The organism is Croceitalea dokdonensis DOKDO 023, assembly GCF_001306415.1.
In the GTDB taxonomy this organism is placed as follows: Bacteria; Bacteroidota; Bacteroidia; order Flavobacteriales; family Flavobacteriaceae; genus Croceitalea; species Croceitalea dokdonensis.
This window is the reverse complement of sequence record NZ_LDJX01000008.1, coordinates 115,344-161,743: the sequence shown is the minus strand read 5'-3', so window position 1 is coordinate 161,743 and position 46,400 is coordinate 115,344. Positions and strand designations below refer to the sequence as shown.

27 protein-coding genes and 2 tRNA genes (1 of these 29 only partly in view) are annotated in these 46,400 nt (G+C 42.8%); 16 read left to right on the top strand and 13 right to left on the bottom strand.

Translation table 11 applies throughout. The annotated features are described in order from the left end of the window. From I595_RS17250 to I595_RS15575, 6 genes are all read right to left on the bottom strand, one after another. Positions 1 to 5,332 (bottom strand): DUF11 domain-containing protein (locus I595_RS17250; RefSeq protein ID WP_083467641.1); only part of this gene is annotated, 5,332 nt, incomplete at its 3' end. A gap of 568 nt (positions 5,333 to 5,900) precedes the next feature. Beyond that, positions 5,901 to 7,259, bottom strand: a complete 1,359-nt coding sequence (locus tag I595_RS15595; RefSeq protein ID WP_054560373.1) for an ATP-binding protein — start codon at positions 7,257 to 7,259, stop codon at positions 5,901 to 5,903. A 731-nt stretch (positions 7,260 to 7,990) separates the two neighbouring features. After that, a tRNA-Pro gene (locus I595_RS15590) sits at positions 7,991 to 8,065 on the bottom strand. Positions 8,066 to 8,092: 27 nt separating this feature from the next. Beyond that, positions 8,093 to 8,176 (bottom strand) — tRNA-Ser (locus I595_RS15585). 161 nt (positions 8,177 to 8,337) lie between these two features. Further along, positions 8,338 to 10,713 carry a TonB-dependent receptor gene (locus I595_RS15580; protein ID WP_172675963.1) on the bottom strand — a complete coding sequence of 792 codons (2,376 nt, stop codon included), beginning with the start codon at positions 10,711 to 10,713 and terminating at the stop codon, positions 8,338 to 8,340. 130 nt (positions 10,714 to 10,843) lie between these two features. After that, positions 10,844 to 12,883 (bottom strand): HD family phosphohydrolase, encoded by a 2,040-nt coding sequence (locus I595_RS15575; protein WP_054560371.1) that lies wholly within the window; start codon positions 12,881 to 12,883, stop codon positions 10,844 to 10,846. A 114-nt stretch (positions 12,884 to 12,997) separates the two neighbouring features. Between I595_RS15575 and I595_RS15570 the strand changes: the two genes are divergently transcribed. Further along, the gene (locus I595_RS15570) at positions 12,998 to 14,173 is read left to right on the top strand and encodes an acetyl-CoA C-acyltransferase (protein WP_054560388.1); all 1,176 of its coding nucleotides are present in this window, start codon (positions 12,998 to 13,000) and stop codon (positions 14,171 to 14,173) included. A gap of 15 nt (positions 14,174 to 14,188) precedes the next feature. Beyond that, positions 14,189 to 14,938: a C40 family peptidase gene (locus tag I595_RS15565; protein WP_054560370.1), complete on the top strand. Its 750-nt coding sequence runs from the start codon at positions 14,189 to 14,191 to the stop codon at positions 14,936 to 14,938. A 49-nt stretch (positions 14,939 to 14,987) separates the two neighbouring features. Here I595_RS15565 and I595_RS15560 read toward each other — a convergent pair whose 3' ends face one another. Together I595_RS15560 and gyrA are read right to left on the bottom strand one after the other, a co-directional pair. Further along, positions 14,988 to 16,238, bottom strand: a complete 1,251-nt coding sequence (locus I595_RS15560; protein WP_054560369.1) for a tetratricopeptide repeat protein — start codon at positions 16,236 to 16,238, stop codon at positions 14,988 to 14,990. A 31-nt stretch (positions 16,239 to 16,269) separates the two neighbouring features. After that, complete coding sequence (gene gyrA / locus I595_RS15555; protein ID WP_054560368.1) at positions 16,270 to 18,804, bottom strand: DNA gyrase subunit A; 2,535 nt, start codon at positions 18,802 to 18,804, stop codon at positions 16,270 to 16,272. A gap of 257 nt (positions 18,805 to 19,061) precedes the next feature. Here gyrA and I595_RS15550 point away from each other — a divergent pair, with 257 nt between their 5' ends. After that, positions 19,062 to 21,611, top strand: coding sequence for an ATP-dependent Clp protease ATP-binding subunit (locus I595_RS15550; RefSeq protein WP_054560367.1), 2,550 nt, complete (start codon positions 19,062 to 19,064; stop codon positions 21,609 to 21,611). 182 nt (positions 21,612 to 21,793) lie between these two features. Beyond that, complete coding sequence (locus I595_RS15545; protein WP_054560366.1) at positions 21,794 to 22,204, top strand: hypothetical protein; 411 nt, start codon at positions 21,794 to 21,796, stop codon at positions 22,202 to 22,204. Between the two features lie 7 nt (positions 22,205 to 22,211). On the opposite strand, the gene I595_RS15540 is transcribed toward I595_RS15545, so the two are convergent. Then, positions 22,212 to 23,756 (bottom strand): bifunctional ADP-dependent NAD(P)H-hydrate dehydratase/NAD(P)H-hydrate epimerase, encoded by a 1,545-nt coding sequence (locus I595_RS15540; RefSeq protein ID WP_054560365.1) that lies wholly within the window; start codon positions 23,754 to 23,756, stop codon positions 22,212 to 22,214. 251 nt (positions 23,757 to 24,007) lie between these two features. Here I595_RS15540 and thrA point away from each other — a divergent pair, with 251 nt between their 5' ends. From thrA to I595_RS15500, 8 genes are all read left to right on the top strand, one after another. Next, positions 24,008 to 26,452 carry a bifunctional aspartate kinase/homoserine dehydrogenase I gene (gene thrA, locus I595_RS15535; RefSeq protein WP_054560364.1) on the top strand — a complete coding sequence of 815 codons (2,445 nt, stop codon included), beginning with the start codon at positions 24,008 to 24,010 and terminating at the stop codon, positions 26,450 to 26,452. Positions 26,453 to 26,455: 3 nt separating this feature from the next. Continuing rightward, on the top strand, positions 26,456 to 27,382 hold the full coding sequence (locus I595_RS15530) for a homoserine kinase (protein WP_054560363.1): 927 nt from the start codon (positions 26,456 to 26,458) through the stop codon (positions 27,380 to 27,382). A 5-nt stretch (positions 27,383 to 27,387) separates the two neighbouring features. Continuing rightward, on the top strand, positions 27,388 to 28,677 hold the full coding sequence (gene thrC, locus I595_RS15525) for a threonine synthase (protein WP_054560387.1): 1,290 nt from the start codon (positions 27,388 to 27,390) through the stop codon (positions 28,675 to 28,677). A 330-nt stretch (positions 28,678 to 29,007) separates the two neighbouring features. Further along, positions 29,008 to 30,093 (top strand): glycine cleavage system aminomethyltransferase GcvT, encoded by a 1,086-nt coding sequence (gcvT, locus tag I595_RS15520; protein ID WP_054560362.1) that lies wholly within the window; start codon positions 29,008 to 29,010, stop codon positions 30,091 to 30,093. Next, a complete protein-coding gene (locus I595_RS15515; protein ID WP_054560361.1) occupies positions 30,094 to 31,008 on the top strand; it encodes a glutaminase in 915 nt (304 codons plus the stop codon). Then, a complete protein-coding gene (locus tag I595_RS15510; RefSeq protein ID WP_054560360.1) occupies positions 31,008 to 31,832 on the top strand; it encodes a sugar nucleotide-binding protein in 825 nt (274 codons plus the stop codon). Before I595_RS15515 ends, I595_RS15510 begins: the two co-directional genes overlap by 1 nt. A gap of 10 nt (positions 31,833 to 31,842) precedes the next feature. Continuing rightward, on the top strand, positions 31,843 to 32,133 hold the full coding sequence (locus tag I595_RS15505; RefSeq protein WP_054560359.1) for a 4a-hydroxytetrahydrobiopterin dehydratase: 291 nt from the start codon (positions 31,843 to 31,845) through the stop codon (positions 32,131 to 32,133). 63 nt (positions 32,134 to 32,196) lie between these two features. Beyond that, positions 32,197 to 32,907, top strand: a complete 711-nt coding sequence (locus tag I595_RS15500) for a YebC/PmpR family DNA-binding transcriptional regulator (protein ID WP_054560358.1) — start codon at positions 32,197 to 32,199, stop codon at positions 32,905 to 32,907. Positions 32,908 to 33,532: 625 nt separating this feature from the next. Here I595_RS15500 and I595_RS15495 read toward each other — a convergent pair. The 4 genes from I595_RS15495 to I595_RS15480 form a co-directional block, all read right to left on the bottom strand. Beyond that, positions 33,533 to 34,246 (bottom strand): fasciclin domain-containing protein, encoded by a 714-nt coding sequence (locus I595_RS15495; RefSeq protein ID WP_054560357.1) that lies wholly within the window; start codon positions 34,244 to 34,246, stop codon positions 33,533 to 33,535. A 29-nt stretch (positions 34,247 to 34,275) separates the two neighbouring features. After that, the gene (locus tag I595_RS15490; protein ID WP_054560356.1) at positions 34,276 to 35,874 is read right to left on the bottom strand and encodes a RagB/SusD family nutrient uptake outer membrane protein; all 1,599 of its coding nucleotides are present in this window, start codon (positions 35,872 to 35,874) and stop codon (positions 34,276 to 34,278) included. A gap of 10 nt (positions 35,875 to 35,884) precedes the next feature. Next, positions 35,885 to 38,989: a SusC/RagA family TonB-linked outer membrane protein gene (locus I595_RS15485; protein WP_054560355.1), complete on the bottom strand. Its 3,105-nt coding sequence runs from the start codon at positions 38,987 to 38,989 to the stop codon at positions 35,885 to 35,887. 429 nt (positions 38,990 to 39,418) lie between these two features. After that, positions 39,419 to 40,465: a GntR family transcriptional regulator gene (locus I595_RS15480; RefSeq protein WP_262485541.1), complete on the bottom strand. Its 1,047-nt coding sequence runs from the start codon at positions 40,463 to 40,465 to the stop codon at positions 39,419 to 39,421. Between the two features lie 173 nt (positions 40,466 to 40,638). Here I595_RS15480 and I595_RS15475 point away from each other — a divergent pair, with 173 nt between their 5' ends. The 4 genes from I595_RS15475 to I595_RS15460 all read left to right on the top strand — a co-directional run. Then, positions 40,639 to 42,738, top strand: coding sequence for a bifunctional rhamnulose-1-phosphate aldolase/short-chain dehydrogenase (locus tag I595_RS15475; protein ID WP_054560353.1), 2,100 nt, complete (start codon positions 40,639 to 40,641; stop codon positions 42,736 to 42,738). A 217-nt stretch (positions 42,739 to 42,955) separates the two neighbouring features. Beyond that, a complete protein-coding gene (locus tag I595_RS15470) occupies positions 42,956 to 44,236 on the top strand; it encodes a sugar isomerase (RefSeq protein WP_054560352.1) in 1,281 nt (426 codons plus the stop codon). A gap of 9 nt (positions 44,237 to 44,245) precedes the next feature. Further along, positions 44,246 to 45,619 (top strand): FGGY-family carbohydrate kinase, encoded by a 1,374-nt coding sequence (locus tag I595_RS15465; protein WP_054560351.1) that lies wholly within the window; start codon positions 44,246 to 44,248, stop codon positions 45,617 to 45,619. A 6-nt stretch (positions 45,620 to 45,625) separates the two neighbouring features. After that, on the top strand, positions 45,626 to 46,400 hold the 5' portion of the coding sequence (locus tag I595_RS15460; protein WP_054560350.1) for an alpha-hydroxy acid oxidase. Its footprint extends 377 nt past the window's final position; 775 of the gene's 1,152 nt are visible here — the first part of the coding sequence; the start codon lies at positions 45,626 to 45,628; its stop codon lies beyond the right edge, outside the window.

The window sequence follows — 46,400 nt, the reverse complement described above, 5'->3', positions numbered from 1 at the left end:
CGTCCACGCCAGTGGCCTCCTCATCGTTGGTCAGGCCGTCGTTATCACAGTCGGCCGTTCCCAGCGGTGTTCCGCCCACCGAATCACAGGAATCGTTCGGGTCCGTACCGTCCAAAGCCTCTTGGCCATCAGAAATACCATCTCCGTCCGTATCCGCATTGTTGGGGTCCGTTGTCTCCCCATTGGGGTCTGCCGGGGTGCTTGGGTCGTCAACACCCGTTGTCTCCTCATCTGTCGTAAGCCCATCGTTATCGCAATCAGAATTGCCCAGTGGCGTGCCCCCTATTGAGCTACAATCATCATTGGGGTCCGTGCCGTCCAAGGCCTCTTGGCCGTCAGAAATACCATCTCCGTCCGTATCCGCATTGTTGGGGTCGGTCGTCTCCCCATTGGGGTCTGCCGGGGTGCTTGGGTCGTCCACCCCCGTCGATTCTTCATTATAGGTCAGGCCATCACCATCACAATCACTGGTGCCAACGGGAATCCAATTGGGGTCCGTCATGGGTTCGCATGGGTCATTGGGTGCGGAATCGTCCACGTCACAGACATTGTCACCGTCCGTGTCCGTGCATGCCGGTATGGTAATGAAAACCGTGGCCGTATCACATACCGTTCCGTTACAGACCTCATAGGTTACCGTGACCGTTGAGTTGTCCTCCGCCGCTATGGCAGTGTAGGTAAGCTCTCCCGTTACCGCATCAAAGCTTACCGTCCCGGCAGCGGTGCCACCGGTGATGGTCACTGGGCTTCCCACAAGGAAATCGTCGTTAAAGAGAATGTTCAGTGTCTTGGGCACACCTACGTCCGCCGTGGTGTTGTCATCTACCGCGGTGGCTACCGTTGGATTGGGGTCATCCGCATTAGGATTCCCATCGCCATCACAGTCGTCTGTTCCCAGCGGTGTTCCGCCAACCGAATCACAGGAATCGTTGGGGTCGGTTCCGTCCAAAGCTTCTTGTCCATCCGATATACCATCTCCGTCAGTATCCGCTACGTTGGGGTCCGTTGTCTCCCCATTGGGGTCTGCCGGGGTGCTTGGGTCGTCCACGCCGGTGGTCTCCTCATCGTTGGTCAGCCCGTCGTTATCACAGTCGGCCGTTCCCAGCGGTGTTCCGCCAACCGAACTACAGGAATCGTTGGGGTCCGTACCGTCCAAGGCCTCTTGGCCATCAGAAATACCGTCCCCGTCCGTATCCGCATTGTTGGGGTCCGTTGTCTCCCCATTGGGGTCTGCCGGGGTGCTTGGGTCGTCCACGCCAGTGGACTCCTCATCGTTGGTCAGGCCATCGTTATCATCGTCACAAGAGCCACCCGTAACGGCTCCATCTGCTGCACTAGTATTACTCTGGCCGTTCCCAGCACTATTTGGAATACCAGTTGCCGCGTCTACCGCTCCGGAAAGTTGACCGTTTGGTTCTATGCTAGCTAAATTGAATGGCCCATTGCCTTCAAGGGCATCTGGACAACCGTCATTATCAGCATCATTATCAAATTGATTTGGTATACTGTCGCCATCCGTGTCACATAGGGTCACAAAGCTTACATTTCCCGTTATGGAAGTAGGTCCAAAGACCAACTGGTCCAGTACCAATTCATTGGGTGCTGTTGCATTCCAGACAACATTCTCCAACGGAAAGGTGGTTTCCAAAGGTTCTAAAGGACCACCAGAAGATCTTGCCCCAAATAACCTTACAACCCCGCTTGCATCTATGGTCAATCTAACAATTGGAGCAAGGCTATTCCCTGTTAATTGCCAAATTTCTGGCACTCCATTTTGTCCGTATTCAAATCCATCAAGAAAACGTATCACATTGTTGGTGTTTTCCTGAAATTCCAACTCCCCACCAATATTTACTCCATTAATGGTAAGACTAAAAGAATTATCCAAGGTAAAGGCATCCAAAACTAGCGTACCTGAGCCGGTAATAAATGAGTTGGAAAAGGCGTCTCCATTGGCTATGCTATAATTGAAGATGTCAGAAGCTTCAACCGGACATTCATCAACATCTAAAATACCATCATTATCATCGTCTTGATCACATCCATCTGGAACACCATCTGAGTCGTTATCGGAACTATCATCAAAACCTTGACAACGATCAGAGGCATTTGGGACGCCGTCTCCATCGCAATCCCCTGCAGGCAGTGGCGTGCCCCCTATTGAGCTACAATCATCATTGGGGTCCGTACCATCCAAGGCCTCTTGTCCGTCAGAAATACCGTCCCCGTCCGTATCCGCATTGTTGGGGTCCGTTGTCTCCCCATTGGGGTCTGCCGGGGTGCTTGGGTCGTCCACCCCCGTGGATTCCTCATTATAGGTAAGGCCATCACCATCACAATCACTTGTGCCAACGGGAATCCAATTGGGGTCCGTCATGGGTTCGCATGGGTCATTTGGTGCGGAATCGTCCACGTCACAGACATTGTCACCGTCCGTGTCCGTACATGCCGGTATGGTAATGAAAACCGTGGCCGTATCACATACCGTTCCGTTACAGACCTCATAGGTTACCGTGACCGTTGAGTTGTCCTCCGCCGCTATGGCAGTGTAGGTAAGCTCTCCCGTGACCGCATCAAAGCTTACCGTCCCGGCAGCGGTGCCACCGGTGATGGTCACTGTGCTTCCCACAAGGAAATCGTCGTTAAAGAGAATGTTCAGTGTCTTGGGCACACCTACGTCCGCCGTGGTGTTGTCATCTACCGCGGTGGCTACCGTTGGATTGGGATCATCCGCATTAGGATTCCCATCGCCATCACAGTCGTCCGTGCCAAGCGGCGTGCCGCCAACCGAATCACAGGAATCATTGGGGTCGGTTCCGTCCAAAGCTTCTTGTCCATCCGATATACCATCTCCGTCAGTATCCGCTACGTTGGGGTCCGTTGTCTCCCCATTGGGGTCTGCCGGGGTACTTGGGTCGTCCACGCCAGTGGTCTCCTCATCATTGGTCAGGCCATCATTATCACAGTCGGCCGTTCCCAGCGGGGTTCCACCAACCGAATTACAGGAATCGTTGGGGTCGGTGCCATCCAAAGCCTCTTGGCCATCAGAAATACCGTCTCCGTCCGTATCCGCATTGTTGGGGTCCGTTGTCTCCCCATTGGGGTCTGCCGGCGTGCTTGGGTCGTCCACGCCAGTGGTCTCCTCATCTGTCGTAAGCCCATCGTTGTCGCAATCAGAATTACCCAGTGGCGTGCCCCCTACCGAGCTACAATCATCATTGGGGTCCGTACCGTCCGTTACCTCTTGGGCATCACTAATGCCATCATTATCATCATCGGGGTCGGAATTATCGGGGATACCGTCACCGTCATTGTCATTTAAAATGGTTGTTTCCTCCAACAAATCATCAGGGATATCGTTGGTTTGGGTACCCTCTTCGGTAAAGCTTGCACTTATGGAATTGGTCACCGTCACATCGGCACCAACGTCATTGGCGGTTGCCTCAATCTCCAAAGTAAATACCTCTCCTGGAAACATATCACCAATAGTCCAATTTGGTGAAGACCATGTACCTGCACTCGTAACGGTGTTGGAAATGGTAAATTCTGGGGGCAGAATATCTTGAACCACAAGATTGGATATAGGATTAAAACCTAAGTATTCTGCGCTTATAGTAAAGGTAACGGTGTTACCCTCGGTAACCGGGTCTACATCGTCCACCTTGGTCAACACTAATTCCGGACTACAGTTATAGGCCGATAAAATAGCGGAATCATACGTACATGTTCCTTTGGTTACCCTTACGAAAAAGTCACCAGGGGCGGTGGGGGTGTATGAACTGTTGGTCTCACCAACCAACTCTTGGCCATTAAAAAACCATTGGTAGGCATCAAAACCTCCCGTAGACTCAAAAACATCCGCCGGTAGGCAACCACCACCAGTTACATCCAGCTCTACCACAGGAACCGTATCAAAACCTGAAAAATAGCCTCCCAATCCCGCGTTTCCACTAGCTCCCAAAAAACCTACGGCAATTGGACCAGTGGAATTCACGGATACCTCTCCGGTTAGGCCGGCAATGAAAAATGTTTTCCAATCCGAGGTTCCGGCAACTGGAATTGAAGCCGGTAAGGCAACGTTTCCGGTACCATCCGTTAGGGTAATGTTGGCGTCAGGTGTAGTTGTTGAGGCCACAATGGTCACCCCTCCGTTAAAATTCAGTCCATCAACATCTTGGATGTTGGGAATATTACTTAGAGCGCTCGGTAGCAAACAATTTACCGGAGCTATAAAATTGAGTCCCAAGGTCTGTATTCCAGAGGCCCCGGTGAGACATTGATACGCATAGGCCTCTTTTGATGTTCTTACGAACATATTAGCCCCAGCGGTATTGGAAGAATAATTGCTTCCGGGAACCTCAAAATAGTCCCCATTGTTTAAAGTGGCAATAGGAGTGGAAGCCCCATTGACAAAAATTTCCGTATTATTTTGGGTCGCGATAATGATGGGGAACTCAGTCTCATTGTTTGTTTGGCCGTTTCCCCTGATGAACACGTACTCCCTGCCTAAAACATTTTCTGGGACGGGTTGATCAATAGCCGCATCCCTGGCAGCTGAGGTTGTACGTACCCCAACATTTAACCCCCCATTGCTAATAACGATTTTTTTGTCCGATTGGATAGAAGCACCCAACCATCCATCTATGTTGGCAGGTGTTTCATTTTTGGCCGCTTCCAAGACATAGGTCTGTCCGGCATTAAGGGTAATTTGAATATTATCTGCCGTAATACCTCCCCTGTTGCCTTGGAGACGAAATTCACAATCCGGGTCATAACCAAAAATATTGATCACTGTATTGTCCTCAGTGGCCATAATGCCCAGTGTGCTGGTAACACTAGAAGTATTTGCCCTATTGGGTATTCCTCCCCATTTAAAGGAAGTGCCTGCCGCAGCGATTCCTTTTGATGTTAGCGAGGTTGCTTGCGACCCTGAACGGCCACGATAGTTGACGTAGAATTTTTGTCCGCCGGGCGCAACAAAACGAAGTCCACTGGCACTTAAGACAATTCCAGTATTGTTATTGTCTACCAAGGAAATATTGTTATCCCCATCCGGCACATCATATTTTCCAGGACTTGTGTTTGAAATAGATAAGGTAGCCACGGGAGAGGCGCCCGTTCCTTGGAACACATTAACGTTGAAAGCAGTGGTCTCAGGGGTGGAAAGGTAAAACGCTTGCTGGCGTATGGCCTGGGTATTACCGCCCTGTTTTAGCGGTGGTAAATAATGAACGTCACTTAATTGGGCAAAGAGTTGGCTATGAAGCAGAAAACTTACCGCAATTAATAGAATACTACATAGTCTTGGGTAATGGCGTTGGGGGTTTTTCATGGTGGTAAAATGAGATTATTCCTATAACTATATGAATGGTTTTGTTCACAAGGTACCATAATGGCAACTTTTGAACATTGAATTGTTGTGAAAACGTGATAAGTTGTGGTATTGTTAAAAAAAAATTAAAATTTACTGTAGGACACGATAAAAATGATAAGGTCACATTTTTTTTAAAAAAAATGTAAAAAATCATGGAAACCGTTTCCATATTGATAATAGCGTTTAACTAAAACCTTTGCTTGGTGTTATCAAATTACCAGTTTCAATCAAAAGCTGTAAAGGATTTACGATTACGAAAAATTGATGTTAAATCCTCGAACAATGGACTATAGGGTTTTTTTGGTGGTGGCAGCATGCTACATATCATTATAAATAATTGATTTTCGGTATTTTGATTGTACTTCTCTAAATCACATCCCTTTATGGACACTTGATGAATATAGCAGGTTAAGAACGTAGTTATTTTGTTTTACTTACAAGATAAGTTTAGGTAATTATTTCCAAATGAAATCAAATACCACCTTATGAATTCAAATGAAATAATTTTGACCGGGAAGTATTATTGTTAAAGATTATAATTGCTCACAAAATACTCTATATATTTAGGAAGTTGCGTTCCCAAATAATAGGGTAAATTCATTAATAAAAAAGGTGTTCCTTCAATTGTAATTAAATTCTCGATTTTAAATTCCCCTGCATAAATTCTGATGGCATACGGATGGTCCGTTCTATTCATAAACTGATGCAAAGATTTTAAAGTTCCCGTGGCACCGGACTTAATTTCGATCGGAATGATTTTATCCCTAAAGGGATACACCAAATCTACCTCTGATGAAGACTGCTTCTTTTCGCGAATCCAAAAATTAGGCTTGGTATTGGTTATTGTATTTAACGATATGACCTCTTGGGTTATCAAGTGTGGTATTATTGCTCCTTTAAAAGCATTGCTCAAATCTTCCATTCCTAACATCCGTGCTTGTATTTCCAAAGTATAGTTTACCAAACCCGTATCTAAAAATTGTAACCTTGGTGATTTTTTAATATCCGGTTTGATAGGGGGTTCTATATCCGTAGTGGGATAAATAAGTTGTATTATTTTGGCTGCATCGAGATTGCGCATGGCCTCGCCTACTTCTCTTGATTTATAATTGGAAGTTCCAAAATTTTGGAATTTGATTCGCTGATCTATATAGAGATGAGCAGTATCCATAATATGCTTAATTACCCTTCTTTCACTTGTCCCTGAAGCGTACTTTTCTACATCGTTTTTATAAGTGCCCCAAATACTTTCGTATACCTTAGGCAGCTCTGCCAAATTGCTATATTCAATATCCGTTTTTACGATTTCCGGCATACCTCCTATAATGGCATATCTGTGAAACAAGTCCAACAAGGTTTTATGTGCAACTGGTTTTATGGGAATACTATTCAATTGTTCTATAGCGGCGGTATGTTGAATGGCTTCCAAATACTCTTGGAAATTCAAAGGATAGAGATATAAATATTCGATACGACCTACAGGAAAACTTTCCACATCTTTCATAGAAAATTCCAACAATGAACCTGCGGCTATGACATTTAAATCGGAAACTTCTTCAAAAAAGTACCGTAGCGATTGGATAGCTTTGGGATATTCTTGTATTTCGTCAATAAAGAGTAAGGTACTCCCCTGCTCTTTTGGGCTAATATTGTTGGATAGAAATAAAGCTTCTACCAGTGTTTCGACATTATCGTAGGTTTCAAAAACCGCCACATCCGCAGATTTTTCCAAATTCAGGAAAATATGATTCTTGTAGCTTTTGGAAAATTCCTTTACCAAAGTCGTTTTTCCGACCTGTCTTGCACCTCTTAAAATGAGTGGCTTCCTATTCCTACTGGCCTTCCAACGCTCAAGATTCTTAAGTACTTGCCTTTTGAAATTCATATTTCCAACCTATTTGTAACAAAGTAAGGGTAAATATTTTATTTTTTGGTAACAAAGTCAGGGTAATTTTTTAAAAATATTGTAACAAAGTAAGGGTAGATACTTTACCAAAATTATGATAGTGTGCCGTACCTAAATTATGTCTGCGTGTTAAATAGTATAAACTATACCTAAATATGATGTTCCTAGAACAAAAGAATAGTGTAATACTGTCCCAAATTCCGGCAGAAGTATTAACGACTTCCTCTTGTAAAAGTTGGCGATGTACCTCGAATAATCCTATAAAAACTTAATCTAAATACTTGTTTAAGGAGATGACATACTTGGAAAATCCCTTGCCGCTTTTGCTCCTATTGTCGCACAAGGAGGCTTACAATTCCCGATTCAAACAAAATTCCGCACTTTTACCGTCTACGGTGATACGAGCATAGATCATTAATTTTTCGGTTTCCCTTTCGAGTTTTCTTGTAATGAAGACGACTGATAATCTGCTATTTCCTAACATGTTACATAGCTTTAAATTAGTAAATGAATAGTAAAAAATACGAGGTCAAATACCTTCAAAAGCTACTTCAATGTACAAGAAATATTGTGGTGTCCAATTCCCGAATCCCACACCAGTGAGGTGTTTTCAGGTGATAATATGTGGTTTCATTTGATACCCCTAAAAACATAAAACGTTGCAAATCAGGTGATTTGCAACGTCATGCAACTATATGAAAATAGTTAAGTCGGGGTGGCAGGATTCGAACCTGCGACCTCCGCGTCCCAAACGCGGCGCGATAACCGGGCTACGCTACACCCCGATGGTTATCTTGGATTAAAAGAAATTGCGGAGAGAATGGGACTCGAACCCATGCGACACTTACGCGTCGACAGATTAGCAATCTGCTCCGTTACCACTCCGGCACCTCTCCTTTAATTCATTTTATTCTATGAACATTCGCAAAACGCGGATGCAAAAATACCGTTTCAAAACTTAGATAACAACTATTTTTTTAGGTTTTTTGTAAAAACTTTGTGTTGGTTGATCACCTGTTTTTTAGCCATGGGCATCTGCAAAAACAATAAAAGGTATTTACAGGCTAATTCGTGCACTTCCTACGGCTCCCTTCTCCGTTATTGCAGTGGTCTTAATCTCTAACTGCTTCACACTTAGAGGCGTGGTAAAACGAATCATGGCCTCGCCGTTTTCATCTGTTTGAATGTTGGGGTTCCAATACAGGGTAGTCCTCTTATCTTGAAATTTCTTGGGCTTTTTGGCAAGTTGCTGGGCAAAACTTTTAAAGTCTGAGACCTCTTCATATCCTTGAAACTTCAACTGCCCATCCTTTCTCTTGATATTATCCAGTGATGAAGCATTTCTGGTATACAATAAAACAACACCACCGGCTGCTCTTGACCCGTACATTGATGCTTCCGAGTCTTGTAAAATTTCTATCCGATCTACATCATTTGCAGGAATCAAATCCATAATATCCACCAAAGTCGCAGGCTGGCTCAGCGGCGTTCCGTTTACCACCCAAAGTATTGGGCCTGAACCTGTTTCTCTGGTTAACCGGATTGACGGTCGCAAACCTCCAAGGCCAATAACTTGAACTCCGGCAATTCCAAGAAATAATTCTGGAATTGTTTTTGGCCGTTCAAAATCTTGGAGAACACTTTTTGTAGGCTCAATACCATAAAGTGAAGGTGTCCTATCTTGTCTCTTAAGTTTATTTTGTTTTATTTCTACTTCTGACAAGGTTATCACATCTGTATTGTCTATTGGTAACCAAGACGGAGACTGAACCTTTTTGTCTGCTTTATTTTTTTTAGTAGCATCAAACACCGTTTTTGTGCTGCCCATGCCATTCACGGAATTTTCAAATGGTACTATTTTGACCAGTCTAGCTGCTGCGTCGCCACCATAGGTTCTAAATACAATGTCATTCTCGCCAGTTACATCTAGATTCTCTATACGTATCCTGCCCTCCTTATCGGTTGTTAATTCTCGGGCGAGAATAGTGGATTCTGAGGTATTCACCATTTGAATTTTGCTGTTCTTCAACAACTTGTTGTTTAAATCATACGCATAACCATAAAGGTTAAGTCCCTTTTGAAACGGGTAATCTATTCGCGATAACTCCGGGTTCATCAGTCCTTCCGTACTGTTGGTCATGGTCATTGCCTGCAAGTCTCTTAAAAATCGATCTTGCCTTTGGATATCGCCCCAAACCATATTGTCGTTCATTAAAGGTTCAAAGGAGTTGGATTCTTTATCGGAAAAATCAGTTGGTAAGTTTACGGCACTTAGGCTTACGTTTGTCCTTACCGGGTTTCCATTATCGTCGGTCACTCTTAATTTTAGCACAAGTTCGCTATTGGACAGGTCTTCATCTAAAGCATCCACGCTGATATTTAATTGGTTTGCGGCAGTAATTTCAATCGGCCTAAAAGCCAGTACCTGCTCTTTTTCATCAAGTAACAAAAAAGTCATCGCACCCAAAGGCAGCCCCACTTTTGAAATATCCAACATACCCGATGCTTGTTTAATCGGCATAGGTTTATCAAAATATACGATACCACCCTTAATTCCCCTAATCAGGACCTTTTTGGCCTTGGTGTCATCAGTCATGCTAACCCTAACCTTTATTTTATTTTCATCGAGATTGTTGATGTTTAGTACCGCGCCTTCCTTAGCGATTTCGGGCAATAGGTATTTTTTCCCGCTCTTTGTTATTAAGTAATAGGGCTCATTATTAACAGGTGATAAGAACGTTGAGGCCAGTCCTTTGCCGTGGACCGTCAATACCGCCACCTCATCACCGGACCCATCAACGATAACACCTTCAATTTCCACTGGTCTATTTGCGGAGCTTGTTGCTTTGACTACCAACCGATTCTTGAGGCCATGGACCAAGGTCCCACCTTCAGGATAAAATGAAATCAAGATATCTTCAGTTTGCCTGTCTTCTTCGGGTTTTATGTTTTGCGAGCTTACCAAAAAACGTTGTTGAAAAAAGGCATCTTCACCATAGTTCTGCATCCATCGGGTATATGCCCTTAAGGTATACTGTCCGTCTTTTAACTTCTTAGGCATGATGATACTCCCCTCTGCCATACCTGATACAATTTTATGGTACTGCGTTTTGATGATGGCGTTTTCTTCATCGAGCAATTCAACCTTCAATACCTTGCTCAACGTAGCACGGATCTTGTTAGGGCCTGTCAAGGTATACGCTTTAAAAAACAAGGGGGTACCTTCCTCCAGGACGGGATTGTCAAAATGGAACATCAGCTGCTCTCGCCAAGTTATCAAAGAATCCATCACATTTTCTTGATAAATAGCATGGCTATCATTTCTAACCTGGTCGATTATATCGTTGGCATTAGGTCCGTTAACTTGACCGTAGGAGGATAAAGAAAGGAAGTACAAGAGGATAAGGGCGGTGGGAAGACGGAACTTATTCATAGTGTTTTGTTTTATTTCGATAGTTTTACCTGCAATCGTAGAAAAGATACCCATAACTATTTGGTTAGGCATCTGTCCTAACAAAATATTAACGCCTGTATTGTCAGCAATTTTTTAGCCCTCCAGCCAACTATTCAGGATACTCAACCCTCAAATGATAAATATTGGTAAGCTTTTGTTTTAGCACCTTTTTAACAGCCTCTATTTCCTTAAAGGTGATGTTGGCGTTCAAAAACTGTCCACCCTGCATTTGCCCTTTGACAATTTTTTCAACAAATTCATCTATGATGGCATAGGTAGGTGATTTAAGACTTTTAGAAGCGGCCTCCACCGCATCCGACATCATTAAAATAGCAGTTTCCTTGGAAAAGGGAATGGGTCCGGGATATGAAAAATCCTCTTCATCTACCTCTGGTTCCAACTCTTGCTGTTTTCGGTAAAAATAAAAGACCTTACTTGTGCCATGGTGCGTTCTTAAAAAATCAATAACCCTGTCCGGTATATTATTTTTTTGTGCCAGCTCAATCCCTTCAATCACATGATCGATAATAATTTTGGCACTTTCCCTTGGGGGAATATCATCATGCGGATTTACATTGGTGGTTTGGTTTTCGGTGAAATAGGCAGGGTTGGCCATTTTACCAATATCATGGTATAGGGCACCCACCCGCACCAACATGGAGTTGGCGCCAATTTCATTGGCAGCTGCCTCCGCCAGATTTGCAACTTGTAAGGAGTGGTGAAACGTCCCCGGCGCCTTATTGGACAATTCCTTAAGTAATTTGGAATTAGTATCAGAGAGTTCCAAGAGGGAAACATCGGATACCAGACCAAAAATACGCTCGTACATATAAATTAAAGGCTGGGCGAAAAGGGTGATCATTCCATTTAGTAAAAAAATGCCCAAATTTGTGGGTTCAACACCTTCCAAGCTTCCTTCATGAATTACATGGAACGCAAAGTATCCTACAATATAGATAACGGTAATCTGTCCTACCGAAATAAAAAGGTTGGCGCGCTTATATAATTCCGAAACCGTTAGGATGGTCACAATACCGGCAATGGTCTGTAAAAAAATGTATTCAAAACTGTTGGGCACCACAAAACCCAAGATTAAAATGGTAAGCACGTGTACAAATAGCCCTAGCCTTGCATCAAAAAAGTTTTTGAGAATTAGCGGAAGTATACACAAAGGCACCACATAAAGGTAATCTTCGTAGTTTTTGACCACTAGGGTGGTAATAAAGACCATCAGCAAGATGTTGGCAAAAATAAAGGTGACCTTAGTGTTGTGCTCATAAATTTCTGTTCTGTATTTCCTTAAAAAAAGAAATAACATCATCAAGACCAAGGCTACCAAAATAGTATAACCAACGACAATAAAGTAGTAGCTCTTACCTTTCCAAAGCTCAGATTCGTATTCAGATTTTAAGGAGCTCAAGACCTTGTACGTGTCATTTTCTACCACTGCCCCCTTGGCAACGATTAATTTCCCCTCTAGCACCTCTCCCAAAGTCAATGATATTTTATTAAGTTCCTCTTGGAGCGCATTTTGGGTAAGCTTTTCATCTAAGGTTACATTGGGTTCCAATGCCCGCTTTAACTCCAAGCCAATTTTATATCTGATATTCTGATCTGGGATAAATTTTAGACTGCTATCTATCCTTTGTTTGGCCTCCAAAAGACTTAACCGATTGGGTCTATCCAAAAAAATAGCTTGATTATTTTTCACCAACATGGTACGTTCTCCAAAAACCGGTTCTGTTAAGATTCCAAATTCATAAACTTCATCAATGCTTTCATTAATTCGGGCCAAAGTTTGCTCCTTGATTCTATTGGTATAGTTGGTATTTGCCAGAATTGCTGAAGTGCTTGAGCTCACGCTATTTTTTACCTTCTTTGGAATGTCAACATCAAATTGATAATAAGTGGTTTGGTTGTCCTTTATAGCTTGCTTCTCTAGAACAATCTCTTCGTTGGTTTTTTTAATGGAAAAGTCAAAAGGAGCGTATAAATTCTCATATTGCCAAGGTTTCCCTTTCTGAAAATCATACTTAAACTGGCCACCCTTTGGAAAAAAGAAAACAATCAAGGCAATGGAAAAAACGTAAAGGATATACTTGTAGATCAGTGATTGCTTCTTATAAAAATTATCCAATGCTTTTCCCATATGAGCCTCCTTACATCCAAAAATAGAAAAATCTGGATGGATGGGGATAGGCACAATGAACAATTCTACCTAATGCTTCAGAAATTTGTATTTTCGCCCGATATAAGCTGTCTTATGAAAGAAGTAGTCATTGTCTCTGCCGTTAGAACACCAATTGGAAGTTTTATGGGTGCATTATCTACCATACCGGCACCCAAAATAGGTGCCATTGCCATTAAAGGGGCAATGGAAAACATAAACCTAGACCCAAGTAAGGTCGATGAGGTTTTAATGGGACAAGTGGTACAAGCTGGTACAGGGCAGGCTCCTGCCAGACAAGCTGCAATTTTTGCGGGTATACCAGACAGTGTTCCCTGTACTACGGTGAACAAAGTATGTGCCTCAGGTATGAAAACCGTCATGCAGGCTGCACAGAGCATTGCTTTGGGAGACGCCAATATCATCATTGCCGGAGGTATGGAAAACATGAGTTTGATTCCCCACTATGTCCATTTAAGGACGGGAACCAAATTTGGCCCTAGCTCCCTTGTAGATGGTATGCAAAAGGATGGTTTGGTAGATGTTTACGACCAGAATGCCATGGGCGTCTGTGCAGACCTCTGTGCCAAGGAACATAACTTTTCAAGAGAGGATCAAGACAACTACGCCATCCAGTCCTATAAAAGGTCCGCAGCGGCTTGGAAGGAAGGAAAATTCCACAACGAGGTCATACCTGTTTCCGTGCCCCAAAGACGCGGCGAGCCACTAGTTATCACGGAGGATGAAGAGTTCAAAAATGTAAAACTGGAGAAAATACCAGGACTAAGGGCAGCGTTTACCAAAGATGGTACGGTAACAGCGGCAAATGCGTCCACAATTAATGATGGTGCAGCAGCACTGGTACTCATGAGTAGGGAAAAAGCCATGGAACTTGGCCTCACGCCATTAGCTACCATTAAAGGTTACGCGGACGCCGCACAGGAGCCTAAGTGGTTCACCACTGCGCCAGCAAAAGCGTTGCCAAAAGCATTGGATAAGGCGGGCTTAACCTTAAAGGATGTGGACTATTTTGAGTTCAATGAAGCCTTTGCCGTAGTTGGACTGGCCAATATGAAGTTACTAAACCTTAAGGATGATACGGTAAATGTGAACGGTGGCGCCGTTTCTTTGGGACATCCATTGGGTTGCTCAGGAGCTCGCATTTTAGTGACCTTAATTTCCGTACTACAGCAAAATAACGCTAAAATTGGCGCTGCCGCTATTTGTAACGGTGGTGGTGGAGCCTCTGCATTGGTGTTACAACGTAGCTAACAATCTGGTCTAACAATGCAATACGGAATCTGCCATTTAAGTGTTGTCCCGGTGCGCGAGAGCGGGGAAGATTCGGGTAACATGATTACACAACTTCTGTATGGGGATACTTATAAAATCAAGGAAACCCGCAAATACTGGAGCCGTATCCAAATTGGCTTTGACAAATGTGAAGGTTGGGTGCAAAACAATCAGCTTTATGGTATTGAGGAAGAAATGTATAAATCCATCCAAAATAAAGAACCAATTTACACTACGGATTTTATAGCCAATATCTGTAATGCCGATGATATGTTGATTCCCATTCTTTTAGGCTCCCGCGTGGATTTGGCAAAACAGCTAGGCCATAGGTTTGAAGGGGAAATATTGGAAACTAGACCAAACAAACCCCGTTTGGTGGACACCGCGGTACAATACCTAAACGCACCAGGGTTGAGCGGAGGGAAAACCCCTTTTGGCATTGATGCCTCCGGACTTGCCCAAATGGTCTATAAAATCAATGGATATCAATTGTACAGGGAAACAGGCAAACAAGCGTTGCAAGGAGAACCCTTAAGTTTTATTGAAGAAAGTGAAGCTGGAGACCTTGCGTTTTTTGACAATAAAGAAGGTCTCATAGACCATGTAGGCATCATGTTAAGGGACAACTACATTATCCATTCCTTTGGGACCGTACGCATAGACCGGATAGATCATACCGGTATTTTTAATGTGAAGCAAAAACAGTATACCCATCAACTCCGGGTGATTAAAAAAGTGATATAAAAAAAGCCTCAAGATGACCTCAAGGCTTTTTTGTTTTTAAAGAGAAAGTTCACTCTCCCATTAGTTTTTTGATTCTCATGAAATTTTCATTGTCTCCCAAAGCACCATAGATGTTTTTTAGTTGGGACAGCAGTCCTGGATTATCAGGATTGGTTTTCATGGCTTCTTCTAAAATCTTGGCGCCTTCATTAAACAGGTCGTCCTTTTTCTGTTTTAACTCATCATAACGCTGGGTATCTGCTCTAGATGTGCCTAAGGTATTCATCTCATCAATAAGGGAGTTGCCTTCGTTCACATAGGTTGTGGACAGGTTCAGCTGCGCATTAACGTAAGAGGGGTCTATCTCCAAGGTCCTTAAAAAAGCATTTCTTGCTTCCTCCAAATTCCCCTGCTCCATACTTATCACGCCAATATTGTACATTAAATCAGGATTGTCCGGTGCCATGTCTGAGGCAGCCGCCATAAGTTCCTTAAACTTTTCCTTGTCTCCCATAGAATAATATAAATTGGCTTTGTTCAAAACCAAATTCACATCATCTGGGTTACTTGCTATGGCATCATCGTATGCGGCCAATGCCATATCATTCTTACCTTGTTCTTGGTAGATAAGAGCAATATTTTTTACAATTTCCCCTCTAGCCGAAGGTGTTTTTTCTTCCTTAGGGTCTTTATGGGTCCCTGCCTTAACATACAGATCTCGCTGGGTTTTGTCCATGGTCTCTGTTTCTCCAGTGGCCACGTTAACCGCAGTATATTTTACACCGCTACCGTCGTAATTAAGGTCTTTGAGTTCCTCATAGAATTCTATGGCCTGATCGTAATTCTCTGGCCCTCCGTTAACAGCACTACTGGCGGCATAATACAGATAAACGGTATCTTTTGGGCTAAGTTGGTACGCCATATACAACTTTTCCGCGCCCTCTTTATAGCGTTTCTCATTGTTATCCTCAACAGCGGCATTAATCAAATCCCCGGTCATTTGAGTCAGTTTTTGTTGTGCATCCGCAGTATACTTGGCCTTGCCGGAAGCTTCTTCAATTTCTACGACTTTATTGAAATTCTTTACGGCCCCATCAAAATCCTTGAGCTGTAGATTGGCATTACCCAGAATGGAATAGGCATGTGCCTGATATTTGTTGTCCGCATTATCAATCAATGACATTGCAGCCTCTATGGTAGATTTTGCCTCAGCGGCGTTTCCGGCTTTCATAGCCTTTTCCGCGGCTTTAATCTCATTTTTTTGAGCTGTTCCCACCCAGGTTAACGCAAGGGCAAAGAGCATTAAAAATTTAGTTTTCATCGTTTGTGTAAAATTAATATTAAGTGTTTATTTATTCTTTTGTCTCTTCGGAGTCAGGATTATCAAGAGCCGTGCCATCTTCGCCCTTTACCTCAATATCCATAATATTTACCTCATCTACTGCGTCTTCATCCTTCATGACCTTGGCCACAGCGGCGATGGAGTCCTTGCCTTTGATGTTGATGAGTTTCACCCCTTGGGTAGCCCTGCCCATTACCCGCAAATCCTCTACCCCCATCCTAATGGCAATACCGGATTTATTGATGATCATTAAATCATCTGAATCCGTTACGTTTTTAATGGAGACGAGTCCGCCTGTCTTATCCGTAATGGAAATGGTCTTAACCCCTTTTCCTCCTCTATTAGTTACGCGATAATCATCAATATTGGATCTTTTACCGTAGCCATTTTCCGAGACCACAAGTATGTTATCCTCAAAATTATGTACCGATACCATCCCGATGACCTCATCATTATCATCTGCTAGGGTGATGCCCCTAACACCGGAAGCATTTCTGCCCATTGGCCTGGTCTTGCTTTCCTCAAACCTTATGGCCTTACCTGACTTAAGGCCTAAAAAAATCTGGCTGGTTCCGGTAGTCAACTTTGCCTCAAGCAATTCATCGTTATCACGTATCGTTATGGCGTTAATGCCATTTTGTCTAGGCCTGGAATACTGCTCCAAAGAGGTTTTCTTCACAGTGCCCTTTTTTGTGGCCATAATAACATAATGGCTGTTGACATAATCCTCATCCTTTAAATCCTGTGTACAGATAAAGGCCTTTACCTTGTCATCATTTTCAATATTGATCAAGTTTTGAATGGCCCTTCCTTTGGACGTTTTGCTTCCCTCCGGGATTTCGTAGACACGCATCCAGAAACATTTTCCCTTTTGCGTAAAGAACAGCATATATTGGTGGTTGGTGCCCACAAATAAATGTTCCAAGAAATCCTCATTTCTGGTAGAGGAGGCTTTCTGCCCCACTCCGCCCCTGTTCTGTGTTTTGTACTCTGTCAACGGGGTTCTTTTGATATAACCGGCATGGGAAATGGTAATGACCACTTGCTCATCCGGTATCATATCCTCAATGCTCAGGTCCCCACCGGCAAAGTTGATTTGCGAGCGTCTTTCATCACCATATTTAGCCTTAATTTCTGCAAGCTCATCTTTAATGATTTGCATCCGGCGTTCTTTCTTTTCTAGGATATCCTTTAAATCCTCAATGGTAACCAACAAGGCATCATACTCCTCCCGCAATTTATCTTGTTCAAGACCGGTTAATTGTCGCAACCTCATCTCTACGATGGCCTTGGCCTGTATCTCGGTAAGCTTAAAGCGTTCCATCAAACTCTCTCTGGCTTCATCCACGTTGGATGATCCCCTAATAATGGCGATGACCTCATCAATATTATCCGATGCTATGATCAGACCTTCTAAGATGTGTGCCCTATCCTCTGCTTTTTTAAGTTCAAACTTGGTTCGCCTAACCACCACCTCGTGCCTGTGTTCCACAAAATGATGGATGATTTCTTTTAGGTTCAACATTTGTGGCCTGCCCTTCACTAAGGCAATATTGTTGACACTAAAGGAAGATTGTAGGGCCGTGTACTTGAACAACATGTTCAAAACGATGTTAGGAATGGCATCCCGTTTTAGGATGTAGACAATTCTCATTCCTTTTCTATCGGACTCATCGCGAATGGAAGCAATACCGTCTATTTTCTTTTCATTCACCAAATCGGCCGTTTTTTTGATCATATCGGCTTTATTGACCTGGTAAGGAATTTCGGTGACGATGATACATTCCCTTCCCTGCACTTCCTCAAAGGTAGCTTTTGCACGCATCACCACCCTGCCCCGTCCGGTATGGAAGGCCTCTTTTACGCCATCATATCCGTAAATAATACCGCCAGTAGGGAAATCTGGGGCTTTAATGTGTTGGATAAGCTCATCAATTTCAATATCTGGGTTATCAATGTAGGCAACCGTGCCATCTATGACTTCGGATAGGTTGTGTGGTGGCATATTGGTAGCCATACCTACGGCAATACCGGACGCACCGTTGACCAACAAATTTGGCACCCTAGCCGGAAGAACGGTAGGCTCTTTTAAAGAATCGTCAAAATTCAACTGGTGGTCCACCGTATCCTTGTCAATATCTGCCAACATTTCATCGGCAATTTTTCGCATACGGGCCTCCGTATATCTCATTGCGGCCGGGCTATCACCGTCTACGGAGCCAAAGTTTCCCTGACCATCTACAAGCATGTACCTTAAACTCCATTCTTGCGCCATCCGTACCATACTGTCATAAACAGAGGTATCACCGTGAGGATGGTATTTACCCAAAACCTCACCCACGATACGAGCAGATTTTTTGTGCGCGCTACTGGAACGCACGCCAAGCTCATACATACCATAAAGCACCCTTCTATGAACTGGTTTTAATCCATCCCTGACGTCTGGCAGGGCACGTGACACAATGACCGACATTGAATAGTCAATGTAGGCAGATTTCATCTCATCTTCGATGTTGATCGGTATCAATTTTTCTCCTTCAGCCATGCTAAAATCTTACTATTTTTTGTTTGTAAAACATCATTGCAATATACAATAAATACCATGCTACCCCTGCCCTGCTTCCTGGTTTATTAAAAAAATTATCAACACAAAATCTTGATAAAAAACCCCTCGACAAAGCGCCCAAAAGCTGTCAAAAATGGTTTTTTTTCGTGTTTTCAAACTTCTTTAACGAGAATAGGTACAGTATTTGCCCATGCAAGCAATAGTTTTATTAATTTTAAGTGCTGAAAAGAGAATTTATGGATGATAATTTTTCACCTAGGGTAAAAGATGTGATTGCTTACAGTAAGGAAGAAGCACTGCGCCTAGGTCACGACTTTATAGGAACGGAACATTTAATGCTCGGACTTTTGCGTGATGGCAAAGGGAAGGCCATCAATATTTTGGATGCATTGGATGTAGACTTAGATCACCTTAGAAGAAAGGTGGAAATTCTTAGTCCCTCCAACCCCAATACCACAAGTATCCAGAAAGATAAAAAAAACCTTCACCTGACAAGACAGGCAGAACGGGCATTAAAAACCACGTTTTTGGAAGCCAAGCTTTTTCAGAGCTCTTCCATCAACACTGCGCACCTTCTGCTTTGTATCCTCAGGAACGAGAACGATCCAACCACAAAGCTACTACATAAGTTACAGGTGGATTACGACAACGTTAAAGACCAGTTTAAGTCCATGATTACCAGTGATGACGACTATTTGGACACTCCAACGGCAGAATCCTTTCCAAATGATCCGGAAGAAACAGGCGGATCCAAGGAAGGTAGTTTTGGCAGTACGTCCCAACCTAAAGGAAACAAAAAATCCAAAACCCCGGTGCTGGACAATTTTGGGCGTGATTTGACCCAAATGGCCGAAGAAAACAAACTAGACCCCGTTGTTGGGCGTGAAAAGGAAATTGAGCGTGTCTCCCAAATTTTAAGTAGAAGAAAAAAGAACAACCCATTGCTTATAGGGGAACCCGGAGTAGGAAAGAGTGCCATAGCAGAAGGGTTGGCGTTGCGCATCATCAATAAAAAAGTATCCCGTATCCTATATGGTAAAAGAGTGGTTACCTTGGATTTGGCCTCTTTGGTCGCCGGTACCAAGTACAGGGGACAATTTGAAGAAAGGATGAAGGCCGTAATGAACGAACTGGAAAAGAACGATGACATTATTCTGTTCATTGATGAAATCCATACCATAGTTGGGGCTGGTGGGGCAACCGGAAGCCTTGATGCCTCCAACATGTTCAAGCCTGCATTGGCCAGGGGCGAAATACAGTGTATTGGTGCCACTACCTTGGATGAGTACAGACAATATATAGAGAAGGATGGTGCTTTGGAAAGGCGTTTCCAAAAGGTCATGGTAGAACCCACTACCGTGGATGAGACCATTGAGATTTTGATGAACATCAAAGGCAAATATGAAGACCACCACAACGTGCAGTATACAGATGAAGCCATCTTGGCCTGTGTAAAATTGACCAACCGTTACATGACGGATAGGTTTTTACCAGACAAGGCCATTGACGCCTTGGATGAAGCCGGTTCCAGGGTACATATCGTAAACATGGATGTTCCCAAGCAGATATTGGAATTGGAACAAAAGCTGGAAGATGTTAGGGAGCTTAAAAACAGTGTGGTCAAAAAACAAAAATATGAGGAGGCCGCTAAATTGCGGGACGATGAAAAACGCTTGGAAAAGGACCTTGCCACTGCCCAAGAGGAATGGGAAGAAGATAGCAAGCTTAACCGGGAAACCGTCTCAGAGGATAATGTGGCGGACGTGGTTTCCATGATGAGTGGGATACCCGTTAACAGAATAGCACAAACAGAAAGTAATAAATTGGCCGAATTGCCCAGCCTAATTAAGGATAATGTCATTGGCCAGGATGAGGCCGTTGCCAAGGTGGCAAAGGCCATACAACGAAACCGGGCCGGTCTAAAAGACCCCAACAAACCTATTGGATCCTTTATTTTCCTTGGGCAAACAGGGGTGGGCAAGACCCAACTTGCCAAGGTGTTGGCCAAAGAACTTTTTGATTCTGAAGATGCACTCATCCGGATTGATATGAGTGAGTATATGGAAAAATTTGCCATATCTAGGCTCGTTGGGGCACCTCCAGGATATGTGGGGTATGAAGAAGGAGGCCAGTTGACGGAAAAAGTAAGGAGAAAACCATACTCTGTTGTTTTGCTTGACGAGGTAGAAAAGGCCCATCCAGATGTTTTTAATATGCTTTTGCAGGTGCTCGATGACGGGTTCTTGACGGATAGCCTTGGCAGAAAAATCGACTTCCGAAACACCATTATTATCATGACCTCCAATATTGGGGCAAGACAATTAAAAGATTTTGGCCAAGGAGTGGGATTTGGAACCGCAGCGAAAAAATCACAAGCGGATTCGCATCAAAAAAGTGTTATTGAAAATGCCCTTAAAAAGGCCTTTGCTCCAGAATTTTTAAATAGGATAGACGATGTGGTCGTGTTTAATGCACTTGAGCGGGAGCATATTCACCAAATTATTGATATTGAACTGGCCAAACTATTTGGTCGCATCAAGGATATTGGGTACGTGCTCCACTTATCGGAAAAGGCAAAGGATTATATTGCCGAAAAAGGGTTTGACAAACAATATGGTGCAAGACCGCTAAAGCGAGCCATCCAAAAGTATATTGAGGATGCACTTGCAGAGGAAATAGTTAATTCCAACCTTAATGAAGGAGATAGTATTTTTATGGATTTGGATGACAAAGCAGAAGAACTGACCATAAAGATTGAAAAGGCAAAGGATTCATCGGAAGCGTAATGCTTCCCAACAAATAATTAAAAGGGGCCAATGGCCCCTTTCTTTTTACCATTTACCCACATTTTTTAACAATTGAATCCAAATACCTACGGTATCCCCGATATTTTGGCGGTTAATCTAAAAATTTTTAGGTAGGCAAGAGATACCGGTATTTTCGCCCTAACACTATAAACGATTGGGGAATGAAAGTTGAAACGACCAAAAAGGCCGTTGTGGTAAAAGAGTATCACTTGGACATTGGTATTGTACAGGTATTTGACAACTACATGGTATCCATTTTTAACGAAGGGGCTACCATAACCTTGGAAAGGGCTTATCAAATCATCGGGATATCAGAAATACATTTTAAAGGAAATAATTTTGGATACATCAGCCTGCGCAAAAACTCCTATGCCGTAGACCCCATCATCTACACCTACATTCGTGGCCTTGACAACTTAAAGGCGTTCGCCATCGTGTCAAAAAAGGAAATCGATATGCATAATTTTAAGATAGAAAAAATGTTCTATAAAAAGCATATGGAATTCTTTATAGCGTATGAGAATGCTTTGGTTTGGATGAAGAAACGTTTAAAACGCAAAAAGTCCAATTAGTCCATTATCAAGGCTGTTGTTGCTGTTCTTCTGGAGCAGGTTCCGGCCTTTTAAAAAGTTCTAGAAAAGATTTCCCGATGAAATCAATCAGCTTGCTGGCTGTCATTGCTTCATATCCATTCTCTGCAATGGCCAAATCACCTGCCAATCCATGCAAGTATACCGCAAAGATACTTGCCTGTAAAGGTCCGTAGCCTTGTGCCAAAAAGGACGCTACCATCCCTGCTAAAACATCCCCAGTACCTGCGGTGGCCATACCAGGATTTCCAGTGGAATTGATAAATCCTTTTCCGCCTTGAACCACAATGGTATGCGCTCCTTTTAGGATTACAATACATTTATATTTAATGCTAAAGGCCTTGACCAGTTCCAGTTTTTCAAAATCGTCTTTCCAGTCCCCTAACAGCCTTTTCAACTCTTTTGGGTGTGGGGTTAAAATAGCATCTTTGGGCAAGTGTCCTTTAAGTTCTGGATGCTTTGCCAGAATATTTAGCCCATCCGCATCAATGACCAAAGGTCCTGTATACTGTTTTATAAAACGGTTAAACGCCGAAACGGTTTTGTCTTCTTGCCCCATTCCCATTCCCAAACAAACAACGGAATGTGAGTCGCTAACAAAAAAATTGGTCAGAAAATCCTCCTGGTCATCCGCTTCCACCATGACTTCCGGAACGGAAGTTTGCAAGGGCAGATAACCACACTTAGGAATCTGTGCGGTTACCCTGCCTGCACCAGTGGTAAGGGCAGCCTCCGAGGCCAGTCTTATGGCCCCAATCTTACCTTTGCTCCCACCAATGGCCAACACATGCCCATACGTGCCTTTATGCGTAAACTTGAGCCTTGGAATGTACATTGGCAATACCTCTGGCTTTCCAATAAATTCAAAGGCTGTTTGGGTAGTAAGGAGGTATTCTGCATCCAATCCTATGTCCAATAACTCCCATTGGTTAACGTAAATACCTGTCTGAGGCAAAAAAAACGGGATTTTGGGTGCCTGAAAGCTTAAAACGTAATTGGCCCGTATGACATGTTCAGGGTTTTCCGGGATACGTTCCATAAACATCCCAGAAGGGATGTCCACGGCAAGGGTAAATGCCCCAGAGACATTAAGGTGCCCAATTAATTCACCAACCCATGGCGCAGGTGGTCTATTTAATCCTATTCCAAAAATGGCGTCCACTACAATATCTTCCCGTTGCACCTTGGGTGCATCGTGATTTCCATCCAAAAACTCTGGCCATAGTTTTCGATCTTTTAAACGGTCTAGGTTAATCAGAAAATCCTTTGATCTTTTTTCGCTATAGTTCACCACATAAACTTTTATGTCATAGCCATTTTCCTGCAGGTAACGGGCCAAGGCAATTCCATCACCGCCATTGTTACCTATACCACAAAATAGATGGATTTTCACCTGGGCTCCTTGAAGCCTTTGGTGCATCCATTCAAAAATGCGGAGCGCAGACCTTTCCATTAAAATATCACTACTGATGTCTTGTTTGGTGATTGTAAAATTATCAGCATCATAGATTTGCTGGGCAGAAAAAATTTTCATTCGTTAAGATTTATTGGATAAAAATGGAAAAGACGCAAAAATTTAAGGAATATTTCATTCAAGGCTCAAAAGTACTACATTTGAAACTTTAAGTGGCGTACATCTAATGATTTGCACAACAGAAAATTCCATGTTTGACCTAAAACCATACCGTTCTAAACCAACATCAGGAACTACCCTTTGGGGTTAATCCTATAGTGAATACCCGCAAGAATATTTGGTCAAAACAAAAGCCTAATCCAATACACATCATGAAAATATTAAAGTTCGGTGGCACATCGGTGGCCAACTCCGACAACATTAAACTTGTCAAAGATATTACGGCCAACCAACCTAAGGGAAAAACCATAATCGTGGTCTCTGCGTTGGGAGGGGTTACGGACTTGTTGCTTACCGCACTGGACTTGGCTTCCAAACAGGATATTAGCTACGAAGATTACCTTAACCAAATAGAAGACAGGCATTTAAAAACCGCCCAGGAACTATTTTCCGTGCAACATCAGAGTAAGATTTTGAGTGAAATCAAGAGCAAGCTCAATGAATTGGAAACCCTAATGGAAGGTGCTTATTTAATTGGTGAGCATACCGCCAAGTTATCGGACAAGGTGGTTAGTTATGGAGAACTACTTTCTTCCTTTATTATTAGCGAATATTTTAAGCAAGAGGGCCTGGAAGCAGCTTTGAAATCTGGCAGGGAATTGATCATTACCAATGATAATTTTGGAAATGCCGTGGTGGATTTTGAGCTTACCAATACCCAATGCGCCAATTTTTTTAAAAATGACACCCATGCCCTAACCGTTGTTCCCGGTTTTGTATCCTCTTCCCGTTCTGGTGGGGCAACCACCCTTGGCAGGGGCGGGTCTGATTATACTGCCGCTATACTGGCTGCAGCAACGGATGCTGAGGCCCTTGAAATTTGGACGGATGTAAGTGGTATGTTCACTGCTAATCCCAAACTGGTAAAACAGGCAAAGGCCATGGAACACATCTCCTATGAAGAGGCCATGGAACTTTCCCATTTTGGTGCAAAGGTCCTTTATCCTCCTACGGTGCAACCAGTACTAAAAAAAGAAATCCCCATTTCCATAAAGAATACGTTTCAACCAGAAAAGGCAGGGACATTGATCACCAAAAGTCTAGCACCGGAAGCAAGGACTGTCCGCGGCATCTCCCATATTGATGCCATTTCCCTTGTTTCTTTGGAAGGAGCGGGAATGGTTGGAATCTCTGGCATTTCCAAAAGGCTTTTTGAAACCCTTTCGCAAGAAAATATCAATGTTGTTTTAATTACCCAGGCTTCCTCGGAACACTCCATTTGTATTGGCATTGCGGCTAAAGATGCCAAAGTTGCGGCTTCTTCACTGAACAAAGCCTTTGCCTATGAGATTTCAACTAACGCCATCCAACCGGTAAAAGTAGAAGACGGCCTAGCGATTATAGCATTGATTGGGGACTCCATGAAGAACCACCAGGGGCTTAGTGGCAAAATGTTCAGCACTTTGGGGAAAAATAACGTCAATATTAGGGCGATTGCACAAGGGGCCTCAGAACGCAACATCTCTGCCGTCATTAATGCCTTGGACGTTAAAAAAGCCTTAAACACCTTACATGAGACTTTCTTTGAAGAAAACATCAAGCAATTGAACCTATTTGTGATGGGTGTTGGTAATGTAGGCGCCAAGTTTTTATCCCAATTAAGGCATCAAAAAGAATACCTGCGAAAGGAGCTTAAAATCAATGTAAGGGTCATAGGAATCTCTAATTCCCGCAAGATGCTCTTCCAAGAAAATGGAATTTTGTTAGACCATTGGGACAAGGCCCTGCAGGAAGGACAAGCAGCAGATTTGGAAAAGTTTATTTTTGGGGTAAACCAACTTAATCTAAGAAACAGCATTTTTGTGGACATAACTGCCAATCAAACCGTCGCGCAAAGTTATGGACGCTACCTGTCCAAAAGTGTTTCTGTGGTGACCTGTAATAAAATTGCATGCTCCTCCGATTATGACAGCTACAAAAAACTAAAAGACCTCGCCAAGGAGTATCATGCACCCTTCTTATTTGAAACCAATGTAGGCGCCGGACTTCCTATTCTGGACACCTTAAAACACCTTATTATTTCTGGCGATAAGGTGACTAAAATACAAGCAGTGCTATCTGGTAGCCTAAATTATGTTTTTAACAACTTTGACCAAAATACCACCTTTGCCGCCGTGGTCAAAAAAGCACAAGAGGAAGGCTATACCGAACCCGACCCAAAAATTGATTTAAGCGGAATAGACGTGATGCGCAAGATACTTATCCTCATTAGGGAAAGTGGGTACAGGATGGAACTATCGGACATTGCCAATAAGTCTTTCCTATCGCAAAAAAGCCTTTCGACAAAGAACAACAAAGATTTTTTTGAGACCTTGGTTGCGGAGGAAGCCCAGTTTCAAAAACTATACAAGGAAGCCTCAGAAAACAACTGTAAACTTAAATATGTGGCAGAATTTAATGATGGCAAGGCGAGTGTGGGGCTACAACACATACCCAAAGGGCATGACTTCTACCACTTGGAGGGCAGTGACAATATAATTTTGTTCTTCACCCAAAGGTATCCCGTACAACCGTTAATCATAAAAGGAGCAGGTGCGGGTGCAGATGTTACCGCTTCTGGTATCTTTGCCGATATTATCAGAATCGCTAACTTCTAGTCTATGGAAGAACTTAAAGTTTTCTGCCCTGCAACAATTGCAAACGTTTCTTGTGGTTTTGATGTGCTCGGGCTTGCTTTGGCCAAGGTAGGAGATGAAATGACGATTAAAAAGACAAGGGAACCTGGCATTACAATCAGTAAAATTGAAGGCCAAGACCTCCCATTGGATACGGACCATAATGTTGCGGGTGTGGCAGCAAAAGCACTATTGCAACAACTGGGCGACAGCTATCATGGTGGATTTGACATTGCCATCCATAAAAAAATAAAACCCGGAAGCGGTATAGGCAGCAGCGCTGCCAGCGCGGCAGGTGCCGTGGCGGGCATTAACCAATTACTGGATCATCCCTTTTCGCAGACAGCGTTGGTGCGTTTTGCCATGCAGGGTGAAAAACTAGCCAGTGGGGTGGCCCATGCAGATAATGTAGCACCGGCCATTTTAGGAGGCTTTACCCTGGTTAGGAGCTATGAACCTTTGGATATCATTAAAATCCCAACACCAAGTTTACTGTACGCCACCATCCTCCATCCACAAATAGAAATTAAAACAGCCGACTCCAGAAAAATTCTAAAAACCTCCATCACCCTACAAAGCGGAATTAAGCAATGGGGCAATCTTGGAGGACTTATTGCCGGCCTATATACCAATGATTATGAACTTATAGGCAGGTCCTTGGAAGACCATATTATTGAACCCATACGTTCTATTTTAATCCCCGGTTACGATATCGTGAAACAGGTGGCTCTTAAAACAGGGGCATTGGGCGTAGGAATCTCAGGATCTGGACCCTCTATTTTTGCCCTATCCAAAGGAAAAGAAACTGCAGAACGTGTGGCAGAAAAAATGTATGATAATTATGATACAATCGGTCTGGAATTCGATATGCATATTTCTCCCATTGCCTCCCAAGGGGTACATTTAATTTAAGTATGATGAACTATTACAGCCTTAACCAAAATGCCCCAAAAGTTTCTTTTAAAGAGGCGGTAATCCATGGAATCGCTCCTGATAAGGGGTTATACTTCCCTGAACGGATAACTCCCTTACCCAGGAACTTTTTTGCTGAAATTGAGGGGTTGTCCAACTACGAAATTGCCTTTAAGGCAATACAGCCGTTTGTGGGCGATGCCATCCCATCCAGCGTACTGAACAATATTATATCAAAAGTCCTGGATTTTGACTTTCCCGTGGTAGCGCTAGAACCAACTATAGCTACCCTAGAACTCTTTCATGGCCCCACCATGGCCTTTAAGGATGTAGGAGCACGCTTTATGGCAAATTGTCTGGGGTATTTTTCTCAGGAAAGCACCAAAAAAGTTACGGTCTTGGTGGCAACCTCTGGTGATACCGGAGGAGCAGTTGCCAATGGGTTTTTAGGGGTTGATGGTGTTGAAGTGGTTATCCTATATCCCAGTGGCAAAGTGAGCCCTATACAGGAAAAACAACTGACCACCCTTGGACAGAATATCACGGCACTAGAAGTGGATGGTAGTTTTGATGACTGCCAACGGATGGTAAAAAAGGCTTTTTTAGACACCACCATTACCAAATCAAAAAAACTCACCTCTGCCAACAGCATCAACGTGGCAAGATGGTTGCCCCAATTGTTCTATTACCTTTTTGCCTACAAACAAGTTAAACACAACCATCAAGATTTGGTCTTCTCCGTTCCTTCCGGAAATTTTGGAAATATATGTGCTGGAATGGTGGCACAGAAATTGGGCATGCCGGTAAAGCACTTTATTGCAGCAACCAATAGCAACGATACCATTCCTTTATTTACCGAAACCAAAAATTATAGGCCAAAACCTTCAAAACCCACCATTTCCAATGCCATGGATGTTGGAGACCCAAGTAACTTTATTCGTATCCTTAACCTTTTTGACAATAATGCGGATAAGCTGTTGAAAGGGTTTTCTTCCTACTCCTTTAGTGATAGCGAAACCAAAGAGGCAATACGTCACCTTTATAAAAACAGCGGATATATAGCGGATCCGCATGGTGCCGTTGGATATTTGGGCTTACGGGAATACTTAAAAGACCATAACGGATATGGCATTTTTCTAGAAACCGCCCACCCCATTAAATTTTTGGAAACGGTAGAAAACACCCTTGGTATCCAATTGCCCATACCCGAAAAGATTTTGGAATTGATCAAAAAACCAAAAAAATCGATCCCAATTAATAGCTATAACCAATTCGCTCAGTTCTTATTGAGCTAAAATACCTTGGGTTGATAGAACAAGCTACAGCATCATCCTGACTCTTATCAAAATAGGGCAACCAAACCACCCAAAGGGCAGACCTGACTAGATTATTTTCCAACGTATTCTTTTGAAGATATCCATACAGTTGGGAGCGTCTCTATACTGTATTTTACAATGAAAGGCATACACCCTAAAACGTGGCATCAAGTTACTGGCACCTAGGGCTGTACTGTAGCTAAAAATACTCTGTTCCATGGAACCGAAGCCATAAATTTTTGTAAAAAACTTTAGTTAGGATTACTTAGCGTTTATATTTCAATATTTTTACACCACTAAACCCGCTTTATGAAAAATACCGCGCTTACCCAGACCCATGAGACACTTGGAGCGAAGATGGTTCCCTTTGCAGGCTTTAACATGCCAGTTTCCTATGCAGGCGTCAATATTGAACATGAAACCGTAAGAAAAGCTGTCGGTGTTTTTGATGTGTCCCATATGGGTGAGTTTTTGATTGAAGGGCCAAAGGCCTTGGAGCTTATTCAAAAAGTAAGCTCCAATGATGCTTCCAAACTAACCATAGGCAAAGCCCAATACAGCTGCCTGCCCAACGAATCCAATGGTATAGTGGATGACTTAATTGTCTATAGAATTAAGGAGGAAACCTATTTATTAGTGGTCAACGCCTCCAATATTGAAAAAGACTGGGAGCATATTTCTAAGTATAATCAAGGGATTGGCGCCTCCATGCGAGATTTGTCCAATGATTATTCTTTGCTCGCCATACAAGGCCCAAAGGCAGTTGAAGCCATGCAATCATTGTCCAATCATGACCTAGCTGCCATCCCCTTCTATAATTTTATAGTAGGTGATTTTGCCGGTATTGAGCACGTAATCATATCCGCAACAGGATACACTGGTTCTGGAGGGTTTGAAATCTATTGTAAAAACAGCGAGGTACAGCAGATTTGGGACAAGGTGTTGGAGGCCGGTGCTGATTTTGGCATTCAACCCATTGGTCTTGCCGCACGGGATACGCTACGTTTAGAAATGGGGTATTGCCTGTATGGAAATGATATAGATGATACCACGTCACCGCTGGAAGCAGGTCTGGGGTGGGTCACCAAATTCACCAAGGACTTTGTGAATGCCCAGGCCCTTGCCAAACAAAAAGAGGAAGGGGTACAGAGAAAATTGGTTGCCTTTGAAATGAATGAAAAGGCGATTCCCAGAAAAGGATACACCTTGCTCAATCCGGAAGGAGCGGAAATAGGAACGGTAACCTCAGGGACCATGGCACCATCTGTGGGCAAAGGCATTGGTCTTGGCTATGTGAGTATTCCAGAAGCTAAAGTTGGCCATACCATACAGGTGCAGATCAGAAAAAAAACAGTTCCTGCAACACTGGTTAAACTTCCTTTTTATAAGGGCTAAATGACTGATTTCAACAAAATCCTTGACCAAGTTTATAAGGAAACCTTAGCCAATGCCGACACCGGTAAGGTAGCTCGGTATATTCCAGAACTGGCCAAGATCAGTAATGATAAATTTGGTCTTTGCCTTCTTGATGCCAAAGGTAGCCGAGTAGCTTATGGGGACTGGGAAGAACGCTTTTCTATCCAAAGCATCTCCAAAGTGTTTGGATTGGCTTTGGCATTTAAGCGTATTGGCAACAAGTTGTGGTCTAGGGTGGGCGTAGAACCATCAGGTGATCCCTTTAACCATCTCTCCCTTTTGGAATTGGAGCAAGGCATACCCAGAAACCCACTTATCAATGCCGGGGCCATTGTGGTCTGTGATATTTTGGTTTCAGAATTTAAGGACGCCAAAAAGGAGGTTTTACAATTTGTCAGAAGTTTAACCAACGATGATTCCATAGATTTTAATTTTTCCGTTGCTGCATCGGAAAAGGCAACTGGTTTTAAAAATTATGCCGCTGCGTATTTGATGAAATCCAACGGCAACCTCAACAATCCGGTAGAAACAGTTCTTGACCTTTATTTTCACCTATGCGCTTTAGAAATGTCCTGTTCCCAAGTGGCAACAGCTTTTTTTCCCTTTATGAACCACGGCAGATGTACCCAAAATATCCAACATCTTGAGGTGAATAAAATAAAGCGTATCAACGCCATTATGCTTACTTGTGGTTTTTATGACGAGGCGGGCGAGTTTGCCTTTGAAGTGGGATTACCGGGAAAAAGCGGTGTAGGGGGCGGTATTGTGGCACTATTGCCGCAGCAATTCTGTATTGTAAGCTGGTCTCCTGGGCTAAACCCTAAGGGAAATTCCACCCGCGGAATGTACGCCCTAGAAAGATTTACCACCCTAAGCGAACTATCCATTTTTTAATGCTGACCAAGAAAAAAATCCTCATATTGGGCGGTAGCGGGTTTATTGGCAATGCGCTGTATAAAGAGCTTTGCAACTATTTTGACACCTATGGCACCTACCATAGCAATACCAGTTTTAGTGAAAACGGACAATTTAGAAAATATGACCTTGAAGAGGATGATATTTTTGATGTGCTACAAGAAATAAAGCCAGACTTTATTATTTCAACCCTACGAGGGGCTTTTCAAGCCCAAGTACAGGCCCATCTGCACCTCATGGAATATGTATCCCAAAATAGCTGTCGCATCTATTTTCTCTCATCGGCAAATGTTTTTGATGCTTATAGTAAATTTCCTAGCTATGAAACCGATAAAACGCTCTCTGAAAGTATCTACGGTAGACTAAAAATTCGCATTGAAAACATGATGATGCGGCTGCCCCACAAAAAAACAGGTATTTTAAGACTGCCCATGGTATTTGGGAACACTTCTCCAAGGATAAAGGACATCAAAGCTGCCCTAATTGCCAATGAACCCATTGAGGTTTTTCCCAACCTTATCATCAATGTTACCAATGACGACCGGCTCACCCAGCAAATTCATTACCTGATCAATCAAGATAAAAGTGGTATCTATCATTTGGGTAGTGCCGATCTTATTCACCATGAGGATTTCATCAAGGAAATCATCAAACGTTTGGGCAATTACCATCCCCTGTTAAAGAAAGTATATACCACTAATGAAGACCGTTACTTGGCTGCCTTGCCAAAACACAATAACTTACCAAAAAACCTTAGGGTGGGTTATCAAGAAATCATAGACCATCATTTAATGGTCGACTAAATATAGAAATATGGAACATAAAATGACCAACGAACAGATTACGATAGGACTACAAACCCTAGATGATTGGAAGTTCACGGATGGCTTTCTAACCAAATCCCTTAAGTTCAAAAATTTTAAAGAGACATTCTCCATAATGACCCAAATCGCTTTTGAGTGCGAGCATCAAGGGCACCATCCGAACTGGGAAAATGTATACAATAACCTGACCATTAGGCTAAACACGCATGATGTGGGAGGAATTACGGAAAAGGACTTCGTACTGGCAAAATCCATAGATACCATCACGGCGGGCAGGTAGTTTGCGCCAATATATTTTTCGGGCTTTTGTTACATTTGTCCACTAGATTTTAAAACGATTACCATGGGAAGAGCATTTGAGTTCCGCAAAGCACGTAAAATGAAACGTTGGGCCGCCATGTCCAAGGCCTTTACTAGAATTGGAAAGGACATTGTAATGGCAGTGAAAGAGGGAGGGCCCGATCCAGACGGGAATTCCCGCTTACGGGCTGTTATCCAGAATGCCAAGGCCGTAAATATGCCCAAAGACAATATTGAACGTGCCATAAAGCGTGCTTCGGACAAAAGTCAGGGAGACTATAAGGAAGTCTTGTTTGAGGGTTATGCTCCCCACGGCATCGCCATTTTGATTGAAACCGCAACGGACAATAATACCAGAACGGTGGCCAATATTAGAAGCTACTTTAATAAATGCAATGGTAGTCTAGGGACTTCTGGCTCCGTAGAGTTTATGTTTGACCATACCTGTAATTTTAGAATTAATGCCGATGGTATTGACCCAGAAGAGTTAGAACTTGAAATGATCGATTTTGGTGCGGAAGAGGTGTTTGTGGATGAGGATGGGATTCTCATTTACGCCCCTTTTGAGAGTTTTGGTGCCATACAAAAGGAATTAGAAAGTAGGGAAATTGAGATTTTGTCCTCCGGGTTTGAACGGATTCCCCAAGTCACCAAAGCCTTGAGCGAAGAAGAAATGGCCGATGTGGAAAAACTGCTTGAAAAAATTGAGGAGGACGATGATGTACAGAACGTGTACCATACCATGCAGGAGTAACCTTAAACCTCTTATCTAAGCAACCTAAACCTCGTTTTTAAATCCCAAGGTTTATTCCTTATCATGGTAAATAAGTGTTTGGTTTTGACTGAATTTGGAGCAACTAACGAACAAATGAATTCTAACTTTGTTCGCTCCCATTATGTTCAAAAGAATGGCATTAAGATGGTCAGACTTAAGATGGATGCCTTGCAAAAAATCTTCCGTATTTTGGAATCCATCCCAAACACATAATTTTTTAGCTAATGATTTAAGCCTTAATCCATATGTTTAAGGATTTGGTTGGTTGATTCCCAAAAATTTATTGTAAAGAATTAAGTTCACAAAACAGTGTAAACCTCCCTCCTATGGCACCAAGAAAAATCATATAAAGGCTTAGGGTAAAAGCTTCTAGAAGAATTAGGGAACCCACAGAAAATGACCCAAGGTTTTGAAATTAGCAAGCTACATGTTCATCTAAAGAAAGAAAGATTTTAAGGGGCCGAAGCAACTCAATAGTTTTTATTCTCCTACCTAATTTTAACTAATTGCTGTTTGGCAAACATAAAATCCCCCGCACAGGAAGCTAACCTGGTGCGGGGGATGTTCAAACTAACTCAAAAAACTAACTCAACTCAAATAATTCTTAATTATTAGGTGCAGGATAAGGCTGGTTTCTAACCGGATCGTTAAGGCTGTGCCCAATCCCGTTACTAAAAACGTAATTATAATTACGCACCCGCTCATTATTACCTCCACCGGTAGCAGTACTAGGTAGCGGTGCAGGATTACGATTAATATCAATACGCAAGCGATCATCCCTTCTAAGGACAATTTTACCTGCCTCACCAGGAATCAACGTCTGGAATTCATAATTGACACCAAATTCCGTCAACGGATCATTCTGTGTAATGTAAGTATCTATGATATGATACTGCAAAATTAAACGCAACACATCTGTGTCTGCCCTCGCCATGACCTGTTCTGGGGTCTCCCCTTCCAAAACTTCCTCAGAACCTGTGATTAAATCAATCACATCGTTATTGCCCAAAAAGGCATTGTTGTTCAACATCAAAAAGGTTCTACCGCTGTTAGGCGTATTGTATACATCTATCATACCGGCGGCTTCCACCGCAGCTGCCATATAGTTGTAGTTGTCACCGATAAATTCCCCTTCCTCATTCAAGGCCAATGCTTGTGGGGAATTAAAGAATCCCCATGCAGTTAGGTTGTCAAACGGATCGGTAAGATCTACATCAGGTTCAAAAACAAAGCGCTCCTGTAACTCTAGGTTACATCCGGACAGGAACAACACCACCCCGGAAAGCACCATGGTCCGTAAATAATTTATTTTTTTCATTGTATGTCTTTTTAGTTTAGAAAATAAGATTAGTACCCAGGTGTTTGCTCTAACAGATCATTCTCTATCAAATGCTCATCAAAAATTGGGAACAATAGGCGCTCTTGCGTCAATGGTACTCCTCCGGTGAGTGTATCCAAAATTGGATTTAACACTTCCAATGCCCTATTGGTTCTCCTAAGGTCCCACCATCGCTTTCCTTCTCCAATGAGTTCTAATTGACGTTCATCCAGGATAAAGATTTCCCGCTCATCCTCAGTGGCACCAAACTCCGCTACGGTTACCGCCGGCAACTGTCTAGCCTCCCTAAAATCATTGACAATTTCTAGCGCCCTTGTTGAATCTCCCAACCGGTTTTCCAGCTCTGCCAAATAAAGCAGCACATCTGCATAACGGTAAAGCACAATGTCGCTATCATCAAGACCAGGGTTGTAGTTTTGCTTGTTATATTTGGACAAACGTGCATTTCCAGATCCTTTAGACTCTAAATTCGTAAAGTTTTCCCTACAGAGGTAATACCGCCAATCACCGTATACAGGATTAATCACGGTTACTTCATCACCATCTTCATTGACCACGGTTTCCGGTGCAGTTAACACAGGATCCACATCTGGGTATTTGGTTACCCAACCCAATGAATCTATTGGAAAACGTTCTGTCCATTTATTCTCCAAGGCCGGTGATAAGTTAAAGGAAGGAATTCCTGCAAAGAACAAAGCAAAAATACCGGCCCTGTTCGCTGTTCCGGCCTCCTCTAAACTATAACGGATGGAGAGTATCAACTCTGGTCCTTGCTGTATTTTTAAAGGTCCGTTACCTTCAAACTCGGTGCTAAAAGGATCATTGCTATCGTTCAAAAATTGGTTTTGCCATTCCTCTGGGGAGTTAGCCAATCTAAATCTGTTGCTGTTCACGATTTTTAACAAGGCTTCCCTCGCCAATTCATCCTCACCAAGAAATCCATAAACATCTGCCTGTAGTGCCCAAATACTGGTCAAAGAAAACCGAAAATTATTGGTCAATTGATTTATGGGCATATTGGCCTCTGCCGCCAACATATCGGGAATAATAACCTCATTCAATATGGTTTGGGCATCTGTTCTGGTCTTAAACAAGTCTTGGCTAAAACCTCTGGTTGGCTCCGTAAACAAGGGTAAGGAACCCCAAACCCGTACACCCTGAAAGTAGGCATAGGCCCGTAAAGCCTGTGCCTCTGCCAGTAAACCAGGGTCAAAACCATCTATATTAGGCACATTGGCGATAACCTCATTGGCCCTATTGATCATGTTGTAAAATTCTCCCCAATCCAATGCCGGAGCGTTGCCGGAGGTGACGTCATTGGTGGTCAACTCTATATTGTTGGCACCGGCACCATCGTTACCGTTAATGTAACTATCGCCCCTAAATTCTCCCCACAAATAATGCTTTAACCTAAAAGTAGGCTGCATACCATCATAAATTCCGATAACCGCAGCTAAGGCATCAGAATTATTTCTAAAGAAGTTCTGTGGATCTATTTCACTGATTTGTGATTCATCTACCAAATCCTCGCAAGAAAATACCATTGCAAACAGCAATATACCGGGTAAAATTCTTGAGATATAATATGTTATAGTTTTTCGTTTCATTGTTGTCATTTTAGAATTTCAAATTCATACCAAAGATTACTTCACGATCGTTTGGAAACCTTAAGTTGTCCAATCCTGGTTGCAAAGGATTACCTCTGGTACCAAGTTCAGGATTATACCCTTCATAATTGGTCCAAGTAAGTAAGTTATTACCGGAGACAAAAACAGAACATTTCTTGATAAAGCCCAATCTATCCAATGCAGATTTTGGCAAATCATATCCTAGCCTTACAAAGCTCAACCTTACAAAACTACCATCGGTAACAAAAAAGCTATTGGGCCTATCCCTATTTTGTGGTACCCTGTTAAGTCTTGGAAAAACAGTGACATCACCGGGATTTAGCCAAGCACCTTCTATCCGGTCCGGTCCAGGGGTCTCATTGGCAGAATTTAAATCGTTCCTAAGTTCATCCCATCTTCTGTAAATGTCATTGCCCAGCGTAAAGTTGAACAAGAAACTTAAACTGATATCCTTGTATTTAAAATCGTTGGAAACACCACCAAAGGTTGTAGGGAGTCCGTTACCGATTACTTGTCGGTCATCGTTGGTAATGACAAAATCCCCATCAATATCCTCCCAAATAATATCTCCACCCTCGGCTACACGGCCGTCATTACGGATTTGGTTAACATCACCCGTAAATTCCTGTCCATTTAACGTGTAGTTCGTAAATGTACCATCTGCATCAAAATTGGGCGTTAACTGTATACCATCATCGGTAAAGGCATTGGATTCATCGTATTGAAAAACACCTAGGTTTTTAAAACCGAAAATATTTCCTATGGATTCTCCCTCCTCTATGATGTAGTTGCCAGAGAAGAATGGCGTACCACCAGCCAAACGCGTTACCTCATTTTCTAGGAAACTCACGTTAAAGCTACTGCTCCAACTAAAATCCTTACTTTGGATGATATTACCGCCTACGGTTAGGTCTATACCCTGGTTACGAACACCACCAACATTTTGCCTTATGCCAACAAAACCGGATTCCTCAGGAATGGGGACGTTTGCCAATAATGCTTCGGTATCCTTTCTCCAGACATCAAAATTCACTGTTAATCGGTTTCTGAACATACCTAAATCAAAACCAACGTTGGTTGCGTTGGTACTTTCCCAACTTAAGAGGGAGTTACCGAGCCTAGTTGGCGACACACCGCTAATGCCATCATAAATGGCACCTGGATTAAAGGCAGAGTTAAATTCAAAATCCCCTATCCTATCGTTACCGGTCTCCCCATAACTGGCACGGAACAAAAGATTGTTTAAAGTAGCATTTCCCTTTAAAAAAGATTCGTTACTAACGCGCCAACCTATTTCTGCAGAAGGGAAATAACCAAACTCATTATCTTCACCAAAGCGTGAGGACCCATCCCTTCTAATGGTTGCGCCTACTAAGTACCTATTGTCAAAATCATATTTAAAGCCCGCAAATAAGGAAAAAAGATTGCTACGGGTATTAAAGGTCTGTCCGTTATTGATGGCCAAGCCTTCTGGGTCTGCGTTATTAAATGTCCTGATATCCTCAGAAACAAAAGGAATATTGCTAAGTCCAAATTCCTCTTGATACCTTTTTAAAATCTGCATACCGGCAAAAGAAGAGACGCTATGTTTTCCAAAATCCTTATTGTAGTTCACGAAATTTTCTTGCTGTAAATCATAATCTATACGATCCCTAAAGCTCGCAAGTGGATTTGTATTTCTTGGGTTTAATACCAACAACGGCTGAAAATCATTGTTTCTCCGCAACCTAAAGTTAATACCCAAGGTAGATTTAATGGAGAAGTTTTTGGTAAGTCTGTACTGTATGGAATTAAAGCTCTGTCCACGCCAGGTCCTTAACTTTAATTCCCTTAACCTAGCCTCTGCCACAGGGTTCTGACGGCCAGCAATTTCCGGTGTCAAATCCCCATTGGGCTCAAAGATGGGAAAGTACGCAATCCGTTCCACCAGTTGTTGAAACACCTGATTTTCGCTCAAACCACTAAATTCTTCAAAAGAGGCATTAAAGCTTGAACTTATGGCCAACTTTTTGGTGGGGGTAAAATCTAACTTAAAACGCGTATTGATTCTTCTAAAATTACTATTGACCACAATACCGTCTTCGTTTAAAAAACCAGTATTCCAGTACGCTCTTACCTTATCGCTCCCTGCGCTTACCGCAACATTGACCTGGTTTCTAAAACCGGCCCTTGTCACCAAGTCTTGAAGATCAAAGGAGTTTCTTAACAATAGGTTTAGGGAATCACGGTCGTTTCCCGTTGGGTTTTGCCTTTGGGCCTCCGTTCTCCTAACATCTTCATAAAACAAGCGCTGTCTTGTATTGGCCACCGGGATAGCGCCGTTTAGGGAGTTAATACCCGTGACCACGTTGACATCCACACTTACCTCACCAGACTTCCCTGATTTGGTAGTGATCAAAACAACTCCATTAGCACCCCTGGTACCGTAAATGGCCGTTGTTGCACCATCTTTTAGTACTTCTAAAGACGCAATATCATTGGGGTCAATATTATCAATATTATCTAATTGCTGCCCATCTACTACGTACAAAGGTCCTGTACCACCCGCACTAAAGGTAGAAGTACCCCGTACCCGAATGTCAAATCCTGCCCCGGGACCACCGTTTGTGGCTATTTGTACACCGGCTAACCTACCTTGTACCCCTTCAAAGGCATTGGTTGGGGTTACCTGTGCAATTTTTTCTTGTTTAACGCTAGATAGCGCTCCAAGGACTTTTTCCCTTGCCACGGTGGCATATCCAATGACCACCACCTCATCAAGGTTTTGGGTATCCTCTTCCAAGGCTACATTGATGTTGGCCGCATTAACGGTTACTTCCTTGGTATTAAAACCAATGTAGGAAAACACCATGACCCTGGAGCCGGGAATCAGTCTGATGGAATAATTCCCATCGAAATCTGTTGATGTCCCGTTGGAAGTTCCTTTTTGTACTACGTTGACCCCAGGTATGGGTTCCCCGTTAACATCCGTCACCGTTCCAGATACAGCTTGGACCTGTGCATTAACCGATGATAACCCTCCACATACAAGGGCCACAACGGTTAGCAAGGAGAACAAAGCCGTACGCAAACGTTTGTTACACTTTTTTTTCATTTCAAGTTTAGTTTTGTTAACAATTCAATAGTTTTCAGAAAAGCAATACAGCTGAATATTTTTGAGATAACATCAAATAAACCGCAGCTTTATTAGCAAATTCTTAACAAGTATAAAAACTTGAAAAACCGGGGGCATCCTGTAGTATATGGGTGAAAATTAACAAAGGTAAAATCCAAACTCCCTAAAAAGCCCACTCATCTTTACAAATTAATAGCTCTGAACCCCTAGAATTGGCTTTATTTTTAGCTTTTATAAAACGTTTGCTTTTCTGCCATTTACAAAAGAAAAATTAGGATATTAAGAGACTGAAGGGAAAGTTGTTTTTTAAGCAAAAAACATCTAGACTTTCTTATAGCTCCAACGCCGACGATGAAAAACTACGGCAACAAAAGTAAAACTTATAAAAAGTGGAATTGAGCTATGGAATCAAACGGAATGCCGATCAATAAAATTAAATTCATTCTTAATTTCTGAACGCCGATTATCCAATATCATACTAGCTGCCTGTTCTCCCATTTTTTTAAAATCAGTGGTCATTACCGTGATGCCCAGGAGTTCTTTTAGGGGGGTGTCATTGTAAGAGATTATACCTATATCCTCCCCCAACGTATACTTTTTATCCCGTACCTGTTTTACCAAATTCACCAAATCATTTTCCTCTATAATAATGTACAGATCTTTTGGTTGGAGTTCCATGCTGTCGTAAATCTCATCCAACACTTCATAATCCCAGTTGTGTTGTATGCAAAATCGTTTAAAGCCAGTAACGATTCCCTTGGGATAAGGATAGACCGCTTTATTGGGGTAAACCAATACAATTTTATCGTATTTGCTCAATTTTTGGATACCCTGGGTGAGCGCGTTATAAATATCCTCGGTAAAATCTTGGTAAATACGGCCTGCTTCCCTCGACAAACTTTTTAGATTTCTGTCCAGCACAATGAGTTTGCCATTGGGTATGGAGAGTATTGCCTTAAGAATATCATCCGTACAGCCCATATGCTGCATATGCTCATTTTTAAAATGGGGCATGATTACATAATGGTCGTACATATTTTTTTTCTCTTCCAAAATCTTGCTAAAGACCAACGGCTCACAATGATAAATATCCAAATCTACCTTGGCATTGGCACCTAATTTATTGACAAAGGCATTGAAAATCCTCATTTTATAGGTACTTAGCTTGTTGATGAGAAACAGGACATTGGCCTTTATGGACAGATCGGTTTTGGCGATATAATACCCTTTTCCCTTAACGGACTCTATAATATGTTGTTTTTTAAGAAGGCTATACGCTTTTTCCACCGTATCCCTAGAAAGCAGATGTTCCTCGCTCAACTCATTGATGGAGGGTATTTTTTCACCCAATAATAAACTACCATTGTTAATGTTCCTTAAGATGGAATCCATGACCTGTTTATACTTTGGAATTCTGGAACTATTGTCTATTTGAATGTTGTCTAATGCGTTCAAATGAAGGATGTTTTTGGAGTGTTATCAGTTATGTTTTTAATTTAGAGCTAATTACTAGAACAAGAATACAAAAATACTACCTTTTCCCAGTTAATTGCTTAACAGTATAGTACAGGATGCTTTGTTTTTTTTGTCATTCTATTTTCGTTAACAAGTTATTAAATATAAAAATCATGACGGTTAAAACCTATAATTACGTTGATTATCTCTGGGATGAAGCAAAAGCGCTGGAATTAGGTGACGATCAAGTAGCATTGTTCCTGTACCGTTCCAATATCCTTGGTGCAGACTTAAGAATAACCAACTACGGAGGTGGCAATACCAGTTGCAAGACCATAGAAAAAGACCCTTTGACCAATGAGGATGTCGAAGTAATGTGGATAAAAGGCTCCGGTGGGGACATAGGCACCTTGACCAAAAAAGGTATTGCTGGTTTATACACGGACCGTTTGCGTAACCTTAAAAACGTTTATGGAGGACTTGACGATGAAGATCGTATGGTTGGGCTTTTTAACCACTGTATTTATGACCTAGAAAGTAAGGCACCGTCAATTGATACGCCCTTGCACGGACTGTTACCGTTTAAGCATATAGACCATTTGCACCCCGATGCTTTGATCGCAGTGGCTGCCGCCAAGGACAGCGAAAAAGTGACCAAGGAAATTTGGGGAGACACCATGGGCTGGGTACCATGGCAACGACCTGGTTTTGACCTAGGCCTACAATTAGAGAAGTGCCTTGATGAGAATCCTGGTATTAGAGGTATTGTTTTAGGTAGCCATGGACTTTTTACCTGGGGAGATACCTCGTACGATTGTTATCTGAACAGTCTGGAAGTGATTGAAATGGCCTCAGCCTACATCGATAAAAAAATTAAGGAAAATGGTACCGTTTTTGGCGGACAGAAGGTGAAAAGTTTACCTAAGGAACAGCGTTCCCAAAAGGCCGCACAATTGATGCCGTTGTTACGGGGGCTATGCTCCTCCGAAAACAGGATGATAGGCCACTTTACGGATAGTGATGTGGTCATGCAGTACATCAATAGTCACGATTTGGAACGTTTGGCACCAATGGGCACTTCTTGCCCAGACCACTTTCTCCGCACCAAAATACAGCCGCTGGTGCTCACATTGGATACCTCTGAGGACCTGTCCGATGCCGGCAAGGTTTTAGAAAAACTCAAACCAGCTTTTGAACAATACCGACAAGAGTATAAAGACTATTACGAAACCTGTAAGCGAGACAATAGTCCGGCAATGCGGGATCCCAACCCGGTCATCATCATCTATCCAGGTGTGGGCATGTTTAGCTTTGCAAAGAACAAACAGACCACTAGGGTAGCGAGTGAATTTTATATTAATGCCATTAATGTGATGCGCGGTGCGGAGGCGATAACAGAATATACCTCGCTGCCGCGCCAAGAAGCTTTTGATATTGAATACTGGCTTCTGGAAGAGGCCAAATTACAACGGATGCCCAAGGAAAAGCCATTGTCAAGGAAGGTTGCCCTAGTGACCGGAGCTGGTGGGGGCATTGGTAAGGCCATTGCCGATAAACTGGCAGAACAGGGAGCTAATGTGGTCTTGACCGATATTGCCGAAGATCGTTTGGTGGAAGCAAATGCGTCCTATGCAAGGGACGTTGCCAGTTATGCGGTATGTGACGTCACCAATAGCGACTCCATTGCCAAAGCCTATGAAAAGGCCTGCCTTGAATTTGGAGGGGTGGATATTGTGGTGCACAGTGCGGGGCTTGCAATCTCAAAACCTATTGAGGAAACCACGGAAAAAGATTGGGACCTACTGCAAAACGTTTTGGTCAAAGGCCAGTTTGAACTCGCCAAACAAGCGGTTGCCATTATGCGCAACCAAGGATTGGGAGGTGATTTTATCAGTATTGCCAGTAAAAATGGATTGGTCTCCGGGCCCAACAATGTTGGATATGGCACCTCCAAAGCGGCCCAACAACATATGTCTCGCCTGCTTGCCGCAGAATTGGGCAAGGATAAGATCAGGGTCAATGTGGTGAACCCAGATGGCGTCATTGTTGGCAGTAAAATTTGGGAAGGAGATTGGGCCGAAGGTAGGGCCAAAGCCTACGGAATCACGGTGGATGAGTTACCGGCCCATTACGCCAAAAGAAACCTATTGAACGAAATAATTTATCCAGAGGATATTGCCAATGGCGTGTTTGCATGTGTTGGCCTACTGGATAAGACCACAGGGAATATTATCAATGTAGACGGCGGTATGGCCAACGCATTTGTACGATAGTTGTTTAGTTAATTTTCTTAAGCTTCTGTAGTTTCAAGCCTACAGAAGCTTATTTTTAATTTTGGCATTTACAACAAATTTGAAAGAAGCAAGAATACTGTAAAAAACAGCAACCCTTATTCCTGACGGTATGAAGTGTATAAGCTGTTATTAACCATAATTACTTGCCCTAACATGTTCTAATCCGATTCTCCGATAAGGAGTAAATACACATTTTATGAAACTGACCGACAACCTGATAGCCGCAGCCAATAAAGCTTCCCATTCCAAACACAAAAGTAGATTTGATAGCCTAGCCGAAATACTTTCATCGGAAGGAAAAGATATCGATAAAGTGCTTGAAAAACTAGAGGACTTTCAAGTGGCCATACCCAGTTGGGCGCTCGGTGCGGGGGGCACAAGGTTTGGACGCTTTGGTTTTAAGGGAGAACCCAGTAATCTGGAACAAAAAATTGATGATGTGGGTATGTTACATAAACTCACCCAAACGGCCGGAGCAGTTTCTTTGCACATTCCGTGGGACGTTCCGCAGGATTATAACACAATCAAGGAATTGGCAGCATCGCACGACATTATTTTTGATGCTGTAAATTCCAACACGTTTCAAGATCAAAAAGACTCTAGGGCAAGCTATAAACACGGCTCCCTATCCAATACCAATAAGACGTCCCGTGACCAGGCCGTTGCCCATAATATTGAAGTGATAAAAATTGGTGATAAACTAGGTTCTAAAAGTCTTACGGTCTGGTTGGCAGATGGTTCCAATTTTCCAGGACAAACCAACTTTCAGCATGCCTTGCAACATACCGAGGAAAGCCTTAAAACAATTTATAAAGCCCTTCCGGAAGACTGGAAACTTTTCATCGAATACAAACCGTACGAACCTAATTTTTACAGTACGGTGATACAGGATTGGGGCACCTCATTTATGTTGGCCAATGCTTGTGGAGACAAAGCGTATACTTTGGTGGACTTAGGCCACCATTTGCCCAACACCAATATTGAGCAAATTGTCTCTACACTGATGATGAAGGGAAAATTGGGTGGATTTCACTTTAATGACAGCAAATACGGTGATGACGACCTTACGGTTGGCAGTGTTAAACCCTATGCACTGTTTTTGATTTTCAATGCACTGGTGTATGGTATGGAGAATAATCCACAAAACCCATATCCCGCTTGGATGATAGACGCAAGCCACAATATCAAGGATCCGCTGGAAGATTTGATTCAGTCGTTAGAAGCCATTCAGGAAGCTTATGCCAAAGCACTGCTTGTGGATCAAACCCAATTGGCAGTGGCGCAAGAGGCCCAAGACGTGGTAAAATGCCAAGAAATTTTACAACAAGCCTACCGTACGGATGTACGTCCCTTATTGGAAAAGGCAAGATTAAACCAAGGCGGGGCCATTAGGCCTATTGAGGCCTATCGCAGCCTGAGCATCCGAAAGCAATTGATCAAAGAACGAGGGGAACACTCCGTTGCATCCGGTCTTTAAATAAAAGCAATGGGAGACAAGGCAACGGCGGTATTCGATATTGGCAAAACCAACAAGAAATTCTTTCTTTTTGACGAGGACTATCAAGAGATTTATAGGGAATACACCAAGTTTGATTTGATTGCGGATGAGGACGGGCATCCAACGGAAGACCTGCGTGCCTTAACCAATTGGATGAAAACCGTCTTTAACAGGATTCTAAAGACAAAAAAACATACTATTAAAGCCATTAATTTTTCCACCTATGGCGCCAGTTTTGTTCATTTGGACGACTATGGAAATGTACTCACCCCATTGTACAATTACACCAAGCCCTTGGACCAAAACCTCATCAAAGGATTTTACGAAAAATACGGCCCAAAGGAAGAATTTGCCAAAACCACCGGATCATCTGATGACGGCATGCTCAACTCTGGCCTGCAACTCTATTGGCTTAAACACTACAAACCTGAGGTGTTCAAAAAAATAAAATACTCCCTGCACCTACCCCAATATTTAAGCTACATATTTACAGGAATCCCGTTAAGTGAATATACCAGTATTGGCTGCCACACTGCCCTTTGGGACTACGGTAAAAAGGATTACCACAATTGGGTGTACCAAGAACAACTTCATAAAATACTGCCGCCCATAGTTTCCACGGAAACCAGCGTGAATATGAACTATAACGGGAAACGGATTAAACTGGGAGTTGGCATCCACGACAGTTCGGCAGCCTTGTTACCCTACGTCAGAAGCATCAAACAGAAATTCATCCTTGTTTCCACTGGTACTTGGAGCATCGCACTTAACCCGTTTTCTGAGAAAGCGCTTACGGATGACGACATCCAAAAAGATTGCATTAATTACATGAGAATAAACGGCAAACCCGTGAAGGCAAGCCGCATTTTTTTAGGGAATGAATACGGGATTCAAGTTAAAAAGTTGACCCAGCATTTTAAGGTTCCCGAGGATTACCACAAAAAGGTGAAGTTTAATTTCGATATCTTTTTTGCCATTATCAAAGATTTTGAACATTGCTTTCGTTGGGAAAGCATCACGGTTGACAACATGCCTAAAACAACCCGTTATTCCTACGATAAATTTGAGCATGCCTACCACCAGCTGATGATAGAATTGGTATTGTTACAGGTGGAGCACATTAAGATAGCCACTGCTGGGGATACGATAGAAAAACTATATATTGACGGTGGCTTTAGCGACAATGATGTATACATTAAACTGGTATCCCATTATTTGAGAAATATGGAGCTACGGACAACGGACTCCTCTTTGGGGTCTGCCCTGGGAGCTGCCATAGCCATCTCCGATAGCAAACTAAATTCCAAGTTCCTTCGTAAAAACTACTCGTTAAAAAAACACGTTCCATTCATACTAAAATAACCCTATATGGCCGCAGCATTCAACCCAAAGTATCCTTCCATGGAAGATTTAAGGAACAGAGCCAAAAAGCGAATCCCCAAGTTCGCCTTTGAATATTTGGATGGAGGATGTAATGAAGATGTAAGCATTTCAAGAAATACCGAGGAAATCAGGAAAGTGCAGCTACAGCCCAGATATCTGCGTAACCAAGGGATAAGTTCTACCAAAACAAGCGTTTTGGGAATGGAATTTGATGCGCCCTTTGGAATAGCACCGGTAGGTTTGCAAGGTTTAATGTGGCCCAACTCACCTGAGATTTTGGCAAAAGCTGCCTTTAAGCATAACATTCCGTTTATTTTGAGTACGGTGACCACCATGGATATTGAGCGTGCCAGCGAACTTACCGAGGGCAACGCATGGTTTCAATTGTACAATCCGGCGGAAGCCGAACTAAGAAATGATATTATTAACCGTGCGGCGGCGGCTGAATGCCCTGTTTTGGTGTTGCTGTGCGATGTCCCTACATTTGGCTATCGCCCAAGGGATATCAGAAACGGATTGGCCTTGCCACCTAAAATGTCGGTTGCCAACATTATTCAAATACTTGGCAAGCCAACGTGGGCCGCAAAGACTTTACGCTATGGACAACCCACCTTTGAGACGCTTAAACCTTATACCCCAGAAGGCTTAAACCTAAAACAACTGGGACAGTTTATGGATAAGACCTTTTCTGGCCGCTTGAACGAAGAACGCATTAAACCCATTCGAGATAAATGGAAGGGGAAACTTGTTTTAAAAGGCA

What these genes read in the sequence shown, in the direction of transcription:
- I595_RS15595 (WP_054560373.1), bottom strand. Translation starts at nt 7,259, where the DNA reads ATGAATTTCAAAAGGCAAGTACTTAAGAATCTTGAGCGTTGGAAGGCC.
- I595_RS15580 (WP_172675963.1), bottom strand. Translation starts at nt 10,713, where the DNA reads ATGAATAAGTTCCGTCTTCCCACCGCCCTTATCCTCTTGTACTTCCTT.
- I595_RS15575 (WP_054560371.1), bottom strand. Translation starts at nt 12,883, where the DNA reads ATGGGAAAAGCATTGGATAATTTTTATAAGAAGCAATCACTGATCTAC.
- I595_RS15570 (WP_054560388.1), top strand. Translation starts at nt 12,998, where the DNA reads ATGAAAGAAGTAGTCATTGTCTCTGCCGTTAGAACACCAATTGGAAGT.
- I595_RS15565 (WP_054560370.1), top strand. Translation starts at nt 14,189, where the DNA reads ATGCAATACGGAATCTGCCATTTAAGTGTTGTCCCGGTGCGCGAGAGC.
- I595_RS15560 (WP_054560369.1), bottom strand. Translation starts at nt 16,238, where the DNA reads ATGAAAACTAAATTTTTAATGCTCTTTGCCCTTGCGTTAACCTGGGTG.
- gyrA (WP_054560368.1), bottom strand. Translation starts at nt 18,804, where the DNA reads ATGGCTGAAGGAGAAAAATTGATACCGATCAACATCGAAGATGAGATG.
- I595_RS15550 (WP_054560367.1), top strand. Translation starts at nt 19,062, where the DNA reads ATGGATGATAATTTTTCACCTAGGGTAAAAGATGTGATTGCTTACAGT.
- I595_RS15545 (WP_054560366.1), top strand. Translation starts at nt 21,794, where the DNA reads ATGAAAGTTGAAACGACCAAAAAGGCCGTTGTGGTAAAAGAGTATCAC.
- I595_RS15540 (WP_054560365.1), bottom strand. Translation starts at nt 23,756, where the DNA reads ATGAAAATTTTTTCTGCCCAGCAAATCTATGATGCTGATAATTTTACA.
- thrA (WP_054560364.1), top strand. Translation starts at nt 24,008, where the DNA reads ATGAAAATATTAAAGTTCGGTGGCACATCGGTGGCCAACTCCGACAAC.
- I595_RS15530 (WP_054560363.1), top strand. Translation starts at nt 26,456, where the DNA reads ATGGAAGAACTTAAAGTTTTCTGCCCTGCAACAATTGCAAACGTTTCT.
- thrC (WP_054560387.1), top strand. Translation starts at nt 27,388, where the DNA reads ATGAACTATTACAGCCTTAACCAAAATGCCCCAAAAGTTTCTTTTAAA.
- gcvT (WP_054560362.1), top strand. Translation starts at nt 29,008, where the DNA reads ATGAAAAATACCGCGCTTACCCAGACCCATGAGACACTTGGAGCGAAG.
- I595_RS15515 (WP_054560361.1), top strand. Translation starts at nt 30,094, where the DNA reads ATGACTGATTTCAACAAAATCCTTGACCAAGTTTATAAGGAAACCTTA.
- I595_RS15510 (WP_054560360.1), top strand. Translation starts at nt 31,008, where the DNA reads ATGCTGACCAAGAAAAAAATCCTCATATTGGGCGGTAGCGGGTTTATT.
- I595_RS15505 (WP_054560359.1), top strand. Translation starts at nt 31,843, where the DNA reads ATGGAACATAAAATGACCAACGAACAGATTACGATAGGACTACAAACC.
- I595_RS15500 (WP_054560358.1), top strand. Translation starts at nt 32,197, where the DNA reads ATGGGAAGAGCATTTGAGTTCCGCAAAGCACGTAAAATGAAACGTTGG.
- I595_RS15495 (WP_054560357.1), bottom strand. Translation starts at nt 34,246, where the DNA reads ATGAAAAAAATAAATTATTTACGGACCATGGTGCTTTCCGGGGTGGTG.
- I595_RS15490 (WP_054560356.1), bottom strand. Translation starts at nt 35,874, where the DNA reads ATGAAACGAAAAACTATAACATATTATATCTCAAGAATTTTACCCGGT.
- I595_RS15485 (WP_054560355.1), bottom strand. Translation starts at nt 38,989, where the DNA reads ATGAAAAAAAAGTGTAACAAACGTTTGCGTACGGCTTTGTTCTCCTTG.
- I595_RS15475 (WP_054560353.1), top strand. Translation starts at nt 40,639, where the DNA reads ATGACGGTTAAAACCTATAATTACGTTGATTATCTCTGGGATGAAGCA.
- I595_RS15470 (WP_054560352.1), top strand. Translation starts at nt 42,956, where the DNA reads ATGAAACTGACCGACAACCTGATAGCCGCAGCCAATAAAGCTTCCCAT.
- I595_RS15465 (WP_054560351.1), top strand. Translation starts at nt 44,246, where the DNA reads ATGGGAGACAAGGCAACGGCGGTATTCGATATTGGCAAAACCAACAAG.